Source organism: Ensifer adhaerens (assembly GCF_000697965.2).
In the GTDB taxonomy this organism is placed as follows: Bacteria; Pseudomonadota; Alphaproteobacteria; order Rhizobiales; family Rhizobiaceae; genus Ensifer; species Ensifer adhaerens.
Genome location: NZ_CP015882.1, coordinates 1,141,936 through 1,199,606, shown reverse-complemented (window position 1 = coordinate 1,199,606; position 57,671 = coordinate 1,141,936). Strand labels below are relative to the sequence as shown.

47 protein-coding genes and 1 pseudogene (2 of these 48 only partly in view) are annotated in these 57,671 nt (G+C 59.8%); 30 read left to right on the top strand and 18 right to left on the bottom strand.

Annotated elements, in window-relative coordinates; translation table 11 throughout:
* The 11 genes from FA04_RS33010 to FA04_RS32965 form a co-directional block, all read left to right on the top strand.
* Positions 1-3,304, top strand: partial view of an Eco57I restriction-modification methylase domain-containing protein gene (locus FA04_RS33010; RefSeq protein ID WP_051659477.1) — the 3' portion only. The gene continues 593 nt to the left of window position 1, outside the view; the window shows 3,304 of its 3,897 coding nt (coding positions 594-3,897); its start codon lies off the left edge, out of view; its stop codon occupies positions 3,302-3,304.
* Positions 3,297-3,422, top strand: a complete 126-nt coding sequence (locus FA04_RS36470; protein ID WP_257785211.1) for a hypothetical protein — start codon at positions 3,297-3,299, stop codon at positions 3,420-3,422. Before FA04_RS33010 ends, FA04_RS36470 begins: the two co-directional genes overlap by 8 nt.
* The gene (locus FA04_RS33005; protein ID WP_034799053.1) at positions 3,419-4,225 is read left to right on the top strand and encodes a hypothetical protein; all 807 of its coding nucleotides are present in this window, start codon (positions 3,419-3,421) and stop codon (positions 4,223-4,225) included. The genes FA04_RS36470 and FA04_RS33005 overlap by 4 nt, the downstream gene beginning before the upstream one ends.
* A 49-nt stretch (positions 4,226-4,274) precedes the next feature.
* The gene (drmA, locus tag FA04_RS33000; RefSeq protein ID WP_034799051.1) at positions 4,275-7,727 is read left to right on the top strand and encodes a DISARM system helicase DrmA; all 3,453 of its coding nucleotides are present in this window, start codon (positions 4,275-4,277) and stop codon (positions 7,725-7,727) included.
* Between the two features lie 8 nt (positions 7,728-7,735).
* Positions 7,736-9,643: a DUF1998 domain-containing protein gene (gene drmB, locus FA04_RS32995; RefSeq protein ID WP_034799048.1), complete on the top strand. Its 1,908-nt coding sequence runs from the start codon at positions 7,736-7,738 to the stop codon at positions 9,641-9,643.
* A gap of 516 nt (positions 9,644-10,159) precedes the next feature.
* Positions 10,160-11,239 (top strand): hypothetical protein, encoded by a 1,080-nt coding sequence (locus FA04_RS32990; protein ID WP_034799045.1) that lies wholly within the window; start codon positions 10,160-10,162, stop codon positions 11,237-11,239.
* Positions 11,240-11,253: 14 nt separating this feature from the next.
* Positions 11,254-11,646 (top strand): hypothetical protein, encoded by a 393-nt coding sequence (locus FA04_RS32985; protein ID WP_034799042.1) that lies wholly within the window; start codon positions 11,254-11,256, stop codon positions 11,644-11,646.
* 17 nt (positions 11,647-11,663) lie between these two features.
* Complete coding sequence (locus FA04_RS32980; protein ID WP_051659476.1) at positions 11,664-14,642, top strand: hypothetical protein; 2,979 nt, start codon at positions 11,664-11,666, stop codon at positions 14,640-14,642.
* Positions 14,643-15,247: 605 nt separating this feature from the next.
* Positions 15,248-16,957: an SIR2 family protein gene (locus FA04_RS32975; RefSeq protein ID WP_034799040.1), complete on the top strand. Its 1,710-nt coding sequence runs from the start codon at positions 15,248-15,250 to the stop codon at positions 16,955-16,957.
* Positions 16,958-17,025: 68 nt separating this feature from the next.
* On the top strand, positions 17,026-17,601 hold the full coding sequence (locus FA04_RS32970; RefSeq protein WP_167550735.1) for a hypothetical protein: 576 nt from the start codon (positions 17,026-17,028) through the stop codon (positions 17,599-17,601).
* A gap of 3 nt (positions 17,602-17,604) precedes the next feature.
* Entirely contained in the window at positions 17,605-20,028 is a 2,424-nt protein-coding gene (locus FA04_RS32965; RefSeq protein ID WP_034799038.1) for an AAA family ATPase, read from the top strand.
* 404 nt (positions 20,029-20,432) lie between these two features.
* Here the strand turns inward: FA04_RS32965 and FA04_RS32955 are convergent, their stop codons facing one another.
* The 7 genes from FA04_RS32955 to FA04_RS32920 form a co-directional block, all read right to left on the bottom strand.
* Positions 20,433-20,732, bottom strand: a complete 300-nt coding sequence (locus FA04_RS32955) for a DUF6634 family protein (protein WP_034799033.1) — start codon at positions 20,730-20,732, stop codon at positions 20,433-20,435.
* Positions 20,733-21,771: 1,039 nt separating this feature from the next.
* Positions 21,772-22,332 (bottom strand): GNAT family N-acetyltransferase, encoded by a 561-nt coding sequence (locus tag FA04_RS32945; RefSeq protein ID WP_034799029.1) that lies wholly within the window; start codon positions 22,330-22,332, stop codon positions 21,772-21,774.
* 24 nt (positions 22,333-22,356) lie between these two features.
* The gene (locus FA04_RS32940) at positions 22,357-24,714 is read right to left on the bottom strand and encodes an Orn/Lys/Arg family decarboxylase (RefSeq protein ID WP_034799028.1); all 2,358 of its coding nucleotides are present in this window, start codon (positions 24,712-24,714) and stop codon (positions 22,357-22,359) included.
* 232 nt (positions 24,715-24,946) lie between these two features.
* Entirely contained in the window at positions 24,947-25,519 is a 573-nt protein-coding gene (locus FA04_RS32935; protein ID WP_418235972.1) for a DUF1349 domain-containing protein, read from the bottom strand.
* A 136-nt stretch (positions 25,520-25,655) separates the two neighbouring features.
* Positions 25,656-26,066, bottom strand: coding sequence for a BA14K family protein (locus FA04_RS34845; protein WP_060644252.1), 411 nt, complete (start codon positions 26,064-26,066; stop codon positions 25,656-25,658).
* A gap of 139 nt (positions 26,067-26,205) precedes the next feature.
* Positions 26,206-26,574 (bottom strand): polysaccharide deacetylase family protein, encoded by a 369-nt coding sequence (locus tag FA04_RS32925; RefSeq protein WP_034799026.1) that lies wholly within the window; start codon positions 26,572-26,574, stop codon positions 26,206-26,208.
* Positions 26,544-27,191, bottom strand: coding sequence for a polysaccharide deacetylase family protein (locus tag FA04_RS32920; RefSeq protein ID WP_034799025.1), 648 nt, complete (start codon positions 27,189-27,191; stop codon positions 26,544-26,546). Before FA04_RS32920 ends, FA04_RS32925 begins: the two co-directional genes overlap by 31 nt.
* A 421-nt stretch (positions 27,192-27,612) precedes the next feature.
* Here FA04_RS32920 and dtd point away from each other — a divergent pair, with 421 nt between their 5' ends.
* Positions 27,613-28,056, top strand: a complete 444-nt coding sequence (gene dtd / locus FA04_RS32915; protein WP_034799023.1) for a D-aminoacyl-tRNA deacylase — start codon at positions 27,613-27,615, stop codon at positions 28,054-28,056.
* 83 nt (positions 28,057-28,139) lie between these two features.
* Here the strand turns inward: dtd and FA04_RS32910 are convergent, their stop codons facing one another.
* Positions 28,140-29,111, bottom strand: coding sequence for a DMT family transporter (locus tag FA04_RS32910; protein ID WP_034799075.1), 972 nt, complete (start codon positions 29,109-29,111; stop codon positions 28,140-28,142).
* Between the two features lie 143 nt (positions 29,112-29,254).
* Here FA04_RS32910 and FA04_RS36750 point away from each other — a divergent pair.
* From FA04_RS36750 to FA04_RS32900, 3 genes and pseudogenes are all read left to right on the top strand, one after another.
* Positions 29,255-29,380 (top strand): annotated as a pseudogene (locus tag FA04_RS36750) (LysR family transcriptional regulator); the annotation flags it as partial.
* A gap of 96 nt (positions 29,381-29,476) precedes the next feature.
* Entirely contained in the window at positions 29,477-30,172 is a 696-nt protein-coding gene (locus tag FA04_RS32905; protein ID WP_234798836.1) for a LysR substrate-binding domain-containing protein, read from the top strand.
* Between the two features lie 81 nt (positions 30,173-30,253).
* Positions 30,254-31,162, top strand: coding sequence for a LysR substrate-binding domain-containing protein (locus FA04_RS32900; protein WP_034799021.1), 909 nt, complete (start codon positions 30,254-30,256; stop codon positions 31,160-31,162).
* Here the strand turns inward: FA04_RS32900 and FA04_RS32895 are convergent.
* Positions 31,159-32,109, bottom strand: a complete 951-nt coding sequence (locus tag FA04_RS32895; RefSeq protein WP_034799020.1) for an alpha/beta fold hydrolase — start codon at positions 32,107-32,109, stop codon at positions 31,159-31,161. The two genes, FA04_RS32900 and FA04_RS32895, sit on opposite strands and share 4 nt — an antisense overlap.
* Before the next feature lie 289 nt (positions 32,110-32,398).
* Here FA04_RS32895 and FA04_RS32890 point away from each other — a divergent pair, with 289 nt between their 5' ends.
* The 11 genes from FA04_RS32890 (at position 32,399) to FA04_RS32840 (ending at position 45,082) form a co-directional block, all read left to right on the top strand.
* Positions 32,399-32,839: a VOC family protein gene (locus FA04_RS32890; RefSeq protein ID WP_034799018.1), complete on the top strand. Its 441-nt coding sequence runs from the start codon at positions 32,399-32,401 to the stop codon at positions 32,837-32,839.
* Between the two features lie 134 nt (positions 32,840-32,973).
* Positions 32,974-34,290: an epoxide hydrolase family protein gene (locus FA04_RS32885; RefSeq protein ID WP_034799015.1), complete on the top strand. Its 1,317-nt coding sequence runs from the start codon at positions 32,974-32,976 to the stop codon at positions 34,288-34,290.
* 458 nt (positions 34,291-34,748) lie between these two features.
* Positions 34,749-35,078: a DUF6522 family protein gene (locus tag FA04_RS32880; protein WP_051659472.1), complete on the top strand. Its 330-nt coding sequence runs from the start codon at positions 34,749-34,751 to the stop codon at positions 35,076-35,078.
* 167 nt (positions 35,079-35,245) lie between these two features.
* The gene (gene ric, locus FA04_RS34840) at positions 35,246-35,953 is read left to right on the top strand and encodes an iron-sulfur cluster repair di-iron protein (RefSeq protein ID WP_082584650.1); all 708 of its coding nucleotides are present in this window, start codon (positions 35,246-35,248) and stop codon (positions 35,951-35,953) included.
* 495 nt (positions 35,954-36,448) lie between these two features.
* Complete coding sequence (locus FA04_RS32870; RefSeq protein ID WP_034799011.1) at positions 36,449-38,608, top strand: NosR/NirI family protein; 2,160 nt, start codon at positions 36,449-36,451, stop codon at positions 38,606-38,608.
* Between the two features lie 36 nt (positions 38,609-38,644).
* Positions 38,645-40,573, top strand: coding sequence for a TAT-dependent nitrous-oxide reductase (nosZ, locus tag FA04_RS32865; RefSeq protein WP_034799009.1), 1,929 nt, complete (start codon positions 38,645-38,647; stop codon positions 40,571-40,573).
* Between the two features lie 3 nt (positions 40,574-40,576).
* Positions 40,577-41,905, top strand: coding sequence for a nitrous oxide reductase family maturation protein NosD (locus FA04_RS32860; RefSeq protein ID WP_034799007.1), 1,329 nt, complete (start codon positions 40,577-40,579; stop codon positions 41,903-41,905).
* Positions 41,871-42,770: an ABC transporter ATP-binding protein gene (locus FA04_RS32855; protein ID WP_029742713.1), complete on the top strand. Its 900-nt coding sequence runs from the start codon at positions 41,871-41,873 to the stop codon at positions 42,768-42,770. Before FA04_RS32860 ends, FA04_RS32855 begins: the two co-directional genes overlap by 35 nt.
* A complete protein-coding gene (locus FA04_RS32850; RefSeq protein WP_034799004.1) occupies positions 42,767-43,588 on the top strand; it encodes an ABC transporter permease in 822 nt (273 codons plus the stop codon). Before FA04_RS32855 ends, FA04_RS32850 begins: the two co-directional genes overlap by 4 nt.
* Positions 43,585-44,166: a nitrous oxide reductase accessory protein NosL gene (locus FA04_RS32845; RefSeq protein WP_034799000.1), complete on the top strand. Its 582-nt coding sequence runs from the start codon at positions 43,585-43,587 to the stop codon at positions 44,164-44,166. Before FA04_RS32850 ends, FA04_RS32845 begins: the two co-directional genes overlap by 4 nt.
* A 4-nt stretch (positions 44,167-44,170) precedes the next feature.
* Positions 44,171-45,082: an FAD:protein FMN transferase gene (locus FA04_RS32840; protein WP_082936629.1), complete on the top strand. Its 912-nt coding sequence runs from the start codon at positions 44,171-44,173 to the stop codon at positions 45,080-45,082.
* Between the two features lie 153 nt (positions 45,083-45,235).
* Here the strand turns inward: FA04_RS32840 and FA04_RS32835 are convergent, their stop codons facing one another.
* The 9 genes from FA04_RS32835 to FA04_RS32795 all read right to left on the bottom strand — a co-directional run bounded on the left by FA04_RS32835 (position 45,236) and on the right by FA04_RS32795 (position 54,245).
* Complete coding sequence (locus tag FA04_RS32835) at positions 45,236-45,502, bottom strand: helix-turn-helix domain-containing protein (RefSeq protein WP_226020894.1); 267 nt, start codon at positions 45,500-45,502, stop codon at positions 45,236-45,238.
* A gap of 78 nt (positions 45,503-45,580) precedes the next feature.
* Positions 45,581-46,456 (bottom strand): glycine betaine ABC transporter substrate-binding protein, encoded by an 876-nt coding sequence (locus FA04_RS32830; protein WP_034798999.1) that lies wholly within the window; start codon positions 46,454-46,456, stop codon positions 45,581-45,583.
* Positions 46,457-46,527: 71 nt separating this feature from the next.
* Positions 46,528-47,412 (bottom strand): ABC transporter permease, encoded by an 885-nt coding sequence (locus FA04_RS32825; RefSeq protein WP_029742707.1) that lies wholly within the window; start codon positions 47,410-47,412, stop codon positions 46,528-46,530.
* A 22-nt stretch (positions 47,413-47,434) separates the two neighbouring features.
* A complete protein-coding gene (gene proV, locus FA04_RS32820) occupies positions 47,435-48,667 on the bottom strand; it encodes a glycine betaine/L-proline ABC transporter ATP-binding protein ProV (protein ID WP_051659471.1) in 1,233 nt (410 codons plus the stop codon).
* 321 nt (positions 48,668-48,988) lie between these two features.
* Positions 48,989-49,432, bottom strand: a complete 444-nt coding sequence (locus FA04_RS32815; RefSeq protein WP_210339140.1) for a PRC-barrel domain-containing protein — start codon at positions 49,430-49,432, stop codon at positions 48,989-48,991.
* 302 nt (positions 49,433-49,734) lie between these two features.
* Positions 49,735-50,622 (bottom strand): aldose 1-epimerase, encoded by an 888-nt coding sequence (locus FA04_RS32810; RefSeq protein ID WP_034798998.1) that lies wholly within the window; start codon positions 50,620-50,622, stop codon positions 49,735-49,737.
* Between the two features lie 3 nt (positions 50,623-50,625).
* Positions 50,626-51,576, bottom strand: coding sequence for an L-arabinose ABC transporter permease AraH (gene araH, locus FA04_RS32805; protein WP_029742703.1), 951 nt, complete (start codon positions 51,574-51,576; stop codon positions 50,626-50,628).
* Positions 51,573-53,087 carry an L-arabinose ABC transporter ATP-binding protein AraG gene (gene araG, locus FA04_RS32800; protein ID WP_034798997.1) on the bottom strand — a complete coding sequence of 505 codons (1,515 nt, stop codon included), beginning with the start codon at positions 53,085-53,087 and terminating at the stop codon, positions 51,573-51,575. Before araG ends, araH begins: the two co-directional genes overlap by 4 nt.
* A 174-nt stretch (positions 53,088-53,261) precedes the next feature.
* Positions 53,262-54,245, bottom strand: a complete 984-nt coding sequence (locus FA04_RS32795) for an arabinose ABC transporter substrate-binding protein (RefSeq protein ID WP_029742701.1) — start codon at positions 54,243-54,245, stop codon at positions 53,262-53,264.
* A gap of 182 nt (positions 54,246-54,427) precedes the next feature.
* Here FA04_RS32795 and FA04_RS32790 point away from each other — a divergent pair, with 182 nt between their 5' ends.
* The 4 genes from FA04_RS32790 to araD all read left to right on the top strand — a co-directional run.
* Positions 54,428-55,195: a FadR/GntR family transcriptional regulator gene (locus FA04_RS32790; RefSeq protein WP_090301412.1), complete on the top strand. Its 768-nt coding sequence runs from the start codon at positions 54,428-54,430 to the stop codon at positions 55,193-55,195.
* A 56-nt stretch (positions 55,196-55,251) separates the two neighbouring features.
* The gene (dgoD, locus tag FA04_RS32785; RefSeq protein WP_034798993.1) at positions 55,252-56,400 is read left to right on the top strand and encodes a galactonate dehydratase; all 1,149 of its coding nucleotides are present in this window, start codon (positions 55,252-55,254) and stop codon (positions 56,398-56,400) included.
* Between the two features lie 11 nt (positions 56,401-56,411).
* Positions 56,412-57,188, top strand: a complete 777-nt coding sequence (locus FA04_RS32780; RefSeq protein ID WP_034798991.1) for an SDR family oxidoreductase — start codon at positions 56,412-56,414, stop codon at positions 57,186-57,188.
* A 165-nt stretch (positions 57,189-57,353) separates the two neighbouring features.
* Positions 57,354-57,671, top strand: partial view of an L-arabinonate dehydratase gene (gene araD, locus FA04_RS32775; protein ID WP_034798987.1) — the 5' portion only. It continues 1,398 nt past the right edge of the window; the window shows 318 of its 1,716 coding nt (coding positions 1-318); the start codon lies at positions 57,354-57,356; its stop codon lies beyond the right edge, outside the window.

Genomic DNA, 57,671 nt, shown 5'->3' with positions numbered 1-57,671 from the left:
CCTCTCCTCTTTCCGGTTGCACAATGATGCACCGGAACGCCGCCTGCCAGCGCTGCTCCAGAAGAGCCGCGACGAGCAGGCGGAGGTGTCGACCAAGCTTGCGGCTCAGGTGCTCGGCGCGCTGCACGAGCTGATGCGCGGCCTGCACGACGCCGACCGCGCGCGCATAGAACGGCTCGCCCGCGAACGGTCCGAGCACGTCTATGACGGCCTGCTGACCGTTCTACTGCGCCTGGTGTTCCTGCTATACGCCGAGGATCGCGAACTCATTCCCTCGCGCACAGACGCCGAGGCGCGACGGCTCTACGACCAGGGCTACGGCGTGCGGACGTTGCATGCGCGGCTAGTGGAGGATCGTGCTCGGCACGAGCTGACCATGCACCTGCGCCGTGGCGCCTGGTCGCGACTACTTACGCTGTTCCGCCTCGTTCATCAGGGGGACCCCTCCCGGGACTGGATTCGCGGGCGCGGCGGCAAGTTGTTCGACCCCGGCGCCTTTCCCTTCCTGCAGGGCCAGGACGAAACCGGGGACTCGCCGAGGCCCGCCGAGGTATCGGACGAGTGCGTGACGAAGGTACTCGACCGCCTGCTGGTGCTTGGAGGAGACAAGCTATCTTACCGCACGCTCGACGTGGAGCAGATCGGCAGCGTCTACGAGACCGTGATGGGCTTCACGGTGGAAACAATGGACGGACCTGCGTTGGCTATCCGCGCGGGCAAGAACGACAAGACTCCTGTCTTCGTGAACCTGAACAAGCTGCTCGCGGAGAAGCCAAACGAGCGGACGAAATTTCTTAATAAGGAAGCTGACCGGGGCAAGGTGACGGACAAGGTCGCCGCGGCTCTGAAGGAGGCCGGCACGATCGAGGAGCTCGTCGTGGCACTGACGCCTATCGTCGATGAACGCGCCTCGCCGGGCGCTGCCATCGCCGCTCCCGGAATGCCACTCCTGCAGCCGACCGACGAGCGCAGGCGAACAGGCAGCCATTACACACCGCGCTCGCTCACTGCCCCCATCGTGCAACACGCGTTGGAACCCGCCTTCGAGCGCATTGGTCCGGATGCCAAGCCGGAGGATGTACTTTCGCTCAAAGTCTGCGACCCGGCCATGGGCTCGGGCGCATTCCTGGTGGAGGCCTGCCGGGCGCTCGGCGACCGGCTGGTGCTGGCTTGGGCGCGCTGGCCGCAGACTCGCCCCACCATACCGCCGGACGAAGACGAGCCGCTGCATGCCCGGCGGCTGGTCGCACAGCGTTGCCTCTACGGCGTCGATAGGAACCCGCGAGCGGTCGACCTCGCCAAGCTGTCGCTGTGGCTCGCCACGCTCGCACGCGACCACGAGTTCACGTTCGTCGATCACGCACTGAAATGCGGCGACAGTCTCGTGGGCCTGACCAAGGACCAGATCGCAGCGACGCACTGGGACACCACGAAGCAACCGACCTTCGTCGGAAAACTCGTGTCCGACCATTTGCAGGAAGCTGAGCGGCTGCGTCTCGAAATTCAGAAGCGGGCGGAATCGGCGACTGCCGCAGAACTCGGCGAGCGATTGCGCATCGTAGACGCGCGGCTCGACATGGCGAGGCTTGTCGGCGATGGCGTGCTCGCCGCGTTCTTCTCGGCAGGCAAGTCGAAGCCTCGCATAGCCGCGCTGGTGGATTTCCAGAAGATCGTCCAGACCAATATCACGGCGTCGGACTGGTTCGACCGCATCGTGGCTCGTTCACGCAGCCTCACCACCGGTAAGGGCGCACTGCAGCCGTTCCACTGGGAGGTGGAGTTCCCCGAGGTGTTTGATCCTAGGGCACGCGCCGGCAATCCCGGTTACGACGCCATCGTCGGCAATCCGCCCTTCGCCGGCAAGAATACTATCATTGCCGGAAATCGTGACCACTATCTATCCTGGCTGCAGGCCATGCATGAAGGGTCGCATGGCAATGCCGACCTAGTGGCGCATTTCTTCCTACGCTCATTCCACCTGTTGCGCCAGGGCGGGGCTTTCGGACTCATTGCCACCAATACCATAGGCCAGGGCGATACTCGCGCGTCAGGTCTAACAAAAATCATTGCTGATGGAGGCGCGATTTTCCGGGCCACCCGACGGCTAAAGTGGCCGGGCGAGGCAGCAGTTGTTGTTTCCGTCGTTCATGCAATGAAGGGTAGTGCGGTCTCGCCGGTGCTCGATTCAAAACAAGTGCGCCGCATCTCGGCCTATCTGGTGGAGGGCGATCTTGACACCTCGCCGAACGCGCTGGCAGCCAATTCGGGAAGGGCCTTTCAGGGCTCCATTGTTCTCGGCGTAGGATTCACCTTCGATGATGTTGCCGCTACGAGGGGTGAGGCAGAAAGCCTCGAGACGATGCGGACGCTGATCGCGAACGATCCCAGAAATGCGGAGCGCATTTTTCCATACATCGGTGGCGAAGACGTCAACAACGATCCGAAAAGCAGCCATCGGCGATATGTAATCGATTTCGACGAAATGACCGAAGTTGAGGCTCGGAGTGGATGGCCCGACCTGATGGGCATCGTTGAAAGATTAGTCAAGCCACAAAGAGATAAGGACGCCCGCAAGGCACGCCGCGAACGATGGTGGCGTTTCGGGGATCGGCAGCCGGGTCTCTATAAGGCTGTTGCAAACCTTCCTCACGTTATCGCACTGTCACAGGTGAGTGCTCATCACGCATTAACGTTGATCCCGAGAACTGCGGTTTTTGATCAGCGCCTTATCGTTTTTGCCTACTGCTCCCCGAGCGTTTTTGCCCTCCTACAGTCAAGGCTGCACGAAGGATGGGCGCGCTTCTTCGGTTCGACATTAGAAGATCGCCCTACGTACACGCCAAGAAAGTGCTTTTCGTCTTTTCCACTCCCTTCCTCTTTCGAAACCACTCCTATCCTCGAAGCGGCCGCCGCGAACTATCACGCCTTCCGCACCCAGTTGATGATTGCCCGCAGTGAAGGCCTAACCAAGACTTACAACCGCTTTCATGCCCGCGGTGAAAACGCCGCTGACATCGCGCGTCTGCGTGCACTGCATCACGAGATGGATGTCGAAGTGCTGCGCGCCTATGGCTGGGATGATCTAGCAAACCGCGTATTGCCTGAGTTCATCGAGCAGGACGCCGATGAAGGCAAAACGCCCAAGACCCGTCTCGACTGGCCTGAAGAGTTCAAGGACGAAGTCTTTGCCCGCCTCCTTGCGCTGAACGCTGAACGCTCTGCTGCTGAGCGCGCGGCAGGGATGGTTCCGGTGGATGAAGGAGAAGATGACGAGGTAGACGGCGGGGAGGAGAACGATGCCTGATATCATTGTTTTTCATACGGCATGGATGGCCAAGTACGATGGCAGCATGCGCTTACACATCGAGGAGCGCATGGCAGCAAGGCTGACAAGCGTTTCGAACCTGGAGACGCCAGAATGAGCAAGGCCGAAACGATCCGATCCGCCAAGCTCGGCAAGAAGGAGCTTCGCCTCGTTCGGATGAATAACCGCTACTTCGGTCTCGCCGATGGCGTTCGCTGCGCCGAGGGAGACGACGCAGACGACGTCTGGCGGCAGTTGCACGATGACGCGGGGAAGAGCGACCCGAAATATTTCGGCTTCGACGGGGCCAGGAAGCGCTTCCTGACCTTCTTTCCGAAGGGCTTCCATTCCGACGGATATGCATCGCAGGAGCGCAACTACAAGCTTGCGGCAAAAGCTAAGCTCGACGATACAGCGCCGCTCGAAAAGGCGGTCGATGGGACAGGATTCGGCGAAGCGGTGCTTGCAGTGTTCCGGGCCACGAACATGCTCTCGCCCTTCGAAAAGACGCGGCTGCAGGACGTGCTGCGTGGTCCCCATGCCGACGATTTCGTCCAGGCTGCAGCTCGCTTCACGCTGGATGGCAACAAGTCACACCTTCTTGCGATGGAGCACGCGCTGAAGCCGCACGACAACGCGAAATGGACTGTCGCGACCTACCTGCCATATCTCTGGCGACCCGCCACTCACATGTTCCTTAAGCCTGAAGCCACCAAGGATTTCGCGACCCGCGTCGGCCACCGTTTCGCCGACGTTTACGAAGCGCGGCTTTGCCTGCCGGTCTACGAGAGCCTGCTCGATCTCGTCGGGAAGACAGAGCGGGAACTGGCGGACATGCATCCGCGTGACAGGATCGACATCCAGAGTTTCATCTGGGTGGTGGGCGACTATCAGGAAGGACGGGAAGCCGTCTACGTATAGGACTGGGTTAGCGGGTGTCGCGGGACGCCGACGAATGTGAGTGGGAACTATGAGCATCGATCCGAAATCGCCAACAGCCGTCCGCGGTCGTCTCGTCGAAACTCTTCGGCGCGATCTGATCGGACCCGACTTGCATGACATAGACATTGCGGGCGAGAAACTCGATACCAATCCGTCGCGCTGGTACCTCACAGGATTCCTGGTGCCAGCTCCAACGGACGGCGTTGATGAAGTGGATCAGCCGGAGGAGACCGGCGATATGGTCACCGACGGGGAAGAGCAAGAAGATCCGGAGACAGGAAATGCTCGTGCAGCCGACGATACCGCGCCCGACGATCCTGCCCCAAGGAGACCGCTCGCACCGTCCGCGTGCGGGCTGACCGTGCTGGTCGATGCACGTGCAGAAACAGTCGACGTAAACGCGACCTGGGGCGACTATGTAACCGAGCCGCCACTGCCGCCGGAAGTTTTCATTGATGACGCGGCTGCATTCGACCCGAAACACAGGAACGTTGCGTGGCAGCGGATTCCTGGCATGGCCCGAGTGACAATTCCGGTACCGAATCCAGGGGAACGCATCGTCCGTACGCTTGAGGGTTCGGCTGGCAAACAGCGCCCCGGTGGCGGCCTGGTCGTCGAAGCATTCGCGCGGCCCTACGGCCTCAAGCAGCCGGATGGCAGCAACGCCGACGTCGTGGCGCTCACGATCATGCTCGTCAACCGCCGCGACCCGGCGCGCCGCCGCTTTGCGGACGTGACCTTTGCCTTTCAGGTCAAGTTGGAGGTCCGCAGCCACCTGCCCCTATTTCCTCGCACGGATATGACAGGATTCGGCTCCGACGATCCGGACGCAGCAACCGCCGATCTCCACTATCGCGACGTGGCCGAGTTCGCGGTCGGCAACGCCGCGTCTGCAGGCTGGGTACCGGACGAGGATGGCGTAGTGCGTACCGCGCATACAGACTTCTTGCCCATGGCAGAGGTGGAACGGGTCGAGCCAAACGAACGGATCAGGGCATCGTTTGGCATGGACGATTTGGCGGCGCTCGCTGCAGGCGATCCGGATGCGCTGGTAACCGCGCTCTCGGGCCTTCCCCGCGAATACGCAAGCTGGATCGACACCGAAGCGGGCGGTATCCGAAACATTGACGGAGAGCCGCGGCGTAGGACTGCTGACCGACTGCTTGATGCTGCCCGCCGCGCACAGAGACGCATCGAGGCGGGCATCGCGCTCCTAAAGAAGGACAAGTGGGCGCGGCTGGCCTTCCAGGCGATGAATGAGGCCGTCGCCCGTGCGGCACGGCAGCGCACAGCGGGCCGCAACGGCGATCCGGCGGCGCAGAAGCAGCCGACTTGGCGGCCGTTCCAACTCGCCTTCGTGCTGCTCAACTTGCCCGGCCTGAAGGACAAGCTGCACGAGGACCGGGAAATCGTCGACCTGCTGTTCTTCCCGACGGGCGGCGGTAAGACGGAAGCCTATCTCGGCCTCGCCGCCTGGACAATTGCTCATCGCCGCCTGACGGCGGGCGGGAAACTTGGCGCGGGCGTCTCGGTGCTGATGCGCTATACGCTGCGTCTGCTCACGCTCGACCAGTTGTCGCGCGCGGCGGGCGTTGTCTGCGCGCTGGAACTGATGCGTGGCGAGACTGCCTGGATGGAAGGCACGCAGCGTCTCCTGGGTGACTGGCCGATCGAGATCGGCCTTTGGGTCGGGTCCGCCGCATCGCCGAACCGTCTCGGCGGCCAAGGCAACCCCAATCCGGACACGGCGGTCATCCGCGTCAAGCGCTTTAAGACCTCAGGCCGGGAAGCGCCAGCGCCGATCAAGGCCTGCCCATGGTGCGCGGAGCCCTTCACAGCCGACAGCTTTGCCTGCACGCCTAACGCCATTGCACCGAAGAACATGGAGATTCGCTGTACCAATGCGGACTGCGACTTCACCGGCGGGCGGGCGCTGCCAATTCTTACCGTCGACGAGGCGATCTACCGTCGACTCCCGGCCTTCATAATCGCCACCGTCGACAAGTTCGCTGGGCTTCCCTGGCTCGGCGAGGCGGGCGCCTTTTTCGGCCATGTGAACCGCACGGACGAATGGGGCTTTTACGGCGCGAACGATAAGGCGGGGGACGGAAGGCCGCTAGGCAACGGGTTCGCACTCGACCCGCCGGACTTGATTATCCAGGACGAGCTGCACCTGATCAGCGGACCTCTCGGTACGGTCGCGGCGCTCTACGAAGTTGCTCTCGATCGGCTTGCTAGTCGAACGATGATGGGCCTACGTGTTCGACCCAAGATAGTCGCCTCCACGGCGACCGTCCGGCGCGCCACGGCACAGATCAAGGCGCTCTTCGACCGCAAGACCACCGAGATCTTTCCTCCACCGGGTCCAGACCGACGCGACAGCTTCTTTGCAGAGACCGTACCGCCGACCCAACGTCCAGCGCGGCTGTACTTAGGACTCGCCGCTCCGGGCAAGGGCCCAAAGCTCGTCTTCCTGCGAACGCTGACCACGTTGCTCGCCGCCGCCCAGAAGGAGGCTGACGAGGGCAACGACGCCGATCCCTATATGACCGCGCTTGGCTATTTCAACGCGCTGCGCGAACTCGGTGGCGCACGACGCATCGTTGAAGACGAGGTGCGCAGTTATCTCTCAGACTACGGAGACAAGCGGCGGCGCGTCGCCCCACCCGATCAGCCCTTCGCGAGCCGTCGCATGCGCGACGTGCTCGAACTCACCTCACGCGAAAGCACCGACAAGGTGGCCGCGGCGAAGGACTCGCTTGCGGTGGTGGCCGCCGACAAGGCGGGCGTCGATGTAGCGCTCGCCACAAATATGATCTCCGTCGGCCTCGACATAGGTCGCCTAGGGCTGATGTTGATGCAGGGACAGCCGAAGTCGGCCTCGGAGTACATTCAGGCATCGAGCCGCGTAGGGAGATTGCCAGACAAGCCAGGACTGGTGGTGACACTCCTCAACGCACAGAAGCCGCGCGATCGCCTACACTTCGAGCGCTTCCGCCAGTTCCATGCAGCGTTCTACCGCGTCGTCGAACCGACCAGCGTGACGCCTTGGGCGGCACGAGCGATCGACCGAGCACTGGCCGCCGTCATCGTGGCCTGTGTTCGGCACCTGCATCCGGAGCTGACCGACGAGCGCAACGCTGTTGAGATGCCCGACCATGTGCTGGTGCCGGAGATTGTCGACGTGATCCTCTCCCGTGCACCCCCGGAATCAGTTGTCGGAGGACATGCTGCACTCAAGACCATCGTGGAGGAGTTGCTCACCACCTGGCGACGAATCGCCGACGACCGTCGCGGAAACGCTGAGAGACTTTACTACGGCTATCCGGGCACTCAGGCGCTACTACACCAGCCGCTCGATCCGCTGCTGGCGGGCCTCGATCCCGACCTTAAAGCCTTTAAGGCGGGTCGTTCGATGCGCGACGTCGAACATGCGTCGGTCCTGAAAATCATCGACAATTTCGGTAACACGCTGAGCTGAGGTCCTCTATGGCAAAAGACCAGATACGCATGGGGCAAGTGGTCGGGCTTTTTGGGCCAGGTGCGATGATGGATCTGCCCGACCGTTCCGTCCTAGTGATGGGACTCGACCATTGGGAATCCTTCGGTCCCCAGGCATTCCAGCCAATCGAGGAACCGCGGCTCGCGCAGTTGCTGGAGCGCCGGCTTGCGGGTGGCAATGACAAGCGAATTTCCTCAGAAAAGCCGCTTAGTTTCCGCACTCCGCCGATTGATCCCGGAAACCCGCGCTTACCGTCACCGGCCATCAAGGCGAAGGTGTTTCCGGAGTGGTTCGCCTGCGACTCCATCGCCGGCGATGCACCCAACCGACGCCGCATCGTCCGCTTCAGTGAACTGGAGGCACCGAAGCGGCTCGACTGGAAAGGCGACGACGGTAAGACGCGCCACGCCTCGCCGCTCCGGTTCGTTTGCGGATGCGAGAAGGGGCACTTGCAGGATATCGAGTGGCGGCGCGTCGTGCATGCCGGGCGCTTTGGCGAGGCGCGGGGCGAAGGCGGTGCCTGCCGTAGGGCGATGTGGCTCGAGGATTCCGGTACGAGCGCCGATCCCCGCGACACTCGCATCGTCTGTGAATGCGGCGCGCAGCTTTCGCTGGAGGAGCTTTTTCAACCCGGTCGGCTCGGGCCGTGCAGCGGCAAGAGACCTTGGATTGGTCCGGACGATCCGGACGGCTGCGACATTTCACTCCGGCTCCTCACCCGGAGTGCAACCAACACATACTTTCCTCAGATCGTACGTGTGATCTCGTTGCCCCAAGCGAACGACGCGCTCGACAAGGCGCTCGACGTGGTGTGGTCGAACGTGAGCACCTGCTCGTCCGCAATCGAGGTCGCCATGGCGAAACGGTTCAACCCAGTTGTCGCGGCGAACCTAGGACCATTCTCCGATACCGACGTCTTCGCTCGAATAGAAGCTCGAACAGCGGCCGGAAAGAATTCGGATCAGACCGACCAGATGAATCCTCGGATTGCTGAGTTCCAATTGCTGGCGAGCGGGCGCGCGCTAATCGGCGAGAACCGCCCCGACGCCCGACTCCATGCCGAAACGCTCGATCGAAACCTCTGGGATCCGAAACGTGAACCTATGCTTGCCGGGATCAAGGACCTAGTGGCGGTCCACCGGCTTCGGGAGGTGTCCTGCCTCTATGGTTTCACGCGCTTTGAACCGGCCCCATTGGCTGACGATGGGGTGGAGGATGTTGGTCTCGCTGTGAACGGCGCGCCGCTAGGCGAGGTTCCGGAATGGTTGCCGGCGATCGAGCAGTACGGTGAAGGCTTTTTCATACGCTTCGACCCTGTTGCGCTAATGGCGTGGGCATCGCGATCAGCGGTTCGAGAGCGTAGATCTGTCTTGGAAGGCGGTCTCAGAGCCTGGAAGAAATCGCGTCGCGACCGTGGCGCTTCAGACAAGATGGCGTGGGAAGGAGAGCACATCGAGTACACGATGGCGCATAGCCTTTCTCATGCTCTGATCAACGAGGTGGCGATCGACTGCGGCTATCCCGCGAGCTCGTTGAAAGAGCGCCTTTATCTAATTCCTGGTCTACCAGGCCAGCCGAAGGAATGCGGTATCCTCATCTATACCGCCAGCGCCGGTAATCAGGGAACGCTCGGCGGTCTGGTCGAGGTCACGCGCCGCTTCCCGGGCGTCATGGCGTCTGCTCTCAGCCGTCTCGGGCTATGTTCTGGTGACCCCATCTGTGCTGATCACGACCCAACCAAAGCATCAGAGGACCGAGCGCTCCATGGCGCGGCCTGCCACGGCTGTCTGCTCATCGCCGAAACGAGTTGCGAACAACGCAACGTGTATTTAGACCGGAATCTATTGGTCGAAACCATCGCAGGATCTGCGGCTTTCTTCACTCCTAATGACTGAGTGACCGTGATACTGACCAGCCTCCCAAACGCACGGAATAGCAGAAGTCATTTGCTGCGCCCGGCCTTCTTTATCCGGCATGGTCGAGCGGCGCGGCCAGTCGTGTGAAATTTCGGCATGCATGCGGCGCGCACGAACTGTCAGCAGTTGGGTGGCGCAACCGATAAAGGAAGGAGCGACGGATTTGACGGGCCGCCGAGATGCCTGGCTTTTGGTTTTGAAGAGCGAGCTTGGTCAAGTTCGATTTCCCAGCGCTGTGAACCGATGGCAACAATGAATTCGTCGCCGACCAAGTAGAACGCATAACCATCAAGCTCGCCATGGATTTCGTCGGCCTCGTGTGAAGACGAGACCATCACCAAAGTCGCTGATGTTGATGTTGTCGTAGGAACCTACAGCCGCGTAGGTGTGAATCTTCAATCATTTTGAAAACGCAGTGATCCGCATCCTCGCAGCGTTGGCGAACAGCTTACTGTGGTCACTAATCTAAAATGTACTTGAAAAAAAATCCGACCTATGGTTGAATTCACCTTGGGGGGAACAATTCAAATGGCTTCTACCTTAGTCGCCATCTTGATTGCTGGGCATGAATACAGCCCGGACAAGAAGAATCATTGGGATCGGTGTTGCCTTTCTCGAGAGCGCTTTCTTGCGCGTAAGTTTCGCTCGAGTCAGTTCATGGCGATTACTTTTGATGTGCGGGCCGGATTGATCAAGCGGGCTATATACAAGCCCAATACTTCGGCACCTGTGAGATCGTCCTCAGCACTGCGGGAGCCGATCCGACCGGACCAGTACAAACGACTTGCTAACGGCGATCATGTTCCGTTTAAGCGACTCGACAAGATTATTTCCATAGTGGACATATACTCTGAAACGCTAAAGCAAGTGAGTGCTGTCAACGGCAAAATCGTCGAGTTCAGTTTTTTTTCGCATGCCTACGCGGATGGGCCAATACTGACAAACACATGGGCATACCAAAGAGTTGTTGGCGATGGCCCACACGCAAGGCTTGTCCCCCTTCAGCAAATGCCGGGCGAGAAAAGAGATCCCGCCGACCTTGATCCACGAAAGCAGGATTTTCTCGCCACAGTCCAATCGGCGGAAGCGCTTGCCTACTGGAAGACAGCATTTGCAGATGGCGGTGCCAGTTGGATTTGGGGATGCAACAGCGATCAAGATGTAATGCGACTTATGCGAGTCATACGGCGTGCGAAACCGCCTATCACGCCAAGTAGCAATCCAGAGTCATACGTGAGAATAATTCCGCGAGATTATGAGCTGTCCTCGATCAACTTTATAGCTCCGAATCTGGCTAAGCCCACCAAACGAGCCGGAACATTCGAGATCAACGTCGGATCACTGCGAGCTTTTATAATGGATAAGCTCACAGACACCTACGCCCAACGCTTAGCTGACGCCACTGGTCGGCGAGCGTATGCCGCGGGACCTGGCACTTATGCCACCTTTCAAGATAACGGTGTGGACATGGAAGTTCCCGGTGTAATTCGCGATGTCGTTCAAACATATCGAAGTGTCTTTGGAATACCCACAGATAAAGAAGGACTAAACTATCTTCAGTACAACCCCGCATAAGGCAGAGGCGCGCCATGACCCAGGAAGCCATTCTAATGTATGCGATTCTTGCAATATACAACCTCGCTGTTATCAAACTTCTATCAGTTGTACTTAATAACACTGACATTCGCTCTGCTGTTAAGGAAAAAACTGAAGAAGCGAGGCCTGCAGCACTCCAAGGCTACACGAATGCGCCGCCCACAGTTCCTGACGAGACTAGCTACAGTCGAGTCATTGGGCTGATTGGCGGCGTAGCAATGGCCGCTTTCTTTTGGGCTGTTGGGAACGTGGTCTTGTTTAAAGCCTTCGTTGCCCCGGCGGATGTTGGAAACTTTGTCACCAGCCTTTCAGGGTACTTTCTGTCGGGCGCAGCGTTGTTCCTACCATACGCGGTCAATCAATTGCGCGCTGCTTTCACAAAATAACCTGTAGGGAGGTTGCAATGATTGCGGAAGCACCGGGTGGAATAGTCAATAAGTTTGCTCTGGTCAGAGCCAGTCGGCCACCGAGTGCTGACGCGCTGAAATATTATTTTATCAACCGCCCCCCAGAACAGACGCAACTGTGGAGCGATCTTTCAGCCGCCGTGGCTGGTAACGCTTCATCAACACAGTTGATTAGCGTCGCGGACTCTTTCTTAAGTGCCAACAACGTTGGTACCATACCTAACTTCGCGACTTTCACCGATAGCTCGGACGTTGCTCGCTTGATTGGAGATGCAATCCGTGAGGGTGATCTGGAAGGCATCAATAGCCTTATCAAGGGAAAGTATGCGGACTTATTCGCGCAAGGGGGGGTGGGGCCGGAAATATCTATCCATGTATGGGATCATTTAGCAGCGCGCCTGATTTCTGGCAGAAACCCGGACGACGCCAACAGCCTTTTTACAATCCTTCGGCTTCTACATATCGCGCAATACCATTCGGCCACCCAGTCGAACGCGGATGAACGGGTTTTTTGGGCTGACATTGTAATCCCTGCGGATCTCAAATCCTTCATAGATTGGGCGCAGAAGGACCGGCGGAAACAAAAAACTGAAGCTCAAACGGCCGCCCAAGAGGCGAAATTCGATGCCTTAGTTAAAGACGTAAAAACTGCGCTTCTTGCGCGCGCCGGCAGGAGGTTTCTAGCGCAATCAATCTCTGCAAATGAGATCGGTACTACTCCCGATCCCGCTGCTGTCGTTACTTCAGACGGCCAAAATGATGTCGTACGCACACCTAATGCAACTAACGACTTTGTGCTCCATGCGGCGGCTATAGGTCGCCTGGGAGCTATGCCGGATTTGCAGGCCTTCCTCACATCTTTGTCACCGGGAGGAGTATTGGCCACGGCCAGCATTTTTTCCCTTTCCAATCAACTTGACAATGCGGCGTTAGCTGTCACCTCTACGCTTCTTTCCCCACTCTCCACGTCAGCGATGATTCAAGCTGATAGGGCGCTGGAACAGGTTGCTGAGTCGATCGCGAGGGGAGCCATTCCGCAAATACAGGCTACGGCTGAGCAACTTTGCGTCCAAGTAGCGTTCGGGGCAGGGCCAGGTCTTTCGAGCGTTCTCCAGGATGTCTCCCATCCAAATCCGATACAACCTGCAGGCATCGGTGATTTGAAAATTGTAAAGCAGCAACTTCAGAAATATGCGCTTGGAGAGGTTGCTCATATAGAGAATGTTCTTGCCGGAGAGGCTAGGGAACGTATTCATACTTTATTGGATCGCACAGAGCAGCAGATAATACTTGAAACCGAAGAAACAACAGAGTCCGAGAAAGACCTCCAATCGACCGATCGTTTCGAGTTATCCCAGGAACTTGAGTCGATTAGGAAAGATGAAAAGCAATCGGAAGCCGGTATCAATGTAACTGCGTCCTATGGCGCGGTTTCAATGTCAGCAAACGCGAAGACTAGCAACAGTCAAGCCGCTGAGCAGTCAATCAAGGTCTCACAGAAAAACGTTAGAGAGACTATCTCGCGAGCTATAGAGAGAATTCAAAAGAAGACGAGAAGACAGCAGACGGTAGTGATGATCTCCGAGCGGACCGAAACAAATAAGCATTCCTTCGCAAGCGGTGACAAGTCGATTGTTGGACTATACCGGTATGTTGACAAGCATTACTGGTGCCAAGTTCTAAATTACGGAAGCCGCCTGATGATCGAGTTCTGGGTCCCAGAACCTGCGGCATACTACCAATACAGTCAACAGGCTGCCCCCAGAGAACAGGGCAATATGATTCCACCGGAGGAGCCAAACATAACCGCAGAAGACATCACTGTAGATAACTATAAAGGCCTTTCGGCAAAGTATCACGCTGACATCCCCGAGCCACCCAAAGCATTTCAGTTTCGCGGTCCGATCACCCTGTTAGCAGAGGACCAAGCCGGGGGGGGCGGGCCGGACAGCGGTAAGTTCACTGTTCCAGATGACTATGAGGCGGTTCACGCCTACGCGACCTACGTCTTTCAACATGTTAGGGGCGACGGAGCGTTCCTAACTTTCGCAATTGGAAGTACGATGTGGGACACAGAGTATTGGGCGTCGACGAAATTCTTTTACCCGCCGCTTAGAAAGGACATTCGGCTGCGGGGCTGGGGATACAACACGACTAAGTGGATGTGCGGCGTATCGTTGATTCTGCAACGTACGGATGAGGCGCTTTCGAAGTGGCAGCTTGAAGCCTATGCTGCTATAAGTACATCATATAAACTTGCTAAGGAGGACTTTGATCGAAGAATTGCAGAGGCCAAACTTGGACAGCAGAATATATCTATTAGGAACGACATTGAGTATAGAAGTATTGAGAAAGGAGAACTGAAACGGGCTGCGTTAGAGCTTTTAACCAACCAACACTTTGACAATTTCTCTTCGATCAACCTGGTCGATCACGTGCCGGTTATCGACAACAGTGCCGCATTGAAAGAAGCTCCAATTGTCCGTTTCTTTGAGCATTCATTTGAATGGGAAAATATCGTATACACCTTTTACCCATATTTCTGGGGACGCAAGAGTACGTGGCCCGAAAAGCTTGCAGCGGGGAATTCTGACCCGGTATTTGCTCGCTTCCTTGGGGCCGGATACAGTCGGGTAGTCGTTCCCGTTCGCAGAGGATACGAGAATCACGTTAGCCTTTATATTACAACAGGTATTCTGTGGGCCGACGGTGATGCCCCTGTAATAGGGAGCCCTCAATACTTATCTATCATAGATGAGATTAAGGCAATCGACAGTGCGATTTCGGATACGCCCGATCAAGAGGGAGTAGCTGAAGGAGCGCCTTGGCAGATCAAGCTGCCGACCAACCTAGTTTGCATCGACACAGATGATCTGGAGCTGCCAAGTTGGGAAGTTCGGCCTCCCGGAAATCCAGTCCCATACGTGCCTTCCACTGCGACCTGCGACGGTGTTCCATATAACGCGGCTCAATAGCCTAACGAGCGATCTATATTGGTCGAGTTTGCCGCTCTAGGCTACGGACTACCAGCGAATCCGGGTAATGACTATCTGAAATCAAGCGACGGTAAAAGACTAACAAAAGCATTTCAACGTCGGGCAAACCAGATAGGGGCCTCTTCTTCTGTGCTGGGGAAGGGCCTAAGGGTAGACGGTGTCATTGGGGCGTGCACGCTGCGTGTACTCACGGTGGCTTCAGATATGCGTCAAAGCGGGGAGTGGCCTGGTCCAGGAACTCCCTGACTTCGGACTGACGTGAAGGTGGGATTATCCTGAGTCGCCCGGTTCTACCGAGAGGACGACAGGATGTGCCTATCGTCGCATACCCGGAAGTGGCGATCAGTCAACTACCCAAGGGGTTTCCGACACTGCCAAGGTAAGGACACCTCGCAAGTGATTTTCGTGCCAGAGCACGAATGTCCGGCAGGTCGTCGCCTCAAGGATTGGTGGCGGGCTGCCCGGGCGTGATCAGGTTTTCACGGACCTCATCCAGGCGTAAGTCTCAGACGGCCATGGACCAGACTGATTTTGGCGAGTAAAAGAATTCGTCTACAACACCTTCCGATTGTTCCTGAGGCTGAATGGCACTTCCTCCTGCGGCGACGATATCGATTTCCCAGACCCTCGCTATGCTGGACGGGCCGAAGAGGGAGCTGGCAGAAGGCGTCGCCAACGATCGCTATGTCTTCTGGTTGGGGTCTGGCATCTCGCGAGAGCGGATGCCGGATCTGAAAAGTCTGGCGAAGCGAATCCTTATTTCGCTTCAGGGGCGGATTGATCAAAACGATCCGCATTGTCGTTTTCGCGCCGCTCTTGATTCCGTCATCGGTCACGCAGCACCGAGTCCCGAGGAGTGTGACACAATCGACTACTCGACCAGTCCGGATCTGTGGCCAGCCTTCGAAGCGTTAGCCGGACGCCTAGTTAACAACTACGCGCGCATGCTCGGAGTGACGGTCGAGGGCGAGGAGGCAGACTATCTCCTCTGGGACGTCTTGAATGGAGCTGCCGTCTACTCTGATCTTACGATCGAGCCCGACGCCGAACATCTCTGCCTAGCGGCCCTCGCCATGGAAGGGGTTGCGTCCGAGATGCCGTCGGCGAACTGGGATTCGCTCGTCGAGAAGGCTGTAGGCATCCTAGGTGGCGGAAAGCCAATTCAGCGCATCGCCATCGCCCCCGGCGATACTAGGGCAGGACGAAGGCGCACTAATCTTTACAAGTTTCATGGCTGCGCCAGATCAGCCTTAGAAGATCCAGCAAAGTTTCGTCCGCTGCTTGTAGCGAGGCAAAACCAGATCAATGGCTGGGTCGCAAACAACCCAGTTATGGCGAACGCCCTCATCAACTTAATCGTTACCAAACCGACCCTCATGCTCGGCCTTTCTGCGCAGGACTCGAATATCCAGAGCCTCTTCGCCAGTGCTCAGGTTCAGATGCCTTGGCACTTCCCGGCTCATCCGCCAGCTTATGCTTTCGCTGAAAACGCTGTTGGAGGGGATCAGGAAAGCTTGCTTCAGAATGTCTATCATCAGGAATTCAATGCTGGAACCCGCACAGCGATCAGAGCCGACGCGCTCGTTCAGGCTTTCGCCAAGCCGCTTCTCTTGGCATTGCTCCTGTTCGTCCTCACGCAAAAACTGACATGCCTATTGCGTGAAGGATTCCCGGCGATACAGGAATTTGATAGGGCGAAGCTAGCAGAAGGGCTTGAGCACGGTCGCAATCTTGTGGCTGACAAGGTGACTGCGAGTGCGGACGACGTCGTGAGCCTGATCACCATGATAGGTCGGACCATGACAATGCTCAGAGAGGGAGCGCTGCCAACCGCTGCAAACGGCTTGTATAGCCCGTTGTCCGCTGAGCCATTGGAACTAATGAGTGCGAATCCCAACCTCACGAGTGGAGGAATGGCCGAGTTCGCAGTTGCTTTGAGTCTAGTGGGTCTGGGCTTGGACAGAGGACTCTGGGCCGCAGAAGGGCCAAATACCTCTGCAGTAGACTCTGGTGCCTTTGGCTTGGTGGGACGCAGTGGCGCGGCGAAGATCTTTTTTGCAAGCGATCATCGCGCGGCCATTCGCTTGACCACTAACGGCCTGCTGGCGGACAATGATGATGCCGTCGTCGTACACAGCCAGTTCAATCCTGCCCCGATGCATCGATCACCTCGACGTCCGCCGGGCCGAACAGGACTGGCCCCGGTTCGTGAGGTGAGCGTCGAGGAACTGCTTGCAGAAGGCACCGAGGTAGAGGATCTTCTGGAACGCTTTCGAAACAAGGTGGCCCTATGACGGCAATTCCTGCGGAGAGAGTTGCGGCAGTTTTGGGGAACGCGGGGTACCGTCGCCTAGACACACCGTTGGAGATCGCGGGTTTGGTCTTCGACGTGGCCGGCGCTTTTGTCGGGGTTGGACATTCCGCCGATCTGGTGATCGTCGGCGACATGGCGGCGAACGGCGAAAGAAAGGTGGTCCAGCAGATCGAGGGCATTGCCCGTGCTCTCGATGTGATGCGCTCGCAACGGCCCCTGACCTCGATCATCGTCGGCCCGCGCCCGGTTGGGAGGAATTTGCAGGCGCTTTCACAGGTCGGGCGAATTCTCGCAGTGGAGGAAGCAGCCGACCCAAAGGACCTTCTGGATAAGCTATCGATCCTGCTTCCTCTGAAGCTCCCATCGGGCGTGCTTAGTGATTATGACATCGGCGTCGGCGATGATGATATCGTTCCTAGTACCGAGCAGTCCGCAGAGCTTCTTGAAGCTTCTAATCTCGGCAAGGACGCCGTCCAAACGCGCTTTCATGAGGCTCTCAAGCGTGCCTTGGGAGAGGAAGATGACGACGACGAGATAGACGATTCCTGGCTTGGCGAAGAGCTGGCGGAGGATGAAGAACAAATAGAATCCGAAATTCATAGTGACCGCGATGCGGAGGCCTGAACGATGCGATTGAAGTCGCTCTACATGAAGGATTTTCGAAGCGTTGATGGTGAGGCATTGGTTTCGCTCGACGCGCCGATTGTGCTTATCCACGGCCCCAACGGAGCGGGTAAGACAAGCCTGTTGTCGGCGATCGAAATGGGCCTTACTGGGGCCGTGCCATCGCTATCGCGCGCAGAACCCGACTACCTTGCTTATCTGCCGCACAAGGACAGGCCTTTTGGGCAAGTCAGGGTTGATGTTGAGACGGCGTCTGGAGAACGCATTATTGGGGATATGAGAGTGACGGCGGACGGTGTTGTTGGTACTCCGATCCTAAGCCCTCTCCAAGGGAGTTTTTTCAGCGAGCGTTGCTACCTTGCTCAATCGACCCTAGGGCGCCTTCTCGAGATTTACCAGCATTCCGACAAAAAGACGGATTCGCCTCTGACCCGCTTCGTGAAGGAGTTGCTGGGCCTTGATCGCATGGAAGCAATCATCGCCGGTCTTCACTCGGCCGGCAACATCTCGCGCCTTCGGATTCCAGTCCCATCGTACGATGAGACACGTGCCGCGATCGCGGCGAAGGAGAAAGCGATTGCTGAACTCGAGAAGCGAGAAATCGTTCTGAAGACGTCCGTCGAAACGCTTGAGGGAGAGGTTCGTGAAATCCTGAAGCGTGTTGATCCTGAGCTAGCGGCCACACTCGGCGACATATTGGAACTGCCCACACGCCTTCAGTCTTCTGTCGAGGAAAGCGGCCTCATGGCGCTCGAACGTTCGAGGCGAGAAGTTGCCGTCCTCGAGGAAACCTGGAACAGGGCAACGAACGCCAGTGGTGCGGGCGAGCGACTTCTGCTTGAATCAGTTGCTGATGAGGCCGGAAAAACGTTCGATGATTGGATTCGCACGCGCGGTCAGGACGTAGAGGCGCTTCTACAACAGGCGGGAGGCCTTTTTGCAGACCTCGCCGTATCTAGTGAAAGCGGATTTGTATCGCGCAGAGTTTCTATAACTTCACGCGTACGAGTGGATATCGCGCGGATCGAAGGTGTTCTGAATTCGCACGAAGAGGCGGTTCGCGTAAAAGCCGAGACTGGCCGAGAGATCGTTGAGGCTCGAACACGCATGGCGCGGCTCGATGAGCAGCTAAACGACGCGACTGATACCAACGAGGTGCTCGCAAGGACGCTTTTCGAGCTCAGCACGCACATCCATGACGATCATTGTCCGATATGCGATCGGAACTTTAACGAGGTGAGTGCAACACCGCTCAATGCTTATGTCGCATCAAAAGTCAGCACCATGCTCGAACACGCGGGGCGGCTCCGGTCTATATCGTCGGATAAGACCAATACGAATGCTGCCATCGCACAGTTGGAGCGTAGGCTTTCGGAGGTCGGGACCAATGTCCTGCCGGACGAGGAACTCACAGGTTTAAAGATGCGGCTGGCCGATCTCACCGATTTTGAGCTGCAGTTGAATGCGGGCACGGCCGATATGCAGAAAGGGGACGATCTGAGAAGCGCGGCTACGGATAGCGCCAAAAACGCTACCGCGGTTCAGATCGCAGATCAATCCATGGAAGTGCTTCGGAGGGATACAATCGCGCTTGCGCATCGTATCGCCGTGCCGTTGGAGTCCCACGAATCGACCGGCGAGCTCCTTCGGCGGATGCGTTCATCCATCGACCACAGGGAAGGTGTCTTAAACGAGAGACTTGGTGAACGCCGAACCGTTCTAAACAAAGCCGCTTCTCTTTCGACCGCGATCGAGTCCCTTTCTGCACTGCGCAACGAGCGGAAACAGTTGATGACGGACGTCACCAAGCTTCGAGGAAAGCGATCGGAGGCCGACGGCATTATCGATGCGGCAAAGGATCTCGTCCGTAAAACACGCGAAGCGAGAGGGAAAGTGGTTCGCAAGGTGTTCAACGACGAGCTCAACGCGCTATGGCGAGATCTTTTCGTCCGCCTCGCGCCGGAGGAACCCTTTATCCCTGCCTTCGCGATTCCCGACGGCGCCACCGGTGATATCGAGGCCATTCTCGAAACACACCATCGCCGCGGCGGCAAAGGCGGCAACCCGCGCGCCATGCTCAGTGCCGGCAATCTCAATACGGCCGCCTTGACGCTCTTTCTCGCGCTTCATCTTTCGGTGGAGACTCAGCTTCCCTGGCTCGTCATCGACGATCCGGTCCAAAGTATGGACGAAGTTCATATCGCCCAGTTCGCGGCGCTGATCCGGACGCTTTCGAAACAGATGAATCGGCAGATCGTCCTTGCTGTGCACGAACGGTCGTTGTTCGACTACTTGTGCCTGGAACTGAGCCCCGCTTTTCCTGGCGACAGGTTGAATGTGATCGAACTAGGCAGGAACACGACGGGCCAGACAACGTGTCGTTGGGATGCCAAGCTTTACGAGAATGATCGAGCTATTGCGGCGTAGGCGCCCTTGTGTCGTAGGCATGGGTCTTATGCGGGGGTGCCGGGTTAGAAGGGACACGTCATTAAGTCTCCATCTATTTCTCCGGGTTCTCGGAATTCCGCTTCTTCAACGTCTCTCGGCGTTTCCCCCGCGACACGATCTTTCTTCGTCCGACCTTGGCCGGCTTGAATCCCGCCTTTGACAGCGCTTCGCCAAACGTTTCGTTGTTGTCTGCAGTCTCCCCGGACGAGCGATCGTGGTCCACTTTGGCCGGCTTGTTCTTATCACCGCAAGGCATGCAAGTCCTCGTTTTCAACACTCCGCCATCTTAGAAATTCCGCGGATTTGGATTGGCCCTGCATCTCAACTCGTTTCCCCATCTTGCCCGAGGCGCGCGGCTATGATGTCCACGAGGGACCCGCAGATCACTGTCCTTCAGCCCCGTGAGGACGTCCCAAGCGGTACCAGCGGTTTACTGTGCGGGCCACTCCCTGTTCGACATCGAGATAGAAAACCTGAGTCGTGACGCAGCGGTGCCCATCCGAAATCCGCGGATGTCCCGAGACGATACCTGATAGTCCGAGCGCGGAGGAATACACCAGAGCAAACTCATCAAGAATCGGCGCGTTCGCCAGCAGCGTAGGGGTGAACTTTTCAGAGCTGGCTTGCCGGATATCGTGGGCGAGCCGGGCGAGTGTGTCGGCGTCAGTGAATGTGTGCGGCATAAGGATCTATCCTAGTTGGAATTGGCATAAATTGGAGGGGCGTGAGCGGCGGCCCAAACCTTTGCGCCGACATCTTGGCGAAGGAATCGGCGACCACGTGAGCTAATGTGGTGTTGCTTTGCTTTGTGACCACCTCCCGGCGTGTGTTTTGATTCACCTCCGGGATGTGTTTTTGCCGGCCGGCGTGCTCGTCGAATCGTCAGCGCGAACATCCCATCGGTTCAAGGACTCGGTTGCGTCCGCCGCCGGTCGCCCGAGCAGATACCAATGGTTCGCAGACCGCGCCAATTTCCCCCTTACCGAGAGCAAGTGTAGTGGTGTAGTGCATTCAAATGCGCCCCAGGATTCATGCTGGAATGAGAGACCCTTTGGCTGCCTGAGTTCTCCTACCAGCATAGGCACGGATCGTTCCGCTATGAACCAGTTTTCGAACATCGGAGCCTCAAGCGACTCGATGCCGGGAAGACGCTCATTTTCGCAGATCGTAAATAAGTCCTCCGAAAGCTCCCAGGCGCGCCGGCCGTGTCTGAGTATGGCCAGATACGATGAATTGAAATCACTCTCTCCAAACCTCAAAAGGTCCATTTGCTTCGCCTTTACGTGAAGTTGGTATCGCGATCATTTAGTCCACTAATGGAAACATAATGATCATGTATGGGATAATTTGTTAAAACTGCATGTTTGTCAACTCTTTTGAGCGTTGATAAAGACGACAAATCGAATGTCTCGACCATGGACTGCTAAGGGCTCGTGTAGAGAACGGTATGCGCGGCCATCGCTTGCGTTGGGGGGTGGTCAATGCAGCGGTCCCTATTAGCCAAAAGCAACCGTGAGCCACCATACCACTGTGCCCTCCCAGAGCGCCGATGGGTCAGTTAACACCGGCGCTGGCCAAGAACCCTGAATCCTTTAGATGATTATTTTGAGCTCATGTCGGTATCGGTGGTTGCGGGCCCCCGCAACCAAATCAAAAAAAGCCCGCATGGAGAAATCCAGCGGGCTTTTTGACGTTTGAACGGCGCGCACACAGGGGCGACCCTCATCGGGTGGAGAGAGGCGGCGGCGGTGGCGGCGTCGTCGAGCCCGGACCCAGCGAGCGTTGGACCATGACGCTATCGGCCCAGCGCCCGTAACGATAAGCGACACCCGGAAGCAGGCCGACGCGTACGAAGTTGAAGCGTTCGTGCAAAGTGAGGGAGGCGACATTGTCGGCGTCGATGTAGCCGATCATCTGGTGAAAGCCGGCTGCGGCGCAGGCGTCGATCAGGCCCCGCATGAGCAGACGTCCGACGCCTTGACCGAGATGCTCGTGGTGAACATAGATCGAGTGCTTGACCGTGTAACGGTAGGCGGGGCGCTTGCGAAACAGCACGACATAGGCGTATCCGACCACCACGCCCTCCTTCACCGCGACGAGATGGGGCAAGCGGCGGCTTTTCAGGTTCTTCCGCCGCTCGCGAAGGTCGTCCGGCTGTGGTGCGTCGCCCTCTTCGACACCCTCTTCTATGCCGCGTCGGATGTGGCGGCGATAGATGGCCAGCATGGCATCAACGTCGCTCTCCCGCGACCGGCGAATGATGATTGCTTCATCCTGCGGCATGAGGGGTCTCGAAACTCCAATATTCTATTCAGCGACGACGTAGGTATGAAGTCGTATGCGACCCGACGCGTCGGTTTGGCGGTAAAGGCCCTGGATCTCGACGTCGAAGCCGGGGAAAGTGTTGAAGCAGGTTTCGAACATCTTGAGATAGTCGATCATCGGCTGTGCGCGCTCGGTCAGTCGCTCGCCCGGCACGATTGTGGCGATCCCCGGCGGATAGACGACAAAAGGTGTCGTTGCGATCCGCCCGGCAATAGCGTCGATCGGCAGAAAGTCGACGTCGTTGCGCACAAGGCAGCGCGCCGCGTCGTGGGGTGAAAGGGCGATATCCGGCAGATGCTCTTCAGAAAACTGCTTGGCCTGCAGCGCGCTGACATTGGCGTCGCGGAAGAATCGATGCATCTCGCCGCACAGATCACGCAATCGCACCCCCGCGTAGCGGCCGGGGCGGCGGCGATAGAACTCCGGGATGACCTCTTCCAGAGGCGCGTTGTCGTCATGAAGCCGTTTGAATGCGACGAGGCCGCTGATCAATGTGCCCGCCTTGCTTGCCTCGACGCCGGGCGTGAGCAGAAACAGCAGGGAGTTGAGATCGTTTTTCTCGGCGACGATCCGGTTCTCGCGCAAGTACTGCGCAACGATCGGGGCGGGAATGCCGTGCTCTGAATATGCGCCCGTTGCCCTGTCAAAACCTGGCGTGAGGAGCGTGAGCTTGTTGGGATCGGTCATCGCGAAACCTGGCGCCATGTCGGGAAAGCCGTGCCATGCAGCCCCCGGCGTGAGGTGCCAGAAGGCCGGATTGGTGGCGAGTTGATCGGTGGCGACGCTCTCCCATGGCACGTCGTGTACCGCCCCGGGGCTTGCCACGTCCGGCATGGCCACGCGGTCCGGCACGAAGGGCTCGAAGAACCAGCGGCGCTCGGGCCGACGCTCCTTTTCCTCGAACTCCCTACGCACCGCCCGGATTTTCTTGCGAAGCTCGATGCCGAGCCGGATCGTATCGTCCCACAGCACTTCGCCGGAACGACCCTTCATCATCTGCGCGCCGACATCGAGGGATGCGAAGAGCGGATAAAAAGGCGACGTCGAAGCGTGCTGCATGAAGCTCTCATTGAAGCGTCGGTGCTCGACCCGGCGCTTCTGGCCGGTAATGTGCCGATCCTTCATGTGGATCTGCGATGCCTGCGAAAAGCTCGCAAGCTGCTTGTGCGTGGATTGCGTGGCGATGATACCCGGTGCCTCGGGTCCGAGTTCGGCAAGGCCCATGGCAAAACGACCGGCATAGAGCGGATGAAATTTCATGAAGCCCGCCCAGGCCTCGTCGAACAGGATGTAATCGCACAGATGGCCGATGGCTTTCAGGATCATCTCGGCATTGTGGATCGTGCCGTCATAGGTGCACTGTTCCACCACTGCCACCCGAAACGGGCGCGGTTTCTGCCAGGCATCCGGATCCTTGACCAGCGGGTGGGCGCGGATGCGTTCGCGCAGCGCCTCCTCATTGAGCGCGCCTAAATCCATGGGGCCAATGAGCCCATGGGCATTTCTGGCCGTCGGCACATAGACCGGGATGCCGCCGGAGATCATCAGCGCGCCGTGATGGGCCGCCTTGTGATTGTTACGGTCAAACAGCACCAGGTCGCCATCGGTGACCAGGGCGGAAAGCGCAACTTTGTTGGAAGTCGAGGTGCCGTTAAGGACGAAGTAGGTCTTCTCCGCGCCAAAAATCTTGGCGGCTTCCTTCTGGGCGGCGAGCGCCGGCCCTTCATGGGTCAGGAGATCGCCAAGATCGAGCACGGAATTGTCAAGATCATCGCGAAAGACCGCTTCGCCCAGATGCTCCATGAACACGCGGCCGACCGGGCTGCGGCTGTAGAACACGCCGCCGTTGTGTCCGGGGCAGGTCCAAAGCTGGTTGCCTTCCTCGGCGTAATCCACCAGCGCGCCAAAGAAAGGCGTCTTCATCGTCTCGGCATATTGCTTGAGGCGGCTGATGAGGTTTTTCGCGATGAAGGCAGGCGTCTCTTCGGATAGAAAGACATAGCCGTCGATGAAGTCGAGCACTTCGACCGGTACGTCCTCAAAGCGCTTGCGCCGGATCAGAAGGATGATCGGGAATTCGAGACCGCGTCGGCGCATCAGATTGATGAGGGAGGCGGTCTTGCCTTCCATGCCTTTCTTGCCCCAGTCAACCATCATGCAGCCGATGGCCGCGTCCGTCTGGACGGCGATTTCCGCGTCCTCAAGGCTCCGTGCGCGGACCACCTCGAAACCAGACCGCTCGATCTCCTCGACAATCTGCTTGTACCGGGCCCCCTCGAGATCCTCGTTGTCGAAGGCGGGTGTCGCGAACAAAAAGGTGAAGCGTCTGAAGTAATCCATCTGTGCCTCCGCCATTTACACGAAGCGAGTTGTTCGTGCGTTTCGTGACGATGTTGTGACGGCGGCTCTGGTTAGACGCGATCTGTGAGCCGCAGAAGGTTGCGGAACGTCCGATGCGCTCTTGAAGTTCCACTGCGGCAAGGCGCGCGCGAAGGAATACCGACCACGGGTCGGACGTCCCTTCAATGCCCGATCCAGGCGAGCGGATCGCCGCTGCTAGCAGCAAGGGCTCCTATGAGGCGTGCAAGTCGCGCGATATCGGAGCGCCCAGGCAAAATCCTTCGAACTGCGCGGTAAAACCTTCGCGCTCAGGAGAGCAGGCCATGACACCGATCCGTGCGTCTTCACCGGAGAATGGACATAACCGCGCCATCTGCCACGGACCATCGCCAAGGTGAAACTGGACCCTGAGCGCTGCCTCGTGCCGCGTCAGCCGGATATGCACTTCGGCGTTCGGCTGCGCTTGCGCAAGCGGGATTACGGACCAGTCCGACGTTCCGTTCGTGACGACAACTGAGAAATGCATCAAGCCGTCGGTGAACTCTATGCCGGTCTTGAGCCAGTGTGTTTCGTCGATAATCAGCATCAGCCCGGCTTGATCGTAGAGCTCGCGATAATCACCGCGCACGACCACCGATGCGGTAAAATCTCCGCTCACCGCCTGCAGTCTGGCATGACCGGAATGGCGCCTGAAGCCATAGAAGGTTGTCCGCCAGAAGTCGGTATTCGCCTCCGTTTTGAGGGTTAGCACGCCATTTTCGACGTTCCAGTTTCGAGGCTCATTCAACCAGGTAAAATCCGTCAAAACTCCCTCCAGCCTTACGATCGGCACGCAGGGCGCACCCACCATTGCGGCACATCTATGGCCGAAGCAGGCGTCCGTAAAGGTTTCTGCGCGAAAGGTCGCCTGTGTGGGCGACTTTCGGCCGGAGGCGCAGCCTTCACCTGCATTCGTAGCGCCGGCCGTCACGCCCAATGAATGTTCCGCTGCGCGGGTCATAGGAGCGGTAGCGCGCAAGGCACCGCGCATCGCGATCGTTGCGCCGATAAGCTTCCACCTCGCGCTTCCGCTCGGCCTCCTGTGCCGCACCGATAATGATGGCACCGAGGGCCAAACCGATCGCGCCGGCGGCCAAACCAGCCTTCATATCCTTCTTGTCCTGTTTTTCCTGGCGCTCGCGCCACCGATCGCGCCGCGCCTCCTCACAACGCCACCGGTCTCTTCCGTGAAGGTCCCGACAATGGCGCCAACCTCCATCGTAATCGTCAGCAAGGACGGTTGGAGCTGCAGGCACAGTCGCGCCCAAAGCTGCGGTCAGCGCGAGAACCTTACCGAAGACCGACGCACGCATGGGACATACTCCTTCAAATATCGAATCGACTGTTCAGGAGTCTTGGGGCCACGCGTTGCGAGAACATTGCGGCGAAGCACAGGGTTATGCCGTCGCGGCCAAGCGATTGCTGGAGCTCGATCTTGGCCACGGATGCGGATCAGAGCGGCGCGTCGGGACCGGTGTATTGGGTCACCCATGCCGGAGGCTCTTCCTCCTTGCTTCCATCCACCTTGAGGTCCCGCTCCCTTGCCCAGCGATACCCCCACATTGGTCCGAACTTGGTGGCAAATCGAGGCGGCTGCCTGTACGCCGGGGGGGCTTGCGTCTCCTCCAGGGAGACGAAGCGGTAGCCCGTACTTCTGAAAAGCCCGAGTATTCGATCGATGGTGGCCGCATTGATGCGATTGGCATGAAGCAGGAGAATGCCGGGCGGTTCGCACCCGAGGACCTTGCGGTTCAGATCCGCATAATACGCAATCTCGACGCGGCTATAGTCTATGTAAGCGTCTTCGATCCTGCGGGCCATCGCCGTATCGGATCGCGCCAATGCCCGTTCATAGCAGCATCAAACACATAATCCGACGTATCGATGGTGGATGCCGCGAGATGATAACCGCGTTCGCCAAGTACCCGTTCGAACGCCTCGCGACGTTGATCCGTGTCTCCGAGGTGATTGTAGGGAAACCGGAAGAACCGAAGGGTTCGGCCGGCCTTTTCCACCATCGGCCGAATGGTCGCCTCTCCGTCAATCACTTCGCGACGAAACGCATCGACGTCCAAGGTATTGCTATCGGGGTGGTTCGCACTGTGATTGCCAAGCTCGAATTGGCCAGTGTTCCACGGCTGCAACAGTGCCTGACCGATCTCACCCAGCGCCTGCACACGCCGATCGACGACAAACCCGATAGCGGGAACGTTACGAACGGCGAGACCGGCCAGGATGGCTTCGTTCGTGGCCCTCGCGACCGCAGCGAGTTCCTGCCCTCCCGCATCGCCTGCGCGGGCATAAGGGAGATCGTCGAACGTGATGGCAACCGTTCTGTCGTGCGGAGAAGGGCAAACGGGTTCGATCGCCTGCGACCGGGCCGGATCTGCCGGCGTCAGCAGCAGCACGAGACCCGCCATCACCAGCCTCGTGCGCATTCCATTTCCTCGCTTGGTTTCTCTTTCTGCGCGCGGAGTGCCGTTTTGCGTCGTGTCGCTGTCACAAATGCTCAAGGCCGTTTCGCTCCCTGTTTGAAGTGCGCGGCTTCATGCGCCGACCTTCGCCAATCTTCCATTGATTGGCGAGATCACAGCGCCCGGATTGCCTCAACATTGCGTACGATCCGACAAGCCCAACACGGTCGCGATCAAACGCGGTAGCTCGCCGTCGTCCACGGCCATTCCACCGCGTGAAAATGCTACCCCCTTCAGGCACGGTAGCGAGCGCCGGCCAGGTCTGCCCATCGTTCGACCAGGTCTGACGACGTCGTCCAGACGGTTGCTGTCGGGTCGCATAGAGCTTGATTGCGATCGCCTCGGAGTGGATAAACGCCGGCAAGCCATAGGGAGATTCCTTGCCATGAGAGCACTTGTCCAGCGCGTTTCATCTGCGCGTGTCACGGTAGACGGCGCGGTCACGGGAGAAATCGCCAGCGGCCTGTTGGTGCTCGTGTGTGCGATGAAGGGCGACACCGAGAAGGAAAGCGAATGGCTGGCGCGCAAGATCGTCAACCTGCGCATCTTCAGGGACGATCAGGATCGCATGAACCGTTCCCTGGTCGACGTGGGCGGCTCAGCGCTCGTCGTCAGCCAGTTTACCCTGGCCGCAGAGACGAAAGGCAACCGGCCGGGCTTTTCTACTGCCGCGCCGCCGCAGGAGGGTAAACGCCTCTATGAGCATTTCTCTGCACAAGTCTCGACCCTTGGCGTTGCTGTTGCGAATGGCGTCTTCGGCGCGGACATGCGGGTGGAACTGGCCAATGACGGTCCTGTAACGATCTGGTTAGATACGGCGGCCGGTTGATCGGTTTTGCGCGAGGACGCGCATCAAAGAAAAGCGGCCGACCGAGGTCTCCATGACCAGGGGGGTAGCCCATCGCGCGAGCGTCAGGATGGCTGCGCGATGGCCTCGTTCATTTGGGCCTGCTGACCGTAGAACACGCGAATGGCAAGAACGACACCAGCGATGAGCACCGCGACGCCGGCTGCCTCCATCATCGTCGGCCAACGTGCATGGACAACAAGTCCGCCAATTACGCCGAAGGCCGTTTCCGACACGATCAGCTGTGCCGCGAGCGCAACAGGAAGCGTCCTCGACGCGACATTCCAAGCCCATACCCCGCACACGGTCGCCATCAGTGCCAGCGACGTTCCCCATAGATAGAGGGAGTCGGCGGCTTCCCAACCGAAACCGAGCTTCGGAAGCTGGAAAAGGTCCATCGCCGCACCGACCGGGTAGAAAACCAGCATCTGGAGACCACCGCCGATCAGGATCAATGCGGACCATATGCCCGAAGGCATCGCCGGGCGGATTGCGAGCGCTGCCTGATTGGCGATCGCGAACCATACCCATAGACCGACCGCGGCCAGAGCAAGCGGAATACCAATCCAGAGCGAGCGAACGGAACCGAGACTATCTGCGGTGAACGCCGTGCCGTTGACCAGCACGAGACCGATCGCGACCAGTGCAAGCGGTGTCATCAAGAAGCGCCATGGCAGTGACGCCTGACCCCGGTTTCCAATGACGGCAAGCACAATCGGAACCAGGCCAAGGAAGGCAGGCGCAATGACCGGGCCGGCGTAGATTGCCGCTCCCGTTACCGTCAGGAAGTAGCCGACATAGCCGATGAAGGCCAATCCCGTGGCAGCCATGGCGTTTTGGAACGTCAGGTGGCGCAATGCCGTCTCGCGTTCTGAAAACAGAATGAAGACCCCAACCGTCGCCGAGACCACATGCCGGATAAGAGCAAAGTCGAACGTGGAGAAGTCGCCGATTATGAACGGCACGACGAAATTGAGGGAGAAGGCAAAGGCTGCAAAGAGCGCGGCAAACACGCCGACCGAAAACTGCCTGTTCATCATGAGCATAGCCTCAGAGTTTTGATCGAGCTTTGCCGATTTTTCGTTGCCAAGCTCCGTTTCCACGATCCTTAAAGGGATAATCCTTCCCTTCGCGCGCTTCGACGCATAAGTTCGCAAGAGGGTTTTCGAAAAACAGAAACATGAACTGGAACGATGTCCGCTACTTCCTTGCAGTGACACGCCAGGGCGGCCTCACCGGCGCTGCGCGTGAAGTGAAAGCGAGCGCTTCGACGGTGGCGCGACGGATAGAGACCCTGGAATACGCACTGAAGACGCGCCTGTTCGAGCGCCGGCCGGACGGCTACGAGCTCACTGACGCAGGGCGGGCGATGGTCGAGAAAGCAACGGCGATTGAAACCGCCATGCGCGAACTGGAAGGCAGCTTTTGCGGCCAGGACGGTCGCGTCTCGGGGGCGGTTAGGATTATCACCGTCGACACGCTCGCACATCACCTGCTGATGCCAAACCTGCCTGCTTTGCAGGAAGCCTATCCCGATCTTTCGTTGGGCGTTTCGGTCAACGCCACGTCCTTCGCCCAGATTCCACAGCGAGAGACGGATATCGGCCTTCGGCTCTGCCGCCCTGAACAGGGCAACTATGTGGTGCGTCGGATCGGAACGATTGCGTTCGGTCTCTACGCTTCGAAAGCCTATCTTGAGAGCCACCCCGTCCGGGAAAATAAACTGCCGATCACCGGCCATAGGCTGATTACCTGGGGCGATCCCCTGTCGTTCCTTGTCGTGCCCAAGACCCTGCGCTCGTGGGTCAAAAGCGGCATCGCCAACCTGACGGTCGATACGATGCAGGCGCAGGTGCTCGCGATGAAGGCGGGCAACGGCCTCGGCGTATTGCCGTGTATCCTTGCCGACACGGAGGACGAGCTTGTCCGGGTCAAACCCGACCTTTGCAGGCAGGAGGAAGCCATTTGGCTTGTCGTTCATGAAGGGGTTCGCGACACCAAACGTATTCGTGTTGTTGGCGATTTCCTCGAGACGATCGTGAAGCAAGGGCAGCGCGCACTTTCCGGTCGGTTTTCGGAACAATTGCAAGTGAAGTGACGCATGAGTGTCTTGTCTTTTGGCAGGGCGAAAGGGGCGTCACGGCGCGAAACAATCAGCGGTCACGTTGGCGGGGGTATCATGGATCGCCTCGAAGCAATGAAAATGCTGCTCGCAGTCGTTGATGCCGGCAGCATCTCCGCAGGAAGCAGGAAATTGAATGCTCCGCTGCCAAGTGTCAGTCGCAAGGTTGCCGAACTCGAACGGTACCTGGGGGCGAGCCTCATCGTGCGCACCAGCCGCAACCTTCAACTCACCGATGCGGGCCGGGAATATGTCGAGGCGGCCCGAAAGATCATGGGCGATCTGGAGGAGGCGGAGCGGCGAGCCTCGGGCGAATACCAGACACCGCGCGGCACGCTGACGATCACCATGCCGGTCGAGTTCGGCGCCCGCTACATCATGCCGATCGCCCTTGGTTATATGGAGACACACCCGGAGGTATCGTTGAACCTCCTTTCGCTCGACAGAACGGTCCATCTTGTCGAAGAGCAGGTCGATATCGCCATTCGTCTCGGCGACCTCGCGGACAGTTCGCTCTATGCGGTCAAGGCTGGAGAGTTTCGCCTGCTGACCTGCGCCAGCCCGGCATATCTTGAGCGCCGGGGTGTGCCGACGCATCCGGGCGATCTCGAAGGCCATGACGGAATACTCTTCAACAAGCGGACGTTCTTCTGGACGTTCGATGTCGACGGCCGCCCGATGGAGGCCGTTCCCCGCAATCGTCTTGAGGTGAATACCGCGGCCAATTGCGTGGCCGCGGCGGTCGGCGGAGCCGGCATCGCCCGCTTGTTCGATTACCAGATCCCGGACGAGTTGGCGTCAGGCGCCCTCGTGCCGGTTCTGGAGGGTTTCGACGGCACGTCGAGACCGATCCACATCGTCTATTCCGGTCAGGGCATGCTCACGTTGAAGGTGCGCTCCTTCATTGACTGGGCCCTGCCTCGCCTTCGCACTGTCTTCGGGCGGAGTGAGGCCTTAAAGGCCTAGTCGGCGAAGGCTCGGCGAACTTCGTCGACTGTTCGTGCCGGATCCTGAAGGTGGGGGAAGTGGCCAATACCCTTTAGAACGGCGAATTTCGAACCGGTTCGATTGGCGAACTCCTTGCCCATCTCCGGTTTGATGTAGATGTCCTTTTCGCCCCAGATCACCTTGATCGGGGTCTTGAGCCTAGACAGATTGGCCTCAAGATAATCTTCATCCCGCGTGAAGTGGGCGTAATAGAATGCGAAGGCGTCGGCTGTCGTCACACCGTCGCGCATCCAGGATTCCTTCATGTCCGATAGCACCTCGGACGGCAAGTCGAACTGGTTTTCCGGTGCAAGGCCGCGCCGATGTACGTTCTCCAAGATCTCGTCGCTTGTCTTGTTCATATAGGCGCGCGTTGGTGTTGCCGTCGGTTCGGCCTTCAGATTTTGAAGGCTCTCGTACATCCAATGCGGCCGGTTGAACGGCGCAAAGTCGCCGACGATGATCTTCTTCGCGACCGCCGGTTCTTCCAGCGCAAGAAGCAGAGCGGGAAGGCTGCCGATGTCCGAGGCGTAGATCACCAAATTCGATCGGTCGATGCCCGATCTGTCGATATAGGCTTTGAGAACCTTGGCGTAGTCTCTTGGTGAATAGGAGAACCGCTCCGGGGAAGGACGCGACGACTGGCCATAGCCAGGCCAATCGAACGCATGCACTTCGTACTGTGCGCCCATAGTTTCCGTGATCTTCGTCCAGACGCCCAGCGTCTCGGGAAAGCCGTGCAGGAAGAGAACCGTGCCGTTCGGATTGCCCTGACGGGAAACCATTCGTCGGAGCGTTATGTTCTCGTCGATCGTAATGAAGTCGATTTTCAGGGCCGTTGCGGAGCCGATTGGGCCCGCGTGTCCTGGTGCGGTCGATGCCATGATCGCAGAAGCTGTTGCGACGACGGTCTTGAGCGATGCCATGTCTTTAAGTCCTTCCGGTCTCTGAATGGTGAGTGTGACCAGAGCATCGGGCATCGAGCAGTCCGTCGGCAGATGCAGTTTTTGAGAGGCACCCTCTTGAACTCGGGCAAATTCGCTCTCGAGTGGACGCCAGTGCATTCAAGCGAGAGGATGGCTCTCAGATTTGCTCAGTACCGGGCAGCAGGTGCGATCCGTAGATTCCCGTCATTCATGTATCGGCGGGTTTAGCGACGATCCCGAACGAAGCAGCGAGACGAGACCGTCACTCGCGACGAAAGGACTGAGGAAAATGAACGACATCACGGCCTCCCCGCACAAGGAGATCGCGGAAAAGACAAGAGCGCTCGCCGGCCACTCTACCGTCGGCACGAACGACCTCGATGCCGCAGCGGCTTATTATGACAAGCTCCTTGCCGTCTTCGGCATCAGCCGCGTGCTCGTCCAGCCCGGACGCGCTGTCTATTACGGCCACCGTACCCTCGAATTTGGTGTGACGAAGCCCTTTAACGGAGAGACAGCGGTTGCCGGCAATGGCACCATGGTCGCCTTTGAAGCGCGCTCTCGAGCCCAGGTCGATCAGGCTCATGCCACCGCATTGGAAGCAGGAGGTTCCGACGAGGGTGCTCCCGGCCCGAGAGGCCCGGACGGCGGTGACCCCTATTGTGCCTATTTCCGAGATCCCGAAGGCAACAAGTTTCTCGTCTACCGCAAAGGCCCCGACGAGGTTTGATGATCAATGGAGTGCGGGGGCCGTCGCGCGGGGCGAGCCCCCCGCTCGACCTGTTTCCGCGCATCTTTTGAACAAGAGCTCTGCGCGGATCTCTCCAATGCGCCTTCTTGATTAGCGGACAGGAGTTTTTTGAAATGAACCTGGAAAACAAGGCTGGTGACGGGCCGCTCACGCGACGCTCGTTTCTGTTTCGGGGCGCTGCGATCGGTGTAGCCGCCGCGGTGCTGCCCAGAACCGGCATCGCAGCCGACATCGTGAACGCGACGGCGACGGGCGATGCCATCCATCCATTCAAGGCCGACATTCCTGAAAATGCCCTCATTGACCTCAGACGGCGCCTGGTCGCAACCCGTTGGCCGGACAGCGCGACCGTCGCGGATCGGTCCCAGGGCGTCCAGCAGCGAAAGCTTCGTGAACTCGCGCAGTATTGGCAGTCCTCCTATGATTGGCGCCGGGCAGAGCGCAAGTTGAACGCGTTTCCCCAATTCCTGACGAAGATCGACGGGCTCGACATCCATTTCATCCACGTACGCTCCCGCCATGAGAACGCTCTTCCGCTGATTATGACCCACGGGTGGCCGGGTTCGATCTTTGAACTGCTTGACGTCATTGATCCGTTGACGGATCCGACTGCACATGGCGGTAAGGCCGAAGACGCCTTCCATCTCGTCATCCCTTCAATCCCAGGCTTCGGCTTTTCGCAAAAACCAGACACGACCGGTTGGGAGGCGCAACGGATCGCACGTGCCTGGGACGCCCTCATGAAGCGGCTCGGCTATAACAGCTATGTCTCGCAAGGCGGTGATTGGGGCGCGATCATCAGCGATGCCCTGGCGCGTCAGGCGCCAGCCGGACTGCTTGGCATCCACGTCAACAGGGTGGAGCGTTCGACGACGCTTCCAGCGGACGCTGCCAAGGCGTTGAAGAACGGCGGGCCAGCTCCCGAGACCATGTCTGCCGATGAAAAGAAGGTTTTCGACGAGGCTCGCGACTTCCTGAACAATGGTTTCGGCTACGCCTCGATCCTCAGTACGCGCCCGGAAACGATCGGCTACGGCCTTGCCGATTCACCGGTGGGGCTTGCAGCCTGGCTCTTGGACAAGATCGCCGACTGGGTGTTCACGCGTGGCGATGCGGAACAGGCGCTCGGCAAGGACGCCATCCTCGACAATATCACCTTGTATTGGCTGACCAACTCAGGGCCCTCAAGCGGACGTATCTATTGGGAGAACGTCAAGGCAGGCGCGAAGCTCACGCCAGCCAAGGTTCCTGTGGCCGTCACCGTCTTTCCGGGCGAGGTCTATCGGCCACCGAGACAATGGCTGTCAAAGGCTTATCCAAAGCTCGTCTACTACAACCGCGCCTTAAAGGGTGGGCACTTCGCCGCCTGGGAGGAGCCCGAAATCTTCGTCGAGGAGATCAGAGCAGGTTTCAAGTCTATGCGCTTTTAGACGACGGATCGCCATTCCAAGAGACCAAGCAAGCTCCGCGCGGAGCCGGCATCGGTATCGGCTTTGCGGCAGAATACTTAAGTCGAGTAGTCAGTAGCCGACGTGCTTGATCCGATGCGATACCGGGATATCGATGATGGCGAGGAATTTAACGACCGCGTCGAAAGCTTGCGTTAGCGCAACGAGGCCTGACGCCAAACATCTAGCAAGGAGCAGCCGGGTTTCGCGGATCGAGCACATTGGAGGGCTCAAATCATGGTCGAGATGGAACAGAGGGATCCAACGTTATGCGATTGCACGATTGAGGTTGCTGAACTGTTTGCCAGCATCCCGGCTGCTGGCATTGACGACGGCTTTTTGCTCGATCTTCTTAGCGTTCGCCTTGAGGCATCACGGGTCCGTCTGACGCGGCCTCATCCGCGCGCGAGGGACGACACATCATCCAAAAGAAAAGCTCTATGCTGACACTGACAAACCGACGAGTTTTGCGCGTCGAGCGCGACGCCAGTGGCGATTTCTCCGTGCCGGCGGCGACCATGTCGTCGGCGCTGCGTCTGCCCCCGACTGAGCTTAGAAATCGCCTCGGCCGGGGAGAAGTCAAGAGCCAGGTTGAGATCGGTCAAGGGGAGCACCTGGGCACATTCCGGTTGACGCTTCGGTGCGGCGGGCGTCTCTGGAATGCAACCGTATCTTCCGATGGTACGGTGATCGATGAAGTCTTCACGTTCGATCGCGAGCGCCTGGCGAACTGGCGCCGTCGCCACGGCACCAGCGGCAAGGGCTCTTAACGGTCATTCAGATCTTCAACGATTGCGATCCTTCCGGAATAAAGTTGCGTTTCGACAAAGAACGATCGGAAGAACTGCCCCAGCTTCTCCCTTGAACAACGATCATGGATCGCCCCGCTTTGAAATCGATTGCGGATCATGACCTTTTAGGCGCCAAGGAGAGCACATTGACCGAATACACATTGGACACAGCCGTCGGAGTGATTGCGTGCGAGCTTCCCGGTGCCGCGGAACTCTTCAGACAGCACGGTATCGGATTTTGCTGTGGTGGCGATGTACCGCTTGCGCAAGCGGCCGCGGATGCCGGCATAGAGGCCGCTGATCTGCTCGATCGGCTTCAGGCGTTGGAGCTTGCCGCAAGACGCGAGGCTCCGGATGCTACAGGCGAGCTTATCGCTCATATTCTGGAGCGTTATCACCAGACCCACCGCACCGATCTGGAATGGTTGATCCCGCTTGCCCAAAAGGTGGAGCACGTCCACGGTGCTCATCGCTCCGCGCCACTTGGTCTTGCCGACGCGCTGGCCGAGCTCAAGGACCACCTTCTTCCCCACATGGCGCGGGAAGAGCTTGCGCTCTTTCCGATGATGCGCCATGAGCCCGATCCAGACATCCGACATCTGATTGCCGGCATGCGGGACGATCATGCATGCGAGAGCCGGAGCCTCGCCGTGATCGAGCATTTGACGCATGGTTTTACGCTTCCGGACGGGGCCTGCAGGTCCTGGACGGCGCTCTATGTCGGGGTTCAAAAATTCTGCGACGATCTCGTTACACATATGCATCTGGAAAACAGCGTTCTGTTTCCGCGGTTCGCTGGCATTGATGCATTTGAGGGTTCCGCTCTCTCGCCAGCAGCGCTTTCTGCGGGGTGAGGCCCTGACAGGTCTTTCCGGCATCGCTTTGCCCAACGGGAGGAGGCGGAGCTTCACACATCTTTTTGCACGCAATCCGACCCGGCGCTTAGCGCCGGGCACACCTTCACTGTTTTGAGCTGGCGCCGCCATGCCCCCACGAGGCACGGCGGCGAATAATCTGCTCTTCGCGAGCCGAGCTCACAGGGCGGAACTTGTTCGCACGACCCGCAGTAGTTGTGGGTGACGGGCTGCCTGCCGTCCCCTGGCAGGTATTGCGGGGAGGGCAGGCCATGGGCCGGGCGATCCGACTTCAAAGGTATTGTTCTTGCGCCGGTCGGCCGCCGGCTTGACGCGAAGTCCATTCCCCAGCTCCATCTGAGCATCAAATCGTGCACGACATGCGGCAATCAAGGATTGCAATCAACGAAGCTGTCTTTGTTTGAGCTAGATCAAAGAATGTCCCGCGCCAAAGTTTCAATGCTCCGGCAACGATTTGCGGGAAAACACCCTGGAATGAAACTCTTCCGTCTTGTCCTTTTCCTCTGCCTCAGCCTCTGCGGTGCCATATCCGCCAGCGCGGCATCGGTGCTGCAGGCGTTTTTGCCGACCACCACAGCCTCCGATCTTGTGCCAGGAGCGGACGGTTTTGGCGCTGTGCGTGATGATGTGGCGGCGGCCCCGGTGCTGAAGGGCGGCCAGACGGTGGCGTGGGTTTTCGTGACCTCGGATTTCGTCGGAACGACCGGCTATTCCGGCAAACCCATCCATACGCTCGTGGCGGTGGACAAGGATGCGAAGATCGTCGGCGTCCGGCTGGTGAAACATTCGGAACCCATCGTCCTCATCGGCATTCCCGACGCCAAGGTGAAGGCGCTTGTTGCCGGCTACGCAGGCCTTGATCTCGTCGCCGAGGCGAAATCCGGCGGCACGACCCACGAAGTCGATATCATCTCGGGCGCGACGGTGACCGTCATGGTCATCGACGATTCGATCGTCCGGTCCGGGCTAAAGGTTGCGCGCGCGCTCGGGCTTGGCGGATTGACACCGGAAGCGGACAATGCCGGCCCGCGCTTCGAAATCGATCCCGCGGCTACCGCGCCGGCCGACTGGGTCGAGGCAGAAGGTGACGGCACGCTGCGCCGCCTGTCGCTCGACGTTGCGCAGGTCAATGCTGCTTTCGCCGGCCATCCCGATGAGCGCGCCCGCGAGCGCGCGATTGCGCAAGCGCCGGAAACGACATTCATCGAGATGCAGGCGGCACTGGTCTCGGTACCTTCCATCGGCAAGGCCTTTCTCGGGGCAGCCGAAGAGAAAAACCTTCAGGCTTGGCTTGGCGAAGGCGAACACGCGATCGCCGTGGTCGGACGCGGGCTCTATTCCTTCAAGGGATCAGGCTATGTGCGCGGCGGCATCTTTGATCGCATCGTGCTGATCCAGGACGATGTTTCCGTTCGCTTTCGTGATCGCGACCACCGTCGCCTGGGCGCAATCTCGCTTGCCGGTGCGCCGGAATACAACGAGATGGACCTGTTCCGCATTAAAGCAGGCCTCGGCTTCGACCCGACAAAACCTTTCCGCATACAGCTCCTGGCCCAACGTGAGGTTGGACCGGTCGAAAAAGTCTTTCATACCTTCGATCTGGGTTACCAGCTTCCGCAGAAGTATCTGCGTGCTGTCGCGCCACCACCGGTGAAGGACGTTGCAGCCGTTGCTGATCGTGACGAGGGGACTGCACAGTCCGACCTGTGGAAACGCATCTGGGACGACTCGAAGCTGAAGATCGTCGTGCTCGGCGCCATGTTGGTCGTGCTGACGGGCGTGTTCTTCTTCCAGACCTATGCGGTCAGGAACGCGCGAGCGTTCTACATCTTTCGCATCATCTTCCTGACGGTAACGCTGGTCTTTCTTGGCTGGTATGCCAACGCGCAGCTTTCTGTCGTCAATCTGATGGCGCTCTTCGGCAGTCTCGTCAACGGGTTCAGCTGGCAGGCTTTCCTGCTCGATCCGCTCACCTTCATCCTGTGGTTTGCCGTTGCCGCGGCACTCCTGTTCTGGGGACGAGGAGCCTATTGCGGCTGGCTCTGCCCCTTCGGCGCACTGCAGGAGCTGACCAACCAGATCGCACGCAAGCTGCGTATCCCGCAATGGACATTGCCATGGGGCCTGCACGAGCGACTCTGGCCGATCAAATACATGATCTTCCTCGGCCTTTTCGGGGTCTCCCTGATGAGCGTCGAGCAGGCAGAGCATCTGGCCGAGATCGAGCCATTCAAGACAGCGATCATCCTGAAGTTCATCCGCGCCTGGCCGTTCGTGGCCTATGCCACAGCACTTCTCGTCGCCGGGCTCTTCGTCGAGAGGTTCTATTGCCGCTACCTCTGCCCGCTCGGTGCGGCGCTTGCGATCCCTGCGCGCATACGCATGTTCGACTGGCTCAAGCGCTACCATGAATGCGGGAACCCCTGCCAGACCTGCGCCCACCAATGTCCGGTGCAGGCGATCCACCGGACCGGCGAGATCAATCCGAACGAGTGCATCAACTGCCTGCACTGCCAGGTGCTCTACCAGTCCGAAACCGTCTGCCCCGTCGTGATCAAGAAGATGAAGTCGCGGGCGAAGCTTGCGGCAAGCCCGGGCGGCGTGCCGACCCATCAACCCGCAGCCAAAGTTTAATCGAAGCCAAGGTTCAAGCAAAAAGGAACCAGATCTATGGAATCTAAGGAACACAAGGGACTAAGCCGGCGAGCACTTTTCAGCGCGACTGCAGGCAGCGCCATTCTGGCGGGCACTGTAGGGCCGGCCGCATTCAGCCTCGGCGCTGCAGGATTGGCGACACCGGCCCGTGCGGCCACGGGCGCCGACGGCTCGGTCGCACCGGGCAAGCTCGACGATTACTACGGCTTCTGGTCCTCCGGTCAGACCGGCGAGATGCGCATTCTCGGCATTCCCTCGATGCGCGAACTGATGCGCGTGCCGGTGTTCAACCGTTGCTCGGCCACCGGTTGGGGGCAGACCAATGAATCGATCCGGATCCATCAGCGCACGATGACGGAAAAGACGAAGAAGCAGCTTGCCGCCAACGGCAAGAAAATCCACGACAACGGCGACCTGCATCACGTCCATATGTCCTTCACCGACGGTAAATATGACGGTCGCTACCTGTTCATGAACGACAAGGCCAATACGCGCGTGGCGCGCGTGCGCTGCGACGTGATGAAGACCGACGCCATCCTGGAGATCCCCAACGCCAAGGGCATCCACGGCATGCGTCCGCAGAAATGGCCGCGTTCAAACTATGTGTTCTGCAACGGCGAGGACGAGGCCCCGCTCGTCAACGACGGCTCGACGATGACGGACGTGGCGACCTACGTGAACATCTTCACCGCCGTCGATGCCGACAAGTGGGAAGTGGCGTGGCAGGTGAAGGTCTCGGGCAACCTCGACAATTGCGATGCCGACTACGAGGGCAAGTGGGCGTTCTCCACCAGCTACAACTCCGAAATGGGCATGACGCTGGAGGAGATGACCAAGTCCGAGATGGACCATATCGTCGTCTTCAACATCGCCGAAATCGAGAAGGCCATTAAGGCCGGCCAATATGAGGAGATCAACGGCGTCAAGGTGGTGGACGGGCGCAAGGAGGCCAAGTCGCTCTTCACGCGCTACATCCCGATCGCCAACAACCCGCACGGCTGCAACATGGCGCCGGACAGGAAGCATCTGTGCGTTGCCGGCAAGCTTTCGCCAACCGTCACCGTGCTGGACGTGACGAAGTTCGATGCCCTGTTTTACGACAATGCCGAGCCGCGCAGCGCGGTGGTTGCGGAACCGGAACTGGGCCTCGGCCCGTTGCACACCGCCTTCGACGGGCGCGGCAACGCCTATACGTCGCTGTTCCTCGACAGCCAGGTGGTAAAGTGGAACATCGATGAGGCCATCCGCGCCTACGCCGGTGAGAAGATCAATCCGATCAAGGACAAGCTCGACGTTCAGTATCAACCCGGCCACTTGAAGACGGTGATGGGCGAAACGCTCGACGCCGCCAACGACTGGCTCGTTTGCCTGTGCAAATTCTCCAAGGACCGGTTCCTGAATGTCGGCCCGCTGAAGCCGGAAAACGATCAGTTGATCGACATTTCCGGTGACAAGATGGTGCTGGTCCATGACGGCCCGACCTTCGCCGAGCCGCATGACGCCATCGCCGTCTCCCCCTCGATCCTGCCGAACATCCGCTCGGTCTGGGATCGCAAGGATCCGCTGTGGGCCGAAACCCGCAAGCAGGCCGAGGCCGATGAGGTCGACATCGACGAATGGACCGAGGCCGTGATCCGCGACGGCAACAAGGTTCGCGTCTACATGACCTCGGTCGCACCCAGCTTCAGCCAGCCGAGCTTTACGGTGAAGGAGGGCGACGAAGTCACGGTCATCGTCACCAATCTCGATGAGATCGATGACCTTACCCATGGCTTCACCATGGGCAATCACGGCGTGGCGATGGAGGTCGGCCCGCAACAGACGAGCTCCGTTACCTTCGTTGCGGCCAATCCTGGCGTCTACTGGTACTATTGCCAATGGTTCTGCCATGCCCTGCACATGGAAATGCGCGGCCGCATGTTCGTGGAACCGAAGGGCGCCTGATCGATGCGGCTGTCCGTTCTCCTGATCGGCTTTCTTCTCGCCTCTCCGCTCTTAGCGGCGGAGCGCGCAGTCGTGCCGGGTGCGGGCAGTCTTGCCGCAGCCATCGCCGGGGCCCAACCCGGCGATGTGCTGGTGTTGACCGACGGGGCCTATGACGGCCCCGTCACCATCGACCGACCACTGACCATCACCGGTCCGCGTGGAGCGGTGGTGAATGGGCTTAAGCAGGGTAGCGTGGTGACGATTGCCGCGTCGGACGTCACCTTGACGGGGTTCACCGTCACCGGTTCGGGTCGCATCAACCAGGATCTCGACGCCGGGGTCAAAATCGTTCAAGGCGCCAATCGCGCCCGTGTCGAAAAGCTGCTCGTCACCGACAACATGCACGGCATCGACGTCCATGGCGGCCGCGACACGATTGTCTCCGGAAACGAGATCATCGGCACGCGCAGCGCCCGCATGAACGAGCGCGGTAACGGCATCTATGTCTGGAACAGCCCCGGTACGCTGCTTCAAGACAATATTATCCGCTACGGTCGCGACGGCATCTTTTCAAACGCCAGCGCCGACAGCATCTATCGCCGCAACATCATGCGCGACCTGCGCTTTGCCGTGCACTTCATGTACACCCGCAACACCGAGGTTTCCGACAACATCTCGATCGGAAACCATCTGGGCTTTGCGATCATGTTCTCCAACCGCGCGAAGATCCTGAACAATCTCAGCCTCGGCGACCGCGAGCATGGGCTGATGCTGAACTATGCCAACAATGCCGACGTGTCAGGCAATCTGGTGCGCGGGGGCACGAAGAAATGCCTGTTCATCTACAACGCCCACAAGAACCTGGTCTGGGGAAATCGCTTCGAGAGCTGCGGCATTGGCATACATTTCACCGCCGGTTCGGAAAAGAATGTGCTGACAGGCAACGCCTTCATCGCCAACCGCGAGCAGGTCAAATACGTCGGCACCCGCAATATGGAATGGAGCCATGAAGGCCGGGGCAATTTCTGGTCCGATCATCCGGCCTTCGACCTCAACGGCGACGGCGTTGCCGACAGTTTCTACCGCCCCAACGACCTGATGGACCAGATCCTCTGGTCGCAGCCCGCGGCAAGCCTGCTCACCGGCTCGCCGGCCGTGCAGATCGTTCGCTGGAGCCAGCGGGATTTTCCCGCCACGCTGCCTGGAGGCGTGCGCGACAGCGCGCCGCTGATGCGCCCCCTGACCATCCCTGTCCCGCTCGAAATCCTTGCCTATGAGGCCGAGGCCGCAGGGCGCTGGACTGAAGGAAATTACGATGACACCGACGTTGACAATCTCCAGGCTCACTAAGCGCTTCCAATCGGTGGAAGCGCTCAAGTCCGTTTCCCTTGCGCTGGAGCCGGGACGGCGCGCGGCACTGCTCGGCCATAACGGTGCCGGCAAGTCGACGATGATGAAGATCGTGCTTGGCCTCATCCCCTTCGACAGCGGCGAGGTTTCGGTTTGCGGCTCGGCGCCCGGTTCGCCCGCCGCGCGGACCCAGGTGGCGTATCTGCCGGAAAATGTCGCCTTTCACCCGGCTTTGACGGGAGAAGAACAGCTTCGCCACTATCTCGCACTGCGTGGCGAAAACCCGAAGCAGGCCACGGAGCTTCTTGCGAGGGTCGGACTTGGCCACGCGGCGCGGCGTCGGATCGGTACCTATTCCAAGGGCATGCGCCAGCGGGTGGGTCTGGCCCAGACGCTGATCGGCCGCCCCCGTCTCCTGGTGCTGGACGAACCGACCTCGGGCCTCGACCCGGTGTCGCGACGGGACTTCTATGACCTGCTCGACGGGTTGGCCGCAGAAGGAACCGCCATCCTGCTCTCCTCCCACGTATTGACCGAGGTGGAGGCCCGCACCGACAGCATCCTCATCCTTTCCGGTGGGGAACTGGTGGCAGAAGGTACGCTTGCCGATCTTCGCACCCGCGCGGCACTTCCGGTCGCCTTTTCCGTTCGCCCCGCACCGGGTCATGCGTCGGCGCTGGCAGCGACCTTTCCCGAGGGTGTGGAAGGGGAGGACGGTCTCTTGCGCCTTCGCGGTTCGCAGTCGGAAAAACTGCCGCTCCTTGCCCGCATTGCGGCGCTTGGGAGCGCCATTGCCGATCTCGATGTCATCCCGCCCAGCCTCGAGGACATCTACAGCCACTTCAGCCGGAGGGACGGGCAATGAACCGCATCCTTGCCACCGCCGTCAGCGAATTCCGTATCGCTTTGCGCAATCGTTGGGTCTCTATCGCCACCGGCATGATGGTGCTGTTCGCCCTGGTGCTGGCCGCCGCCGGCTCTGCCCCGACGGGCGATGTCGGCGTCGACCGGCTCTCCGTAACGGTCGCCTCGCTCACTTCGCTTGCGGTCTATCTGGTTCCGCTTTTGGCATTGCTGATGAGTTTCGATGCGGTGGCTGGCGAGGTGGAACGCGGCACGCTGCCACTGCTTCTCACCTATCCCGTCTCGCGCCTGCAGATTCTGCTCGGCAAACTTCTGGCGCATCTCGCAATCCTCGGTCTTGCCGTGACGCTTGGCTACGGCGCGGCGGCGCTCGCAGCCGTCTGGTTCGATCCTGGAGCAACCGCGGGGCTTGGCGCCCTATGGCGACTGATCTGGTCTTCGGTGCTGCTGGGTGCGACCTTTCTTGGCACCGGCTATGCGCTTTCGGCTTTGGCGCGACGGCCGTCGGGGGCGGCGGGCTTGGCCATCGCGCTCTGGCTGGTGGCGGTGGTGCTCTACGACCTCGCCCTGTTGGCGTTGATCGTGACGGATGGAGGCGGTGCCTTCACCACACACGCATTGCCCGTTGCGCTGCTTGCCAACCCTGCCGACGCCTTTCGCGTCTTTAACCTCTCGGCCGCACAGGCCGTTTCTGCCGCAGGCGGACTGGGTGGCGCCGCCGGCACGATCCCGCTCTGGCAATCGGCAGCCTCCCTTCTCGCCTGGCCACTCGCCGCCATAGCCCTTGCCGCCGCAGCCTTCCGAAAGGTGACCCCATGAGGACCCGACTTCGCTTCGTGCTCTTCGCGGCCGCTCTGGCGCTGCTTTCCGCCTGCAAGGAGGACGTAGCCCAAAGCATCGTGCCGCAGGACATGACGCCCGAGACCCTCGGTCATTACTGCCAGATGAACCTTCTGGAGCACCCCGGCCCGAAGGCCCAGATCTTTCTGGAAGGAAGCCCCGCGCCGCTCTTCTTCAGTCAGGTGCGCGATGCGATCGCCTATGCGCGTGGGCCGGAGCAGATTGCGCCGATCCTCGTCATCTATGTCAATGACATGGGGGCTGCGGGGGCAACGTGGGACCAGCCCGGTGACGGCAACTGGATCGCCGCCGACAAGGCGTTCTACGTGGTCGGCTCTGCCCGGCGAGGCGGCATGGGTGCGCCCGAAGCCGTGCCGTTTTCAAGCCGCGACGAGGCTGCGGCCTTCGTTCTTGCCGAGGGCGGCCAGGTGCTTGCGCTCGCCGATATTACCGATGCCATGGTTTTGACGCCGGTGGAGACCGGCTCGGAACCGCGAGCGGACGACGAAGACTATCTCGGCCGTCTGCGCGCATTGCCCCATCCAGCCGGAGGTTGACCCCATGCTGCTGACCCGACGCCGCTTGATTGCAATTTCTGCAGTTCTCGCAACGGCGCCCGCCATCGCCCACGCCAACGCGGCAACCCGCTTCTGGACAGGTCAGGCTCTTGGCGCGCGTGCCTCGATCCGGATTGCGCACCCCGAGGCCGGGACGATCGTCTCCAGGGTCATGGCGGAGATCGACCGTCTGGAAAACATCCTTAGCCTCTACCGTGCCAACAGCGCGCTTTGCCGGTTGAACCGCGACGGTCATCTTCAAGACCCGCCATTCGAGCTTTTGGAATGTCTGTCACTGGCCAACGCAGTCCACCTGGCAAGCGGCGGGCGCTTCGATCCGACGGTACAGCCGCTCTGGACGCTCTGGGCTCAATCGGCTGCAAACGGCACGCGACCCGGCCCGGCGGACGTTGATCGCGTGCGTGGCAACGTCGGCTGGGGCAAGGTCAAGCTCGATGCAGCAGCGATCACGTTGCATCCGGGCATGGCGCTGACGTTGAACGGCATCGGCCAGGGGTATGTCGCCGACCGCGTAGCAGCAATGCTTGAAGGTGAGGGACTGACGGACATTCTGATCGATACCGGCGAGTTCCGTGCGCTCGGGGGACGACCGGGCGGCGGCGGATGGCCCGTCCGACTGGAATCAGGCGAGCGCCTGCCGCTGCGCCAGCGAGCGGTCGCCACCTCCGCCCCTCTCGGCACGACCTTCGATCAAGCAGCCAGAGACGGACATATTCTCGACCCCCTGACCGGAATGCCCGCGCCCGCAAACTGGCGCTCTGTCTCGGTGTCGGCACCATCCGCTGCCATCGCCGACGCGCTGGCGACGGCCGCATGCCTGATGCCGGATGCAGGATCGATCGTTGCGATGAACGCGCGTTTTGACGGCGTCCGCCTGGAAGCCGCCTCCGTTTAAGGTGGGCGACCAAGGGTCATCGGGGGCTTGAGAAGGGTCGGATCCGTCTCGACCCCGATCGGCGAAAGGTAGGCGGCTGCGACCGCAGCGACGATCGCCTGTGACGGTGTTGGTGTTCTTCCTAAGCGCGCCGAACGGGGCAGTGCTTGCGGACTACCTCGCCTCCACTGGTCCTGTTCCGCGCCCATCGAGAAGCCAGGCGATGTTGACCTGCAGGATGCCGGCCATCATGTCGAGGCGGTTGGCCCTCGGTTCTGCGCGGTCATTTTCCCAGCTGATCCAGGTCTCTTCGGTAACACCCGCGATTGCGGATATCTCTTCGATCGAAAGCTTGATGGCATCGCGGGCAAGCGAAATGCGGCCACCGATCGTGTCGTCGGTGGCGTCGGCCGTGGCGCGGGGTGCAAGCATGTCGTTCATGATGTCGATGATCCTTCTGTCGGGAGGTACGCCCGCAACGAGATCGCGGGCGTCGGTTGTGGACGCGAGTGGCAGAGCTTAGCCACCGTCCTTGGCGAGCCAGGCTTTGATCTGGTCGGGATGATCCGCGATGTACTGGTCGACAGCCTTTTCGTAGGAGGTCTGCTGGGCGTTAAACATCGCGGCTTCAAGATCGGCGATCGGCAGCTTCATGCGCGACAGCAGGCCTGAGACTTCCGGATTGTCCTTTTCGATGTCCTTGCGTGCCAGCACGTCCACACGTTCGGCCCTGCCGAGCGCGTTCTTCGGATCCGCTATATAGCGAAGCTCGTACTTGCCGAACATCCAATGCGGGCTCCAGGCCGTGGCGACAAACCAATCCTTCTTGCGCATTGCCCGGTCAATGGTCGTCAGCATGCCGGCCTCACTGGAGATCTGCAGCTTGTATCCGTCGAGCGCGTAGTTCTTGACTGTCTGCTCGGACAGACGCGTAAGGCCCGCGCCGGGATCGATGCCCTCGATCCTGCCCTTGAGCTTCTCCTTCACATCGTGCTTCTTGAGGTCGTCGATCGAGGCGATGGCGTCTTCGGGAATGTATTTCGGAACCACCCAGCCGAGCCTGGCGCCGTCGTAAACGGTCCCGAGGGTCGTTACCTTGCCCTTCACCTTGGCGAAGTAGTCGGCGTGGGTTTCCGGCAGCCAAGCCATCATCATGGCATCGAGGTCGCCGCGGCTGACACCCTGGTAAAGCGGAGCGATGTCCGTTTGGACCAGTTCGACCTCCTGGCCGAGCTCGTCCTTGATCAGTTTTGCGGCGAGCTTGGTGACGAACTCGGCGTCCGACCAGGCGGCCCAGCCGATCCTGACGGGTGGCTTTTCCTCTGCGGCAGCCGCGCCAAACGTACCGGCGGCAATGCTGGCCGCAAGGCTGATGGTCGCAAGGGTCTTGAACATGGATGTTCCTTTCTTGAACGTTTGCAAGCGGCAGCACGAACGCTGCCAGATGGATGGGAAAGTCCGCAGCGTCAGGCAGTGACGGGGGAGGTCCGGGGTTGTTCCTGTCGCCGGCGGAACAGGACGCGCCACGGGCTGGCGCGCTCCTTGCCGAAGCTCTGGGTGATCCGGTCGAGAATGACGGCGAGAATGACGACGGCGAGACCGCCTTCGAAACCGGTTCCGACGTCGAGACGCTGGATGCCGGTCAGGACCGTGTTGCCGATGCCGCCCGCACCGATCATCGAGGCGATCACCACCATGGAGAGAGAAAGCATGATCGTCTGGTTGATGCCGGCCATGATCGAAGGCATGGCGTTCGGCAGTTGCACCTTCACGAGCAGCTGCCAGGCGGTGCAGCCGAAGGCGTTGCCGGCCTCGATGAACTCCACATGCACCTGACGGATGCCGAGATTGGTGAGCCGCACGACCGGCGGCATCGAGAAGATCACCGTAGCGATCGTCCCGGGCACGGCGCCAAGGCCGAAGAACATCGCCGCCGGGATGAGGTAGACGAAGGCCGGCATGGTTTGCATGAGGTCCAGCATGGGCCGCACGGATGCCGCGACGCGATCGCTGCGCGCCATGGCGATGCCAAGCGGCAGGCCGATGAGCATGGCAACGAGCGTCGATGCGATGACGAGCGACAGGGTTTCCATCATCGCCGACCAAAGGCCCATGTGTTCGACCAGCATCAGTGAAAGGGCGGTAAAGACCGCAAAGCCGAAGCCGACGCGCCATAGCGACAAAAGCACGAAGATCGCGAGCCCGAGGGCCAAGGGGGCGGCGAGAAGTGCCGCCTGGATGCTGTTGGTCACGGTGCCGATGGCGGCAGCGATCAGATCGAGCAGCGGTGCGAAATTGTCGAGGATGTAGTTGACGGCGCTGTCGACGCCGTCACCGATATCGAAAGTCATGGATTGTCTCCGAAGGGCTGGATCAGACGGTGCGATCGAGCGTTTCGAGTAGCGCGGATTTGCTGATCGAGCCGAGGTAGCGGTTGGCTTCGTCGATGACAGGCATTGGGAACGCGCTTGCAGCCACCTTCCCAAGCACATTGGACAAGCTTTCCGACGCCGGGATCGGCTCGATATCCGGCAGGAAGGCGCGCCGATAGGGATCGGCGGCGCCGTCGCGGGCGGTTGCGATCAACGAAGACCGGCTGATCATGCCGTGATAGGTCTTGTCGCGGCCGAGAATGATGGCGACCTCGCGATCGTAATGTTCCATGCGCTCGAGTGCAGCTGCGGCCGAAACACCCTGTCGCTCGATGATCGTCACCTGCGTCTTGCGGGCGACGTCGCCGGCGCGGAAGACCTGAGAGACATCGACATTGCGGAAGAACGACCGCACATAGTCGTTGGCGGGCTTCAATACGATTTCGTCCGGGGTGTCCACCTGCACGACCTCACCATTTTGCATGATGCAGATGCGGTCGCCGATCCGCATGGCTTCGTCGAGATCATGGCTGACAAACACGATGGTCCGACTGTGTTCGGCCTGAAGGCGGACAAGTTCGTCCTGCATCTCGGTGCGGATCAGCGGGTCAAGGGCAGAGAAGGCTTCGTCCATGAGGAGCACGGAGGGCTCGGCGGCGAGCGCTCGCGCAAGGCCGACGCGCTGCTTCATGCCGCCGGAGAGCTGGTCGGGACGGCTGTCGTCGTATCCTTCCAGCCCGACAGCGTGCAGAGCCGTCCGGGCGCGGGCCTTGCGCTCGGCCTCGCCGACGCCAGCGACCTCGAGGCCGAAAGCCGCGTTGTCGATAACGCTGCGGTTCGGCAGCAGCGCGAAGGACTGAAAGACCATGCTTATGTCGCGGCGGCGCAAGGCGATCAGTTCGCTGCGCGGCAAGCGTGCTACGTCTTTGCCATCGATCTCGATGGAACCGGAGGTCGGTTCGATCAGGCGGTTGAGGAGGCGCAGCATCGTCGACTTGCCGGAACCCGAAAGCCCCATGATCACGAAGATCTCGCCGGCCCGAATGTCGAAGGTCGCGTTGTTGACGCCGATGGTGCAACCCGTCTCGGCGTGGATCTGCGCCTTCGTGCTGCCGGCTTTAAGAAGGCTCAGCGCCTCGTCCGGCCGCTCGCCAAAAACCTTGAAAACGTTCTTGATACTGATCTTGACCGGTTGCTCGTCGGCCGAGCGGTCGCTCTCAGTTTGAAATGCCATATGTTCTGGGCCCGGCTCCGGAAGCGGGGCACTCTCCTTTGTGTTTGAAAGGCTGATGAAACGATCAGCGAAACGGAGAAGCGCACGACCAGAAAGGCCTGCGCAAATACGACATCATGTCGCAATCCGATTGTCTTTTGGCACGCTCGTGCAGAAATGTCCACATTGTGAGAATAGAAAACTAAGTCCTGGCGGTATTTGTCGCAGAAAATGGAATGCTTTCGCGCAATCTGAATGCGGTTATTCGGTGGCGGATGTGCAGGCGCCCGAAGACGAAAACGCGTTCGCCGTAGAAGCGAACGCGCGCGGCAGGGCCGGTCACTATTTCTTCAGCTTGCCGTAATCGAATTTTGGTGCCTTGGAGAGGTCATCCTTGTTGGTGTCGACATAGGCCTTCCAAGTGCCGTTGTCGTTGGCAAGTGCAATTGACGCCGGGTCGATGACGACATAGCTCTCGCCCACGCCGAGGAAACCGCCGACGCTTGCGACAATGCCGATGACGGACTTGCCGTCGCCGATGACGACGTCGGAAATCTCGCCGATCGTCTCGTTCTGCTTGTTGTAGATATCGACGCCGATGAGCTGTGAATTGACGATATCGGTGTCTTTGATTTCCACATATTTCAGCGGCATCGTTGCGGCGGTACCCATCGTGATGCCGGGGCCGACCAGCATCGCATCTGCGCCGTTTGCTGCGGGTTCTTGCGCGAAGGCGGCGCTGGAAACGAGGGCAAGGGAAAGCGCGGCGGCGGTCACATAATTCATGCATATCTCCTGTTCAGTCTCGCCACCGACCGGGGCGGTCGTGGCGGCTTCTAAACGGAGCCTGCTCAAAAAAGTTCCACGGAATCATTGGTATAAGCAATCTTGCGAAGCCTTTGATCCTTTCGCCTTCGTCCCCAATGCCCTGCACAATCCACAGCTATCCCGCCTGTGGCGCGCTGGCACCGGCTGTTCGCACAGGCGCGGGGAGCCCGCGGTAGCAACCAATAATTTTCACTTGAAGCAATTTCACCCAGGGTTACTTGTAAACGATTGCTGGATGCGAAACCGCTCTTTGCGAACTGTTACCCGCTCGCCAGTTCCTCGACGCTGAGCGCGATCGCTCCGGTCACAGTCTGGAGAGGCTGCAGGCGGACGAGGCCGCCGTCGCGTTGATCGCGGTGCGCGTTCGGCCGATGGCTCATCGGCTCGAAGCAAAAGAAGCTGCTTGTCGCCGACGGCGAGTAGAGAACGAAGAACCGAAAATGCCCATCGGCCTCGAGCGAAGCGGCAAGCCCCGTTTCCGGCCATTCGATGCGGGCTCGTCCATCCCAGCCGTCGAAGGCATTGTTCAGCCAGTTCGGGGGCAAGGGGGAACCGGATGCAAAGTTCATGTTCTGAGGGATGGGGCCGGGGCGGTCTGGCAGATGACCTTCCCGTTCGCTCCAATATCGGTCGGCACGGGCGATGAGGCGCGTTTCAGGCGTGCGCGGAAAGAATGGATGGAAGCCCAGTCCGTATGGCAGGGCCTGGTCGGCGCGGTTGGTGATGGAGAGCGAGAGGATCAGGCGCGGTCCGTCGATGGCGATCGTCTCTATCGCTTCATAGGCAAAGGGTGTGGCAACGCTTGCCTCCTGGTCCAAGCGAAGGGTGAGCGATTGCCGATCGCGCTGCAGGATCGACCAGCGTCCAAGCCAGCCGTCTCCGTGCAAAACGAGCGGATCGGTGGTTTTTCTTTCCAGCCTGTAGTCGCGACCGTCAAATTGGAAGCCGTTGGCCTCAATGCGGTTGCCAAAGGGCACCAGCGGAAAGCAGGCCTCGGCGCCGAACACTTGCGAGGCAAGCCCCGGTGCCGACGTCGGCGCCAGCAAAGGAATACCGCGCCAGCGGGCCGACAGGATCGCGCCGCCAAGCGGGCTCACCTCGACGGTGAGCCCTTCTTCGTTTTCGAGGAGGACGATGTCTTCCGTCATGCCCTAACTGCGACGACCGGCGGCGGCCGAGCGCAGATTGTCGAGCAGCACCGCGAGCAGAAGGATCAGGCCGCGCACGACATACTGGTAGAAGGCCTGGATGTTGAGCAGGTTCATGACGTTTTCGGCAATGCCCATGATGAGAACACCGACGATCACGCCGGTCATCGCCGCCCGGCCGCCGGCAAGCGAGACGCCGCCGAGCACACAGGCAGAAATGACCGAGAGTTCGAGACCGGTTGCCGCATTCGGCTGGCCTGACGTGATGCGCGAGGCGAGCAGCACGCCGGCAACAGCGCAGACGAGGCCCTGCAGTGCGAAGATCCATATGCGCATGTTGGAGACATTGACGCCGGCGAGGCGTGAGGCTTCCGGGTTGCCGCCGATCGCGAGCGTGTTCTTGCCGAAGACAGTGCGGTTCAGCACGAAACCGAAGACGAGGAAGAAGCAACCCATCACCCAGATTGGCGTCGGGATGCCCAGGAACTTCGACAGTGCCAACTGATAGAAGCTCGGGTCGTTGATGCCGACGGCGCGACCGTCAGACGCAATCAGCGCGAAACCGCGCACGATCTGCATGGTGGCAAGCGTCGTGATCAGCGCGTTGATGCGGAAATGCGCAATCACCACGCCGTTGACGAGGCCGACGAAGCCGCCGCACAGGAGTGCCGCAATCAGGCCGACGAGGATCGAACCCGAGGCGTTCGATGCCATCACGGCGGCCATGCCCGAGAAGGCGACGGTCGAGCCGACCGAGAGGTCGAAGTCACGCGAGGCCAGGCAGAACATCATCGTGCAGGCGACGATGCCGATGGTGACGACCGACTGCAGCAGGCCGAGCATGTTGCGCTCAGTCAGAAAGTTCGGAACCGTCAGCGCCACGATGGCGAAGGCGACGGCGAAGATGACGACCAGACCCTGTTCGCCGAGAAGAAGTTTTTTCAAGGAAGTCATGACGGCTGAACCTGCTCGGTTGGAACATCGGGAAGGGCGGCGGCGAGGATGCGTCGTTCGTCGAAATCGGTGCGCGCGAAATCGGCGGCGATCCGGCCCTGGCACATGACGAGGATTCGGTCGGTAATGCCCATCACCTCGGGCAATTCGCTGGAGATGACGACGATCGCCATGCCCTGACCAGCGAGTTCGTAGAGGATTTCGTAGATCTCCGACTTGGCGCCGACATCGATGCCGCGCGTCGGCTCATCGATGATCAGCACCTTCACGCCCTGTTCGGAGAGCCAGCGGCCAAGGATGACCTTCTGCTGGTTGCCGCCGGAGAGATTGATGATGTCCTGCTTGCGGGACGGCGTGCGCACCCGAAGTTTGGCGATGAAGCGGTCCGCCAGTTCCGCTTCCTTCTTGCGGTTCAGGATGCCGAAGGGCGAAAAGTGCCGGCGCGACGAAATCGCCATGTTTTCTTCGATGCTGCGCCCCTGAACGATGCCGTCGAACTTACGGTCCTCTGGGCACAGGACCATGCCGGCGCGGATCGATTGTGGCGGGTTGTCGGCCCGCACGATCGCGCCGTCGATCGTCACGGTTCCCTGGTGGCGTCTGTCTGCGCCATAGACCAGCCGGGTCATCTCGCTGCGGCCAGCGCCGATCAGGCCGAAAAAGCCAAGGATCTCGCCGCGCCGGACCGAGAAGCTCAAGGGTGTCTTCAGCTTCGGACCGCAGATCGCGTCGACGCGCAGACGTTCCGCGCCGAGATCGCGGCCCCGCCAGCCCCAGATGTTGGAGATCTCGCGTCCGACCATCTCGGCGATGATCTGGTCGCGCGTGACCTTGGAAATGTCAGGATGATGGGCGGCAAGCTTGCCGTCGCGCAGCACAGTCAGGCTGTCGCAAAGCCGGAAGATCTCATCGAGCCGGTGGGAGACATAGAGGATCACGGTGCCATTCGAGCGCAGGCGTTCGATCAGGGCAAAGAGGATTTCGCTTTCGCGGGACGACAGCGACGAGGTCGGCTCGTCGAGCGCGATGACGCGCGCATCAAGCATGACGGCCTTGGCGATCTCGACCATCTGGCGCTCGCCGATCGAGAGCGAGGCGATCTTGGCGGACGGATCGACGTCAATGCCGATTTCCGCAAGCTTCTCGCCGACGACGCGAAGCAACTGGCGCCGATCGATTACCCCGCCCTTGCCGGGGAAGTGGCCGAGCCAGAGGTTTTCGGCGACCGTCAGTTCCGGAACGAGCTGCAGTTCCTGGTGGATGACGATAACACCGGCGCGAAACGCATCGCGCACGGAGCGATAGCCTTGTGCTTCGCCTTCAATACGGATCTCTCCGTTATCGGCAGACTGGTCGCCCGAGAGCAGGCGGATAAGCGTCGACTTGCCCGCGCCGTTCTCACCCATGAGGCCATGGACGGCGCCCTTGCGCACAGAAAACGAGACATCCGACAGCGCCTGGACGCCGGGATAGCCCTTGGAGATCGATTGGAATTCGAGGAAGTCTTGCATATGCGGCTCCGATACGGAACGCCAGGCAGCCGAGCCGCCGGGCCGATAGAGCGGGATGCGGAAAGTGTGCGCGGTTTTCCGCCCGCATCCCGCTCTAAACTACCAGAATCGATCACGTTGATTGTTTGGGTCGGTCCGACCCAAACAATCGTGATCTCGTGTCGCAAGCAGCGATTACTCGATGCCGAGATCCTTGCGTACGGCCTCGTAGTTGTCGCGCAGCGCAAGCTGGCCGGCGGTCAGGGTCAGCTTTTCCGGTTCCTTGCCGTTGGCGATCCACTCATACATGTTGAGTGCGGTCTCGTAGCCGTGGCGCTTCGGCGAGATGATGACGGTGCCGAAGAAGCCGGTCGCTGCAGGCTTCTTGAACTCGTTGATCGCCGAGTCCGCGCCGCCAATGCCGACGCCGATCATGCTGTCGGGAGCAATGCCGACCGTCTCGGTTGCGCGCACGGCGCCGAGTACCGCTTCGTCATTGAGGCCGATCGCAACCCACTTCTTGATGCCGGCGTTCTTATTGAGCACGATCGTCGAGGCGTTAAGTGCTGCCTCCGTATCGGTCTTGGCCTGCGGCGCGTCGAAGATGTTGGCTTCCGGGAAGCCGTTGGCCTTGAGAACTGAAAGTGCGCCCTCAACGCGGTCGACCGCCGTCGGGAGCTGGTCGTAGGAAACGCGGATCGCGCCGACGTCCTTCATGTCCCAGCCACGCTTCTTGATTTCGTCGACCAGGGCTTGACCAACAGCTTCGCCGATTTTCGTCGCCGAAATGCCCATGTGGGGCACGTCTTCGATCGGGCTGCCGTCGGCGTTGACCAAACGGTCGTCGACCGTCATCAACTTGAGGTCGTTGGCGGCCGCTTTCGCGACGATGCCGGGGCCGAGCTTGACGTCAGGGGTGCAGACGATGAAGCCCTGCGCGCCCTGGGCGCCGAGATTGTCGATTGCCGACTGAACCTTCTCGCCGTCTTCCGCACCGATCTTGACCAGCGTGAAGCCCTTTTCCTTAGCGGCGACGTCGGCGAACTTCCATTCGTCCTGGAACCACGGCTCTTCCGGCTGCTTGACGATGAAGCCGATTTTGACGTCGGCAGCGAACGCCGAGGTTGCCGCAAACACGGCGACGGTACCAGCCAGAATGGCTGCCTTGATAAAGCGCATGATGTCTCTCCCTGGTGAACTGCCTCCTGCAGCGAGCATTTGTGTATGATGAATCATCATATTCGTCAATTGCCTTTGTATGATGAATGAGATAGTGATGTATAACGATAATGTGCTTCGCTGCGTTGTCGCCTCCAAGCGTCTGCGCTATGGAGCGACAGGGAGACGGGAGCGGGAGGAAAATGGCGGTGGAAGAGCAGGACTACAGCAACGGCGCGCAGGAGCGCGGCCAGCGTCGCCCTCGCGTTCAAAAGAACGTGACGCGCGCCATCGCCTCGGACATCTGCGCCGACGTCTTTCCGGTCGGCTCCTTCCTGCCGCGCGAAAACGACCTTTGCGAACGTTATGGCGTCAGCCGGACCGTCATTCGCGAAACCTTGAAGGTGCTGGAATCGAAGGGCATGGTCCGCGGCCGTTCCCGGGTGGGCACGATCGTCTGCAACAAGGACGAGTGGAACATCCTAGATTCCCAGGTGCTCGAATGGATCGGCGAGCGCATCTTTGAATTCGATCTTTTGAACTGCGTTCTGGAGGCGCGCCGCGCGATCGAGCCGGCGGCCGCTGAGTTTGCGGCCGAACGCGCGACCGTCCAGGAAATTGCCGACCTCGAGCGCGCCTGGCAGGCGATGCGTGACGGCGAGCGCGATGTCGTCGGTTTCACCGATGCCGACGTCGCCTTTCATACCTGCCTGCTCAAGGCCAGCCATAACCAGGTCTTCCTGCAACTCGTCGGCATCATCCAGGCGGCGCTGAAGTTCTCGCTGTATGCCTCCAATGAAGTTGCCGAACGTCGTGACGAAGCAATCGATATCCATGGCGAACTGGTCGAGGCACTGCGTCTGCGCGACAAGGCGAGGGCGCGCGACTGTTCCACGCGCATGCTGGATCTTGCCGCCCGCGACCTCAAGCTTGCCGTAGAACGTCACCGGCCCGCCCCGTCGGCGCGCTGAAACCCCTTCCCGGCGGCCGACGTCGTCGCCTTGCTTGACCCAGCGGATATCGCACCATGAAGATCACCAAGCTCACCACCTACATCGTTCCGCCGCGCTGGCTGTTTCTGAAGATCGAGACCGACGAGGGCATCGTCGGCTGGGGTGAGCCGGTTGTCGAAGGCCGCGCCCTGACCGTGGAAGCCGCCGTCAACGAACTTGCGGACTATCTGATCGGCAAGGATCCGCTGCTGATTGAGGACCATTGGCAGGTGATGTATCGCGGCGGCTTCTACCGCGGCGGTGCGGTCCACATGTCGGCGATTGCTGGCATCGACCAGGCGCTCTGGGACATCAAGGGCAAGGCCTATGGCCAACCGGTGCATGCGCTGCTTGGCGGCCAGGTGCGGGACCGCATCAAGGTCTATTCCTGGATCGGCGGTGACCGTCCGTCCGATGTCGCCAAAAATGCCCGCGACGTCGTCGCTCGCGGCTTCAAGGCCATCAAGCTCAATGGCTGCGAGGAGATGCAGATCGTCGACACCTGGGAGAAGGTGGAAAAGGCGGTCGAAACCATTGCGACGATCCGCGAGGCGATCGGCCCGCATATCGGCATCGGCGTCGATTTCCACGGTCGCGTGCACCGGCCGATGGCGAAGGTCCTGGCGAAGGAACTTCAGCCCTTCAACCTGCTGTTTATCGAAGAACCGGTGCTTTCGGAAAACCGCGAGGCGCTGAAGGAAATTGCCAACCATTGCTCGACGCCGATCGCGCTCGGTGAGCGGCTCTATTCGCGTTGGGACTTCAAGTCGGTGCTGGCCGACGGCTATGTCGATATCCTGCAGCCGGACCTGTCGCATGCCGGCGGCATCACCGAATGCCGCAAGATTGCTGCGATGGCGGAGGCCTACGACGTGGCGCTGGCACCGCATTGCCCGCTGGGACCGATCGCGCTTGCCGCCTGCCTTCAGGTCGATGCCGTCAGCTACAACGCCTTCATCCAGGAACAGAGCCTCGGCATCCACTACAACGAGGCCAACGACATTCTCGACTACATCTCCAACAAGGAGGTGTTCCACTACGCGGACGGCTTCGTGTCTATCCCGCAAGGCCCTGGCCTCGGCATCGAGGTGGATGAGCAATATGTCATCGAGCGCGCAAAGGAAGGCCATCGCTGGCGCAACCCGATCTGGCGCCACGCCGATGGCAGCGTAGCCGAGTGGTAGGGAGCGCGGATATGGCGGGTCGTCTTGAGGGAAAACGCGTCGTTGTCACCGGCGCAGCGCAAGGCATCGGCCTTGCGATCGCTGAAGCCTTCCTTGGCGAGGGGGCGGGCCTCTTCCTCATCGACCGTGATGGCGACCTCTTGGCGAGCGAAGCCGAGCGCCTGCGTATGTCGGGCGGGAAGGTCGGCTACGCCACGGCCGATATCACCGATGCCGATGCCATCGAGCAGGTCGTCGTTACCGCCGCCCGTGAGATCGGTCAGCCGAATGCGCTCGTCAACAATGCCGGCGTCAACGTCTTCTTCGAGCCGTTGAAACTCTCGGATGCCGATTGGCAGCGCTGCTTCGACATCAATCTCAAGGGTGCGTGGAATTGCAGCAAGGCTGTGCTGCCGGGCATGATCGAGGCGGGCGGCGGCGTCATCCTCAATATTGCCTCGACCCACGCCTTCACCATCATCCCGCACACCTTCCCCTATCCGGTCGCCAAACATGCGCTTCTCGGCATGACCAAGGCGCTGGGGCTCGAATATGCCGGGCAGGGCGTGCGCGTGAATGCGCTGGCGCCGGGTTATGTCCGCACGCAGAAGGCCGTGGAATACTGGAACAGTTTCCCCGATCCGGTCGCCGCCGAGGCCGATACCATGAAGCTCCATCCCGGCGGCCGCATCGCAACACCGGAGGAAATCGCCAAGGCTGCACTCTTCATGATCTCGGACGAATGCCCGTTCATGAACGCCACCTGCCTGACGGTCGATGGCGGTATGAGCGTGCTGCACCATCCCTGAAGGGCCACTTCGACAGCTTCCCTCCACTTTTTTCGACCTCCGGCCTCACCAGCCGGAGGTTTTTCTTTGCCTTCCCGTCACGCCGGTCATCGCTTGATTTGTAATAACTCCGATTATATGAGAAATGCAATGAGCGCGAGCGCTTGAGGTAATCGGGGAGGACACATGTCCAGGAAATTAAGATCGCAGCATTGGTTTGGCGGACTGGACAAGGACGCCTTCATTCATCGCAGCTGGATGAAGAACAACGGGTTGCCCGACGACGTCTTCGACGGGCGGCCGGTGATCGGCATCTGCAACACTTTCTCGGAGCTGACGCCCTGCAATGCGCATTTCCGCGGGCTGGTCGAACACATCAAGGCAGGCGTGCTCGAGGCCGGTGGCCTGCCGCTGGAGTTCCCGGTGTTTTCCTGCGGCGAGTCCAATCTGCGGCCGACCGCCATGCTTTTCCGCAACCTTGCCTCGATGGACGTAGAGGAGGCG

What these genes read in the sequence shown, in the direction of transcription:
- FA04_RS36470 (WP_257785211.1), top strand. Translation starts at nt 3,297, where the DNA reads ATGCCTGATATCATTGTTTTTCATACGGCATGGATGGCCAAGTACGAT.
- FA04_RS33005 (WP_034799053.1), top strand. Translation starts at nt 3,419, where the DNA reads ATGAGCAAGGCCGAAACGATCCGATCCGCCAAGCTCGGCAAGAAGGAG.
- drmA (WP_034799051.1), top strand. Translation starts at nt 4,275, where the DNA reads ATGAGCATCGATCCGAAATCGCCAACAGCCGTCCGCGGTCGTCTCGTC.
- drmB (WP_034799048.1), top strand. Translation starts at nt 7,736, where the DNA reads ATGGCAAAAGACCAGATACGCATGGGGCAAGTGGTCGGGCTTTTTGGG.
- FA04_RS32990 (WP_034799045.1), top strand. Translation starts at nt 10,160, where the DNA reads ATGGTTGAATTCACCTTGGGGGGAACAATTCAAATGGCTTCTACCTTA.
- FA04_RS32985 (WP_034799042.1), top strand. Translation starts at nt 11,254, where the DNA reads ATGACCCAGGAAGCCATTCTAATGTATGCGATTCTTGCAATATACAAC.
- FA04_RS32980 (WP_051659476.1), top strand. Translation starts at nt 11,664, where the DNA reads ATGATTGCGGAAGCACCGGGTGGAATAGTCAATAAGTTTGCTCTGGTC.
- FA04_RS32975 (WP_034799040.1), top strand. Translation starts at nt 15,248, where the DNA reads ATGGCACTTCCTCCTGCGGCGACGATATCGATTTCCCAGACCCTCGCT.
- FA04_RS32965 (WP_034799038.1), top strand. Translation starts at nt 17,605, where the DNA reads ATGCGATTGAAGTCGCTCTACATGAAGGATTTTCGAAGCGTTGATGGT.
- FA04_RS32955 (WP_034799033.1), bottom strand. Translation starts at nt 20,732, where the DNA reads ATGCCGCACACATTCACTGACGCCGACACACTCGCCCGGCTCGCCCAC.
- FA04_RS32945 (WP_034799029.1), bottom strand. Translation starts at nt 22,332, where the DNA reads ATGCCGCAGGATGAAGCAATCATCATTCGCCGGTCGCGGGAGAGCGAC.
- FA04_RS32940 (WP_034799028.1), bottom strand. Translation starts at nt 24,714, where the DNA reads ATGGATTACTTCAGACGCTTCACCTTTTTGTTCGCGACACCCGCCTTC.
- FA04_RS34845 (WP_060644252.1), bottom strand. Translation starts at nt 26,066, where the DNA reads ATGCGTGCGTCGGTCTTCGGTAAGGTTCTCGCGCTGACCGCAGCTTTG.
- FA04_RS32925 (WP_034799026.1), bottom strand. Translation starts at nt 26,574, where the DNA reads ATGGCCCGCAGGATCGAAGACGCTTACATAGACTATAGCCGCGTCGAG.
- FA04_RS32920 (WP_034799025.1), bottom strand. Translation starts at nt 27,191, where the DNA reads ATGCGCACGAGGCTGGTGATGGCGGGTCTCGTGCTGCTGCTGACGCCG.
- dtd (WP_034799023.1), top strand. Translation starts at nt 27,613, where the DNA reads ATGAGAGCACTTGTCCAGCGCGTTTCATCTGCGCGTGTCACGGTAGAC.
- FA04_RS32910 (WP_034799075.1), bottom strand. Translation starts at nt 29,111, where the DNA reads ATGAACAGGCAGTTTTCGGTCGGCGTGTTTGCCGCGCTCTTTGCAGCC.
- FA04_RS32905 (WP_234798836.1), top strand. Translation starts at nt 29,477, where the DNA reads ATGCGCGAACTGGAAGGCAGCTTTTGCGGCCAGGACGGTCGCGTCTCG.
- FA04_RS32900 (WP_034799021.1), top strand. Translation starts at nt 30,254, where the DNA reads ATGGATCGCCTCGAAGCAATGAAAATGCTGCTCGCAGTCGTTGATGCC.
- FA04_RS32895 (WP_034799020.1), bottom strand. Translation starts at nt 32,109, where the DNA reads ATGGCATCGCTCAAGACCGTCGTCGCAACAGCTTCTGCGATCATGGCA.
- FA04_RS32890 (WP_034799018.1), top strand. Translation starts at nt 32,399, where the DNA reads ATGAACGACATCACGGCCTCCCCGCACAAGGAGATCGCGGAAAAGACA.
- FA04_RS32885 (WP_034799015.1), top strand. Translation starts at nt 32,974, where the DNA reads ATGAACCTGGAAAACAAGGCTGGTGACGGGCCGCTCACGCGACGCTCG.
- FA04_RS32880 (WP_051659472.1), top strand. Translation starts at nt 34,749, where the DNA reads ATGCTGACACTGACAAACCGACGAGTTTTGCGCGTCGAGCGCGACGCC.
- FA04_RS32870 (WP_034799011.1), top strand. Translation starts at nt 36,449, where the DNA reads ATGAAACTCTTCCGTCTTGTCCTTTTCCTCTGCCTCAGCCTCTGCGGT.
- nosZ (WP_034799009.1), top strand. Translation starts at nt 38,645, where the DNA reads ATGGAATCTAAGGAACACAAGGGACTAAGCCGGCGAGCACTTTTCAGC.
- FA04_RS32860 (WP_034799007.1), top strand. Translation starts at nt 40,577, where the DNA reads ATGCGGCTGTCCGTTCTCCTGATCGGCTTTCTTCTCGCCTCTCCGCTC.
- FA04_RS32855 (WP_029742713.1), top strand. Translation starts at nt 41,871, where the DNA reads ATGACACCGACGTTGACAATCTCCAGGCTCACTAAGCGCTTCCAATCG.
- FA04_RS32850 (WP_034799004.1), top strand. Translation starts at nt 42,767, where the DNA reads ATGAACCGCATCCTTGCCACCGCCGTCAGCGAATTCCGTATCGCTTTG.
- FA04_RS32845 (WP_034799000.1), top strand. Translation starts at nt 43,585, where the DNA reads ATGAGGACCCGACTTCGCTTCGTGCTCTTCGCGGCCGCTCTGGCGCTG.
- FA04_RS32840 (WP_082936629.1), top strand. Translation starts at nt 44,171, where the DNA reads ATGCTGCTGACCCGACGCCGCTTGATTGCAATTTCTGCAGTTCTCGCA.
- FA04_RS32835 (WP_226020894.1), bottom strand. Translation starts at nt 45,502, where the DNA reads ATGAACGACATGCTTGCACCCCGCGCCACGGCCGACGCCACCGACGAC.
- FA04_RS32830 (WP_034798999.1), bottom strand. Translation starts at nt 46,456, where the DNA reads ATGTTCAAGACCCTTGCGACCATCAGCCTTGCGGCCAGCATTGCCGCC.
- FA04_RS32825 (WP_029742707.1), bottom strand. Translation starts at nt 47,412, where the DNA reads ATGACTTTCGATATCGGTGACGGCGTCGACAGCGCCGTCAACTACATC.
- proV (WP_051659471.1), bottom strand. Translation starts at nt 48,667, where the DNA reads ATGGCATTTCAAACTGAGAGCGACCGCTCGGCCGACGAGCAACCGGTC.
- FA04_RS32815 (WP_210339140.1), bottom strand. Translation starts at nt 49,432, where the DNA reads ATGAATTATGTGACCGCCGCCGCGCTTTCCCTTGCCCTCGTTTCCAGC.
- FA04_RS32810 (WP_034798998.1), bottom strand. Translation starts at nt 50,622, where the DNA reads ATGACGGAAGACATCGTCCTCCTCGAAAACGAAGAAGGGCTCACCGTC.
- araH (WP_029742703.1), bottom strand. Translation starts at nt 51,576, where the DNA reads ATGACTTCCTTGAAAAAACTTCTTCTCGGCGAACAGGGTCTGGTCGTC.
- araG (WP_034798997.1), bottom strand. Translation starts at nt 53,087, where the DNA reads ATGCAAGACTTCCTCGAATTCCAATCGATCTCCAAGGGCTATCCCGGC.
- FA04_RS32795 (WP_029742701.1), bottom strand. Translation starts at nt 54,245, where the DNA reads ATGCGCTTTATCAAGGCAGCCATTCTGGCTGGTACCGTCGCCGTGTTT.
- FA04_RS32790 (WP_090301412.1), top strand. Translation starts at nt 54,428, where the DNA reads ATGGCGGTGGAAGAGCAGGACTACAGCAACGGCGCGCAGGAGCGCGGC.
- dgoD (WP_034798993.1), top strand. Translation starts at nt 55,252, where the DNA reads ATGAAGATCACCAAGCTCACCACCTACATCGTTCCGCCGCGCTGGCTG.
- FA04_RS32780 (WP_034798991.1), top strand. Translation starts at nt 56,412, where the DNA reads ATGGCGGGTCGTCTTGAGGGAAAACGCGTCGTTGTCACCGGCGCAGCG.